Origin of the sequence: Moritella sp. 5, assembly GCF_018219455.1 — a bacterium.
In the GTDB taxonomy this organism is placed as follows: domain Bacteria; phylum Pseudomonadota; class Gammaproteobacteria; order Enterobacterales; family Moritellaceae; genus Moritella.
In genome coordinates this window covers 1,787,818-1,845,488 of sequence record NZ_CP056122.1, presented here as the reverse complement: position 1 = coordinate 1,845,488, position 57,671 = coordinate 1,787,818, and the positions used below count along the sequence as shown (strand labels likewise).

Here is a 57,671-nt window from a genome sequence, read left to right as displayed (position 1 = left end):
GTCAAGCAAACCTCATATTGAGCAAAGAGCAAAAATTATTACTGGTGTTACAAACTTCAGGAACCGCCGCAGCAGTTGTCGATGCCGAAACCTTGGGTCTGCGTGGCGAAATCATGAAGGACAACATTGATTTTGCCGCCTTCGTCAATGACGATAAATCTTTGATTGTCAGTGATAAAACCAATACCTTAAGTTGGTTTAATATCGCTCAGCCAACATCACCGAATGCGACCTTAGTATTGTCCGAAAACGTAACTAAATTAGCTTCAGATCCGACAGGTAAGTTTAGTGCCGCACTCACCAATAAAAAAATATATCTCATTGATAATAAATCACAAACCGTTATTTATTCACAGGATTATTCGCAACGATATGTCTACGGTATGAGCATGTTAAGTAACCGTATCATTATTAGTCGTTCAGGGGCTATTGATTACATCCAATTTGATAATTTGACTGGTTCACCGATTAAAGTGGCAGAGCAGATGTTATCAAAAGACTTGCTAACTCGCTGGTCTGCCATCTCAGGCCGTTCATTAGTCGCAATGACATTAGCTGAATTATTACAAGATAGTGGTGAAGAGGATGCCATAAGTCAGCCATTTAGTGGCATTGATTTGCAATGGCTACCAACAAGCGCAACAACAATTGAAGAGGTAAAAAAAGTCGTGATTAGCGGCGTTTATCGCGATGAGCGTATTAGCTTATCTAAAGTGATATAAGTTCTGAATAAACCTATCGAACCGCCTTGCGCCTTGATAGGTTTATTCAACACTGTAGCTGTATTAGTACTTTGTTTTCATGTTATTCACTAACTGACTTAACATCGCTGATAAACGTTCAATTTTGATATTGGATAACTGTCGGTAATCAAAATAAGGGCAAACAATTAAACGCTTTGCAGTATCAATAGCAAACTCTTCATCTAACCAAATTAAGTTAGCCTCTAATTCACCAGATGCTAGTAGTTGCTTGGCATAAGTACGTCCACATATAATGTGAATTATCTGTTCATTAGCATCAAACAAAGGTGGGCTGAATAGCAATGCTGTTTTACTACCTGCTTGTAACAAATGTTCGTCTCGATACATTTGCCAAGTAGGCGCCCGCTGCGCAAACGAAAAATGATCCGGATTTAATGCATACAACAATTTGGCATAGACGTTAAAAACTTTACGCCAGCCATTGCCACATGCTTGACCTATGGCATTAACTTCTCCAGTCACCAGTGAACTAACGCTATTTATACCTTGGTACTCCAACATATTAGGAGTATTTGCTAGATACACAGCAAAAGTAAATTTAGAACAACCAAGACCTTTGTTTGTCATCACGCACTACGCCTATATTTCTATTATTAAACAGCGCATATTATACATAGCTATAAGCAACTTAAAACACGCTTCAGCTTAACCAAGCACAGAAACACCCGAAGCTTTTATTATTGATAAAACTAAACCAACAGAGAACACCGTATTTACAACCAGAAAAATTAAAGATATCGATATCGCTAATCCATTATCACGATACTTACCGACCAAGTAATTAAACACTTTCCGAATCATTGCCAGAGCAATAAAAAATAAACTCACACCAGACACAATACCGATTACTAATGGTACAACGTCACTGGTTTTATCATATATGACAAATAATAGACCCGTTACGCCTAGCCAGCCTAGCCATAAAAACCACAAGTTAGCATACTTTTTGTCGAGCGATAATTCGCCCAAATCAATCAGTATTTGAAAGAAAATAACGGCGATACTTTTATTTCCCGAATTACTTCCAGTTCTATTTCCAGACCGACTTCCGACTCTATTACTAGACCTACCCATAGCGACTCCATCCCAAATTATAAGTGGTTGTTTATAATAACTTCCTTGTGTCTAATCACTGTTGATACAACACACGTATCATCATTACATTACTTAGTTATAAGCATCAAACTAAAATCTAAATGAAACAAAAATTTAATAAACAATGAGATGGAAGTATGGTTAATGAATTTATAGGTAAGTTCGATCGACTAGACTAGCCAGCTTGAACAAATAGACTGCAATAATCCCTTATAATATTAATCAAGATCAACAAAGCTTTTGTTATCCAAGCCTTTCTGCACACAAGTATTTACAGCCATTAACCTCGATGTAAAAATCACATCACTCTCGATATTAAGGCCTACGTATGCAAACTCCTCTCGACCAAGCGATGTTACAAATTGCACTCGATCTCAATTTAAATTTACCGTCAGGTCATCATTACCAACGTTTGATGCAGTCGTTACAGTCGGTTCTACCTTGTGATGCCAGTGCTTTGTTCATTCTTGACGATGAAGGGTTATTATCGGCAGCTGCCGTCAATGGCTTATCTGATGAAGTATTAGGCCAACGATTCGACCCGCAGCAGCACCCTCGCCTACAAGCTATTCTAGCCAACCGAGAACCTGTGCGCTTTCCCGCAAGCTCAACCTTGCCCGACCCCTTTGACGGGTTATTAAAAGACGATCCGAATCGGTCGATAGACGTGCATGACTGCATGGGTTGTAGCTTATATGTTGAAGATCATTTGGTTGGCCTTATCACCCTTGACGCCATGCAGGTCGGCGCTTTCAAGCGCATTGACAATATAACCGTTGCCACCTTTGCAGCATTAGCCGCTGCAACCATTCGCAATGTAAATCAAGTTGAGGCCCTACGAAAAAGCCACCAGCAACAGCAAAATATGAACCAAGTGCTCATTCAAGAAGCCCGGAATAAAGGCGGTGAATTGGTCGGTATAAGTCCCGAAATGCAAGCTCTGCGTAACAATATTAACATGGTGGCTTATTCCAATTATGCTGTATTAATCAGTGGTGAAACAGGCACAGGGAAAGAGTTAGTCGCCCATGCTATCCACTCCAATTCCTCACGCGCAACACAACCTATGATTTACGTAAACTGCGCGGCATTGCCCGAAAGTCTGGCTGAGAGTGAATTATTTGGTCATGTTAAGGGGGCATTTACAGGTGCTATCAGTAATCGGCCGGGTAAATTTGAGTTGGCCGATGGCGGCACTATATTCTTAGATGAAATTGGTGAATTACCCTTATTAATGCAGGCCAAACTACTGCGAGTTATTCAGCAAGGTGAAGTACAGCGAGTCGGTGCAGATAAGAACTTAATGATAAATGTCCGCATTATCGCTGCAACTAACCGTAATTTAACCGAAGAAGTCGCAGCAGGCCGCTTTCGTAGTGACCTGTTCCACCGTTTAAATGTATTTCCTATTAACGTGCCACCACTGCGAGACCGCTGGGGGGATGTTGCGGTATTATCTGGGCATATTCTTGATCGGGTTCGTTCACAATTTAATGTGGCTAAATTGCAACTGCACCCACAAGCATTAACCGCACTTAATCACTACAGTTGGCCGGGGAACGTACGCGAATTAGAACATACCTTAATGCGTGCAGGGTTACGGGCTATTCAAGCACAACAAAGCCTGATTTTACAGCAGCACTTATCCGATGAAGTAAGCCAGACTGCCTCATTCGAAGCAGAAACAGAAATAAATGACTTGCCTACGACATCGTTTGAACTACGGGGCGCAGTAGAAGTGTATCAAACCAAGCTCATTTCGCATGCGCTGCAGCAATCAAACTTTGTTTGGGCACAAGCCGCAGAATTCTTACAAATGGATCGCGGTAATTTATATAAAATGGGAAAAAAACTCGGAATTAAGCCCAAAGCGTTACGTGCAGTCGCGTTAGTTTAAAACACATCGATAACCATTAATGATGTACTAATCACATCAGCATTGATGTAGTTAGTACATCGAACTCAATATACAAAAAACATAAAAACGATAAATATCAAACAGATAAAACTTGGCACGTTCAGTGCAATATAGATCCCGAGATCATCGTTAATTCGATATCAATAATATAATTATAATTATAATGGAGTCTTAAATGTTCTGTATTCAATGTGAGCAAACTGTTCAAACCCCTGTGTCGAAAGGCTGTTCTTATACTCAAGGTATGTGTGGTAAAACGGCTGATGTTTCAGACCTACAAGACGTACTCGTATTTAATTTACAAGGCGTGTCTTTTTGGGCCGAGCTAGCACGTAAATACAACATCATTGATGCTGAGATCGATGCTTGGGCACCACGTGCATTTTTCTCGACGCTAACCAACGTTAACTTTGTGCCAGAGCGTATTACTGAATACACTGAAATTGCTGAGCGTTACAAAATCCAACTACGCACGCAAGTAATGGCTGCTGCAGCAGCGGCGGGCGAAGCGTTACCTGAATTATCTCCTGCTGCACAATTTGTATTACCAGCAACCGCTGAAGAAGTCATGAATTTTGCACCCGAAGCGGCGGTTAACCGTGGTCATGACGAATTACACGAAGACATTATTGGTTTGCGTTTATTATGTTTATACGGCCTTAAGGGTGCTGCAGCATACATGGAACACGCAAACGTACTTGGCCAAAGTGACGAATCAGTGAGCGGTGAATATCATCAGATCATGGCATTCTTAGGCACTGAACCGACGGATGCAAATACGTTATTAGAAACATCAATGCAAATTGGTTTACTAAACTACCGTATTATGGAAATGCTAGACAAAGGTGAGACAGATACCTTTGGTCATCCACAACCAACTCAAGTAAACGTAAAGCCGGTTGCTGGTAAGTGTATTCTGGTTTCTGGTCATGACTTACATGATTTAGAAAAGATCCTGCAACAAACCGAAGGTAAAGGGATCAATGTTTATACCAACGGTGAAATGTTACCTGCACACGGTTACCCTGAACTTAACAAATACCCACACTTGGTTGGCAACTTCGGTAGTGCTTGGCAAAATCAGCAAAAAGAATTTGCTAACTTCCCCGGTGCTATCGTAATGACATCTAACTGTCTAATCAATCCGAATGTGGGTCAATACGCAGATCGCCTATTCACCCGTAGTATTGTTGGCTGGCCTGGCGTTGTGCATATTGAAGGCGATGATTTCTCACAAGTGATCGAATGTGCCTTAGCTCAATCTGGTATTGCGCACACCGAAATTGAACACAAGATCACAGTCGGCTTTGGCCGCAATGCATTAATGGAAGCGGCACCTACCGTTATCAATGAAGTGAAAGCAGGTAATATCAAACACTTCTTCTTAATCGGCGGCTGTGACGGTGATAAGTCAGAGCGCAGTTACTTCACTGATTTAGCCGTGAATACGCCGAAGGACTCGGTAGTATTAACCTTAGCTTGTGGTAAATACCGTTTCAACAAAAAAGAATTTGGTGATATCAATGGTATCCCACGTTTATTAGATGTTGGTCAATGCAACGATACTTACTCCGCTATCCAACTGGTATTAGCATTAGCAGAAGAGTTTGATTGCGGCGTAAACGAACTGCCATTAAGCATCGTATTGTCTTGGTTTGAACAAAAAGCCATCGTGGTGCTACTGACGTTATTCGCGTTAGGTATCAAAGGTATTTATACCGGTCCGACAGCGCCAGCGTTCTTGACTGACAACTTGATCAAAGCATTACAAGATAACTTTGATATGCGCAGTATTGGTGACGTTGATGCTGACTTAGCGACCATGTTAGCGGGTAAATAATACTAGCTGGTAAATAGTATTCTCTAGCCAATGCGATCATATTCGCATTGGTTAAAGTACATTCGACACGCCATAAACCATCCAAACCTTCAATTATCACTGCGATAGGTGCAATCATGTCTTCTACAAAAACACCATCTTCAACGCTTTCTCCACCTGTACTTAAGTCTCTTAAATTGAATAGCTCAGGATTAGGTCAATCTGCGACAAGCAAAGAACAACCAGCGCCTGTAAGCAGTAAACTACAAGCACCAACACTATCTACATTAAAAATATCAACACCGAAATTTTCATCACCAAAACTAGCAACGCCAAAGCTTAGCTTTTCTCTCGGTGGTGATAATTCAACGATCACAACAAAACCAAGCTCAGCAAAACCATCATCAAAGCTTTCAACACCAAAACTGAATTTCTCACTTGGTGAAACAATCACCAAGCCAAATTTAAAACCAGCAGCATGGTCGCCTTCGGCAACACCATTAGTCTTAGTTAAGCGTGAATCAGAAACCCATGACTCGATGAGCTTTACCTTTGCAGCTGCAGATCAAGCACTATTTGATTTTAAGCCCGGTCAATTTGTTACTTTAGCAGTGAAGATAGAAAATAAAACCCATTATCGCGCCTATTCAATTAGCTCAGCACCACAACAAAAGCAGTTACGTTTGACCATTAAACGCGTACCCGATGGCTTAGTCTCTAACTGGCTTGCAGATAACTTAAGTATCGGGGATAGCTTGTCAGCATTAAACATTGCGGGTCAATTCAATAGCAGTGATTGTAAGCACAAATCTAAACTGCTGCTTATCAGCGCAGGTTGTGGTATCACACCAGTCATGTCGATAGCAAAGACATTATTAGCGCACAATAGCGATGCTGACATTGAATTTTTACATTGTGCCCGAGATAAAGACAACGTTATCTTCCATGATGAAATGCAGACGTTACTTACGCAATATAGTAATTTCAAAGTGCAATTGCTATTAGAAAACAGTGACGGCTTTGCGAGTTTCAGTGCTAATGACAATACGAATGAAAAGACGAATAGCAGAGCCTTGTCGCATCAAACAGGCATGGTCAGTGCCGACGTGATTCGACAGTTGTATCCAGATCTAAATCAACGCACTATTTTCCTATGCGGTCCTGTCGGCTTCATGAAAGCGGTTGAAAATATAGCCCAAGAAAGTGACTTTGATATGGCCAACTTCTTCCAAGAAAGCTTTACACCTGCAGCAGATAACAAACAACAAGATCAGATCTCATCAGGCGCTACAGAAACAAGTGTCATGCTACACGTCCCTGACTTTGCGGTTGAAGCAGAAGTCATTCAAGGTTCATTGTTATTAGATGCATTAGAAAAGCATGGCGTTCCCGTTATTGGTGCATGTCGCGCCGGGGTTTGTGGATCTTGTAAGTGTAAAGTAACCAAAGGTTCAGTAACGTCGACAAGTACCGAGACCCTCACCGAAGAAGATGTTGAGCAAGGGTTTGTATTAGCCTGCTCAAGTACTCTTAGAGATGATGTGACTGTCGCATTAAGCTAATGAATCATCTTGTGACTTAAATCCTGGTTCCCAATTCGATAATACAGCCATAATACACCTCTACTATGGCTGTATTATCGAATTTTTCGACCCAGTGTTATATTACAGTTAATGCATTACGTTACATATCTTACATTTACCCCTAATAGGTTACATTCCGTTACATTTCATTATGTTTAATTACATTTGCATCATGATAGGATTATTGCTTATCAAAACAATAACCAAAGGAAAGAGTTATGATCTATGCAGCACCAGGTACTCAAGATGCACTTGTTAATTTTAAACCGCGTTACCAAAATTTCATTGGCGGCCAATGGGTAGAGCCACAAAACGGCTGTTACTTTGATAACATTAGCCCAATAAATGGCGAAGTCATCTGTCAAATACCACGCTCAAATCACCTTGATATCGAACTTGCACTAGATGCCGCCCATAAAGCCAAAGATGCTTGGGGTACTACATCTGTTACTGCCCGTTCTAATATACTGCTAAAAATAGCCGATCGTTTAGAAGAAAACCTGACTCAACTCGCAATAGCAGAAACCTGGGATAACGGTAAAGCAATCCGAGAAACATTAGCTGCAGACATTCCTTTGGCGGTTGATCACTTCCGTTATTTCGCAGGTTGTTTACGTGCTCAAGAAGGTAGTATCGGTGATATTGACGAAAACACAGTGTCTTATCACTTCCATGAACCTCTTGGAGTCGTAGGTCAGATCATTCCTTGGAACTTCCCTATTCTTATGGCTGCATGGAAACTCGCACCTGCACTGGCTGCTGGTAACTGCGTGATCCTTAAACCTGCAGAGCAAACACCTGCATCTATTTTAGTATTAATGGAATTAATTGAAGATCTATTACCAGCCGGTGTACTGAATATCGTCAACGGCTATGGCGCTGAAGCAGGTCAAGCCCTTGCTAGCAGTACTCGTATTGCTAAAATAGCCTTTACTGGTTCCACTCCTGTTGGTTCACATATCCTGAAATGTGCAGCCGAAAACATTATTCCATCAACGGTCGAGCTGGGCGGAAAATCACCGAACATCTTCTTCCCAGATATCATGGATCATGAAGATGCTTATCTAAGTAAATGTATTGAAGGTGTAGTACTCGCCTATTTCAACCAAGGTGAAGTCTGTACTTGCCCATCTCGATTACTGGTTCACGAAGACATCTACGAGCAATTTGTCGCTAAGATCATCGAACGTACCAAATTAATCAAACGTGGTAACCCGCTAGATACCGAAACTATGGTTGGTGCGCAAGCGTCACAAGAGCAATTTGATAAGATTTTAAAGTATATTGAAATTGGTAAAGCTGAAGGCGCAGAGCTACTCATTGGTGGCGATATTGAAGAAGTACATACCGATTATGAAGACGGATTTTATATCCAACCAACGCTGCTTAAAGGCACGAATGATATGCGCATCTTCCAAGAAGAAATTTTTGGACCAGTGATCGCAGTAACCACCTTTAAAACCGAAGAAGAAGCGCTTGAATTAGCCAATGATTCTGAATTTGGCTTAGGTGCGGGAGTTTGGAGTCGCGACATGAATGTAGCTTACCGCATGGGCCGTAAGATCCAAGCAGGCCGCGTATGGACGAACTGTTACCACATGTACCCTGCCCACGCAGCGTTTGGCGGATATAAAAAATCAGGTGTCGGCCGTGAAACTCATAAGGTTGCTTTAGAGCATTACCAGCAGACCAAAAATTTACTGGTCAGTTATGATGTGAACCCGCTAGGTTTTTTCTAATTAAACCTCCCTCTATTCTGATTTAATAAATTAGCAGCTTAATGGTTAGCCCATTATCGTTAAGTTGCTAAATTAAACCTCTGCCCCTAATCAAAAAAGCCTCCAATTAGGAGGTCAAATTAAATAAACCACTAAAATGGATTTTTATTATGAAGTTAAAAGTTTTACCAATATCTTTACTCACAGCACTATTGTTTAGTACCTCAAATTATGCGGCACTAGGAGAGCATGATGTTAATTTTGACAACGATGCTTTAACTCATAAACATAAAGTTCGTGACTTTAAATTTTATGCATCTCTATATGAGAAAAAATCTAATAAGCTTGATCGTATTTTACAAAGAAATCAAAGCAACCAAAAAAAGATTAAAGCTATTTCTAAATTATTCTTAGATTCGTCCTATGTGAAAAACCGTCTTATTGGCTCTGATATAGAAAAAGAAAGGTTTGTAGCAGATTTCAGAGCATTAGATTGTTTTACCTTTTTAGATTATGTAGAAGCTTTAAGAAAATCATATGATTTCTCATATGATTTTTCAGATAATTTAATCAACACGCGATATAAAAATAGTGAAGTAGATTTTTTATTAAGAAAACATTTCTTTTCAGACTGGACTTATGTAGATGATAATGGGGACAGAAATGCTGAAGATGTGACAGAAGATTTAACAGATAACACGAAAACGATACAAAAAGAATTAAATCAAAAAGAGGATGGTGGAACTTACATCAAGGGATTAGCAATAACCTCAAGAAAAATAACATATATTCCAGGGGAAAGTATAGATGACAGTGTAGTGAATAATCTTAAAAATGGTGACTACATTGGTATATATACAAACATAAAAGGACTAGATGTAACCCATACTGGGATATTTATTAGAGGGAAGAATGGACCAGTATATAGAAATGCATCATCTATCTCTAAAAATATGAAAGTCGTTGATACACCATTTTTAGAATATGTCCAAGATAAACCAGGAATTGTAGTCTACAGAGCACTTTAAAATTTCGACCCTGTCTCGAAATATTGAAGCTGCTATGGTACTAGTCAAGCGGTTATGTTCAATAGCCCCATGTTGATGATTTTTATCTCACTTAATAACACATATTAACCACCCTACACCCGCCAATACAATTTACTACCAAAGGGGTACTGGTCTGTGTATGATATTACCAGCACCTCTTATTGGCTAGGGCTGGTACATTCACCATGTTGCACATTAATCACAGCCTTAATGGTACCCAACTTTTTCTTGGGACACTTAATGTGAAATCGATTTAAGAAGCCATACCTAAAATAATTAAATCATCATTAATAACAAATAGGATAATAATGAAAAAAATATCATTAATAATAGCGTCTTTACTTTGTAGCGCTAATAGCTTTGCTGACTCTATAACTTTATCCACAGATGGCAACATGAGTGATAGAAATATTTTCATACTAAAAGTTTATAATAAAGAAGAAAACCCTAATGAACCACTGGGTATATTGTGCACATATAACAATGACAACAAAGACTTATGTAAGGCTTATAAAGTAGATGAAAAAACACAATTAGATCTTCCTAAAAATTCAATATTTGAATTAAAACAAGCAGGTGCTTGGCAAGATTACTACGTGGGAACCATATCATCGACATCAGCAAATCAAACTGAATGTAATTATACAGTTCATGTATCGTACCCTGATGAATATACAGAAGAAGTCAGTTTAAAAGGAAGTCACGGCTGTGAAATAATCAGGGCTAAATCGGTAAAGTAAAATCAGGGCTAATACAAATAATCCGGGTTATATCTATGCCAACTTAAAGATCAAAAAGACCTCCAATTAGGAGGTCTTATGTCATAAACCACAACAAACTAAAATGTTGATGCGATAGAGCTTACTTTTCAGTTATATTAATTGATGTACTTATTGCTTTATTCAGCTCTGCCCTTGCTTCCAACTCAGTTAAAAGAGTATCTCGTTTTTCCACTTTGGCTAATAAAAAAGAAGTATTATTATTTTTATTATCTTGAACACCTTTGGCAACTACAGCTAAATGAGGATACGTTGATTCAAGAACGCAAGATCCTATCGCAGCGGTTCCTGCTGGATATTTGTTTTGAGATACTTTTTCAGCAGCTGCTGCCGTGCCTTCTGGAACCGAAATTTCCTCTACATTTAATGGGGTTTTCCATTTATAAATTTGCTTTAGTGCCGCAGGATGTGAAGCAATATATTTTATTTCATTCTTTTTCTTAATATCATCTGTATTCATCAATACGCACATTTCAATCGGTATTGAAATTAAAGCTTTAACATCAGTAATTTTATACTCTTGAACTGCTTTAACACTAGCTTGTACAAGATTACCTTCTATCGTGGAGTTGGTAACAGCAGCAAAGGCAAGCTCGTTATTTTCATTAGCTAACTTAAAAACATTTTTAGGTGTGCCTGAAAATATTACGTCAGCCCTTAGTTTTGGTTTCAGTGAAAATAATTGAGTTATTGCTGCATCATTAAAACTTCCTTTGGATGCTTGTACATACACGAGAGAATTTGTACCCGTGCTTGTCCCCATAAAAAATGCCAAACTAATAGCCAAAACAGCCCCAATAGATAGTATATATTTATTAAGTTTCTTCAAAATAACCTTTCCCTGTATTCAAATATGGGTAGTTAATCATAATTTTCATCTTATTGTTATAAATACTTATAACAAAAACAAAACAAGCTTCAAATTAATCAATAACTATCAAACTGTAAGCTTAACCATCAACAGAATACTCAAATAGTCGCTATGTAAAATATAGCGAACTAACCCCCACACATAATAACTTGCATTTTATTGCTAACTAATAGATTATTTGTATAGTCAATTAAGTTTAATTGATTACTCCATTATACTGCTATTAAAGTTAGATGTTATTAAGGTTAGACGCTATGAACAGTTCGCCGCGCTATATTCAAATCCAAGACTTCATTCTTGAAAAAATAAATTCTCACGTTTGGATGCCTGGAAGCAAGATCCCGACAGAACTCGAATTAACCAAACAGTTTAGTGTTAGCCGCATGACGGTAAATAAAGCGATCCGCGATTTAGTCAACAAAGGTCTACTGGAAAGAACGCCACGATTAGGTACGTTTGTCTGCCAGAAAAAGATTGAGTCATCACTGAGTGATATTCGTAATATTGCAGATGAGATCCGTCAACGTGGTAAAAACTACAGCAATAAAGTGTTAACGAAAGTGGCTATACAAGCGGATGATGAGATTGCCATGAGACTAGGTGTGAAGCTTGAAACCCCTATATTCTTCAGTGAAATCATTCACTTTGAAGATGATATTGCACTGCAACTTGAGTTACGCTGGGTTAATCCAGAATTTGCACCAAACTATCTCGAACAAGATTTCAATCTGGCGACACCCAATGAATACCTCACCAAAAACTGCCCATTAAGCTCGATTGAACATACTGTTGAAGCAATAATGCCAAGTGCCTCTATTCAGCAGCACTTGAATTTAACAGCGCAACAACCTTGTTTATTACTCAATCGTCGCACGTGGAGCAAACAAGATTTAATCAGTGTTGCGCTACTGTATCATCCAGCAGATAAATACAAACTCAGCCTAAAAGCCGAAATATAGCACCCGTATTAAAATCATTATGCCAAACAATGTGTCGGTTTTTTTTAAATCGACAACGATCATAAAAACACATTCATTTCATTAACAAAACCAGTACTTAGTCACAACAAGTTAATTTAAAACTTGCCATTTGTATCTAAATTGTCTATTTATTTGTATATACATTAAATGACGTGAGATTCTGATGAGTTTACTGCTAACGAATACAACAATTGTATCCATGGATCAAAGTGATTCAGATTACCAAATACAGCCTCATTGTTTCATTGCAATTGCCCACGGCAAGATAGTCGAAATAGGTCCAATGCAGCAGTGCCCGTCAGCAGACTACTCACACATTATCGATTACCAAAACCGCCTTATTACACCGGGTCTTATCGACAGTCATACCCATCTGGTTTTTGCAGGTAACCGTGCCAAAGAGTTTGAGCAACGCTTAACTGGCGTGCCGTATGAAACAATCGCCAAACAAGGTGGCGGCATCCTATCGACCGTAAACGCGACTCGCGCAGCAAGCGAAAGACAACTTGTTGAACTCGCCCTACAACGTCTATCTGCACTGATCTCAGATGGCGTTACCACGATTGAAATCAAATCGGGTTACGGCTTAACGCTGGAAGACGAATTAAAAATGCTACGCGCAGCTAAACAATTAGAGCTGCATGCCAGTATTAAAGTATCAACAACACTACTGGCCGCACACGCCGTACCACCTGAATATAAAGACAATGCCGATAGCTATATCCGCTATGTGTGTGACGAAATAATACCAGCCGCAGTTGCAGCTAAACTCGTGGACTCTGTGGATGTATTCTGCGAAGGCATTGGTTTTAACTTGGCACAAACGAAAACCGTTTTCGAGGCTGCTTTATCTTATGGATTGGGCATCAAAGGCCACACAGAACAATTAAGTAACCTTGGCGGAAGTGAACTTGCCGCAACAATGGGCGCGACCTCGGTTGATCATATCGAATTCCTTGACGAGCAAGGCGTGAAAGCACTTGCTGAACATGGCACTGTCGCGACCTTGCTTCCCGGCGCATTCTACTTTTTAAGAGAAACCCAACTACCACCCATTGAATTACTGCGTCAACATAACGTGCCAATGGCATTAGCAACCGATTTTAACCCAGGTACCTCACCTATCGCATCGTTAACTATGATGATGAATATGGGCTGTACTTTATTTAGATTAACGCCTGAAGAAGCATTACGTGGCGTAACTTGCCATGCGGCACGCGCGTTAGGGTTACAAGATTCACGCGGCCAAATTAGAGTTGGCTATGATGCTGATTTGGCAATCTGGAATATCGAACACCCTGCACAGCTCGCTTATGAAGTGGGTACACCAAGATTACACTCTCGCATCGTTAACGGAGAGATTTGTCATGACTAAAACAACGGATTCCGCAGGTTCCCAACATACAATAACGAATCATGCCGCAACTAATGCTGATATTTGGCAGGGTCGAATTGACGCCGAAGACGGTGAAGCAGGCATGCGTTTTCATCAAAAAGTCACTTTAATCGGAGAAGACGAGCGATTAACAAATGGCAAGCAACCTACAAACCAAGCTGGAGTTGTCCTACTCGGTTTCGCTTGCGATGAAGGTGTAAAACGTAATAAAGGCCGTGTTGGCGCAGTACAAGCACCGGATCTTATTCGTAAAGCCCTCGCAAATACCGCATGGCATCATGACAATGCTGCTTTTACAGATAGAGATACAGGTACTAGCACGTCAACCTTTGTTGATGCAGGTAATATCTATTGCAACGATACTGATTTAGCCGCCAGCCAAAAAGAACTGGCCAACCATGTCGAGATAGCCCTCAACCAACAAAACAAAGTGATGGTATTAGGGGGTGGACACGAAATCGCTTGGGGAACATTCCAAGGATTAGCTCAGCATTTCCAAACAGCAAAAGTAAACAAACCGAAAATTGGCATTATCAACTTTGATGCCCATTTTGACTTACGCACCTATTCAGCAGACGAACAAGCGTTCCCAACTAGCTCAGGCACGCCATTTAATCAGATCGCGAAACACTGCCAACAACTCGGCTGGGCGTTTAATTATGCGTGCCTTGGTGTCAGTCGCGCCAGTAATACCCAAGCGTTATTCACCCTCGCAGATCAACTTGGAGTACATTATCGCGAAGACCACCAGCTGGCTTCTTATCACCTTGCCGAGCGTATCGAAGAGTTAATCGCATTTATTGATAATGTGGATTACCTCTATCTGACCATAGATATCGATGTATTCTCTGCAAGCACAGCGCCCGGAGTTAGCGCACCAGCAGCACGTGGGGTGAATTATGAAAGTGTCGAAGCATTACTACAACCCATATTTAACGCTAGAAATACCGCAGGCCAAGCAAAATTGCTAGTAGCTGATTTAGCTGAATACAATCCCAATTTTGATATAGACAATCAAACTGCAAGACTTGCAGCACGATTAACGTGGGATATCACCCGCGCCATGTTCAAGTGAAAAGGAAATCCTAATGACAGATAAACGTTTAGATACGTCTCGTACTATCATTGCCCCTCACGGCACCCAACTCAACGCTAAATCATGGCAAACCGAAGCGCCATTACGCATGTTGATGAACAATCTACACCCTGATGTTGCCGAGCATCCACATGCATTGGTTGTTTATGGCGGCATTGGTCGCGCGGCGCGTGATTGGGAATGTTACGACAAAATAGTCGAAGTACTAAAACGTTTAGAGGATGATGAAACACTCCTTGTACAATCAGGTAAACCAGTTGGCGTATTCAAGACCCACAGTAATGCACCGCGTGTACTGATTGCTAACTCAAACCTAGTCCCGCATTGGGCAAACTGGGAACACTTCAACAAGCTCGATAAAGCAGGCTTGATGATGTACGGGCAAATGACCGCAGGTTCTTGGATTTATATTGGTTCACAAGGTATTGTGCAAGGTACGTACGAAACATTTGTAGCCATGGCTAAACAACATTTTAACGGCCAAGCACAAGGTCGCTGGGTATTAACAGGTGGTTTAGGTGGCATGGGTGGCGCACAACCGCTTGCAGCTACGATGGCTGGTTTCTCCATGATTGCCGTTGAATGTGATGAATCACGTATTGATTACCGCTTGCGTACCGGTTATGTCGATAAAAAAGCAACAAGTCTTGATGAAGCATTAGCGCTACTTGATGAAGCAATCAAAAACAAGCAACCAACTTCGATTGGCCTACTTGGTAATGCCGCCGATATTTTCCCTGAATTAGTGAAACGTGGTGTCGTACCAGATTGTACTACCGACCAAACATCAGCCCATGATCCACTTAATGGCTATTTACCTCAAGGTTGGACGATGGCACATGCCGCGTCAATGCGTAAAGAAGATGAAGCGGTTGTCGTTAAAGCCGCGAAACAATCAATGGCGGTACAAGTACAAGCCATGTTAGAACTGCAAAAAGCAGGTTCAGCAACGGTAGATTATGGTAATAACATTCGTCAAATGGCACTGGAAGAAGGCGTTGATAATGCGTTTGATTTCCCCGGGTTTGTGCCCGCCTATATTCGCCCACTTTTCTGTGAAGGCATAGGTCCTTTCCGCTGGGTTGCATTGTCTGGCGATCCAGAAGATATCTACAAAACAGATCAAAAAGTAAAAGAGTTGATCCCAGATAATCCACAGCTACACAACTGGTTAGACATGGCACGCGAACGCATTCAATTCCAAGGCCTGCCAGCACGTATTTGTTGGGTTGGCTTAAAAGACCGTCAACGTCTTGGTTTGGCCTTTAACGAAATGGTTAAAAATGGCGAACTTAAAGCGCCAATTGTAATTGGCCGAGATCACCTTGATTCCGGTTCTGTTGCGAGTCCTAATCGCGAAACCGAAGGCATGATGGATGGTTCTGATGCCGTTTCGGATTGGCCACTATTAAACGCTCTGCTCAATACAGCAAGTGGTGCTACTTGGGTATCACTGCATCATGGCGGCGGCGTTGGCATGGGCTTCTCTCAACATTCAGGCATGGTGATACTTTGTGACGGCACCGATGATGCCCATGAACGTATTAGTCGTGTATTACATAACGATCCAGCCACTGGTGTCATGCGCCATGCCGATGCGGGTTATGATCTTGCCAAAACCTGCGCGAAAGAACAAAACTTAGACCTACCGATGCTTAAATAATTGGTATAAATAATTTTGGAGAAAAACATGTACCAACTAACAATTAAGCCTGGACAACTTACCCTGGCACAACTTCGTCAAATCAGTCGTGCCCCTGTGCAGGTTTCGCTCGACCCTCGCTGTTACGATGATATCCATGCCAGCACAGAAATTGTAAATAACGTCATTGCCGAAAACCGGGTTGCTTACGGTATTAATACCGGATTTGGCCTGCTTGCTAACACCCGTATCGCGCCAGAAGATCTCGAAACATTACAGCGTAGTATCGTGCTATCTCATGCAGCAGGTATCGGAGAGTTCATGAATGATGAAACCGTACGGTTGATGATGGTTCTTAAAATTAACAGTCTCGCGCGTGGTTTTTCTGGCATTCGTTTATCGGTTATTGAAGCGTTAATACAACTAGTTAATGCCGAAGTTTACCCGTGCGTACCGAAAAAAGGTTCAGTGGGGGCATCGGGTGACCTCGCCCCCCTTGCCCACATGAGTACAGTATTACTGGGTGAAGGTGAAGCGCGCCATCAAGGTAACGTCATTTCTGGAGAAGAAGCATTAACGATTGCAGGCATGCAGAAGATCACGTTAGCGCCGAAAGAAGGGTTAGCCTTGTTAAACGGCACGCAAGCATCTACTGCGTTTGGCCTTGAAGGATTATTTGCTGCCGAAGATCTGTTTGCTTCAGCAACCTTATGTGGCGCAATGACAGTGGAAGCTGCGCTTGGTAGCCGTCGCCCGTTTGATCCACGCGTTCACCGAGTCCGTGGTCATCGGTCACAAATGGACTCAGCAACTATGTATCGTCACATACTTGAATTTAGCAGTGAAATTGGTAATTCTCACACGGCATGTGAAAAAGTCCAAGACCCTTACTCACTCCGTTGTCAGCCACAAGTAATGGGCGCATGTTTACAGCAGATCCGTAATTCAGCTGAAATTTTCGAAATCGAAGCCAATTCAGTGTCAGATAATCCGTTAGTGTTTGCCGATGATGGCGACATTATCTCGGCGGGTAACTTCCACGCTGAACCCATTGCGATGGCCAGTGATAATCTTGCGCTTGCGCTTGCTGAGATAGGCAGTTTATCGGAACGTCGCATGGCACTATTAATTGACAGCAGCTTAAGTAAATTACCGCCATTCCTCGTAGATAATGGCGGCGTTAACTCTGGCTTTATGATCGCACAGGTAACTGCAGCGGCGTTAGCCAGTGAGAACAAGTCATTAGCCCATCCAGCATCGGTTGATAGCTTACCAACCTCAGCCAACCAAGAAGATCATGTATCTATGGCGACCTTTGCTGGGCGCCGTTTAAAAGACATGGCTGAAAATACCCGTGGTATCTTAGCGGTTGAGCTGCTGTCTGCGGCACAAGGACTTGATTTCAGAGCGCCGCTAAAATCATCCCCATTAATTGAACAGGCTAAAGCAGAATTACGTGAACGTGTCTATTTCTACGACAAAGACCGCTACTTTGCACCCGATATTGCCAAAGCGAATCAACTGCTCCTAGAAGCGGCCCACAACAAGCTTGTTGCAAGAGACATGCTGCCTAGTTTCTAACAACTTAAATAAGATAAAAGCCTTAAATCCATGATTTTATACAAACATAATCAAATTTAAGGCTTTGCTATATCATTGAGCTGTCGGTCGTGGAACTTAGATAGTAATAAAACTGAGACTATCGCCCCTAATAATGCAAGCCCCATATCAGATTGGGTATCCCAGATATAGCCTTGTGTACCTAAAAATGCTTCAGCATTCTCTCCTGTCATTAACGCCACCCACCATTCGATAAGTTCATAGAAGGCACTAAACGCGAGACTCACCGAGATAATAAACAGTACCCGCCAACGATCACCATTAACCACGTTCTTTCGTATCAATAATTCTCTGGCAATTAATGCAGGTACAAAACCTTGGAAGAAATGCCCAACTTTATCGTAATTATTCCTTTCTGCACCAAATAAACCATCAAAAAAAGGGACTTCGGCATACGTGTAATGACCACCTATCATCAAGACAATACAATGCGCCAAAATGAAACCATACAGTAGTGAAGTCAGTCTAAAACTATTGTAGGTTGACGCTAAAATAACAGCGCCGATTATTGCAGGCACAACTTCAAGGAACCAAGTAAACTGATCTTTTGGATCAATACCAGACCAAATAAGTACGACTGCAAAAGTTAAAACCCAAAAATATTTAATAACGCTACACTCCTAAAATAATATGTATGTCGCTGAGTATATTAATGTAAACACCATGTTACAAGTAGAGTAAGATCAAAAAATAACCACACTCTAAACAACGATTAACACAAAATATTACCAACGAGGTACCAATGGCCCTAAGTCACTGACAGTAATAACTTTAAAATATCGAAAAAACAAACGTATTGGTTAAATATATCGCAAAACATAATCGGCAGGAATGTTGAACTGGAATATTAATAAAATACTGGTAATATACCGCCCCTCACCCCTTAGTGAGAATTTTATGCAAGTAAATGCATGCCAGACTGGCGAAGATGTACCCGTAAAAACGACTACCTCAGAGCGTCGCAAAAGCGACAAATTGGTTCCAGCATTAACGATTGGCTTCATTAGCTTATTCTTATTAGCTGCGATCATCGACCTCCCTCGTTTCACAACCTTAATTCAAGACTTATTTTCAGCTGCTGCTGGACAATTTGGTTACTTTTGGCAATGGCTAATGGTAGCAAACTTTGCAGTTGCATTATGCATCGCAGCAACCCGATACGGTAAAACGCGTATGGGCATGAAAACCAAACCCGAAATAGGCACCTTCCGCTGGTTAGCAATGATCATGTGTACGCTTTTAGCAGGTGGTGGTGTTTTCTGGTCTGCAGCAGAACCGATTTATCATTTCATTACGCCATCAGCAAGTTATCCTGACATTACAGGGTCAACTGTTGAAGCCGTTGTTCCAGCACTAAGCCAAAGCTTCTTGCATTGGGGGTTCCTTGCGTGGTCAGTGCTTGGCACACTCGCAACGATTGTATTGATGTATGCACATCACCATCATGGTATTAAGCTGCGCCCACGTGCGTTACTTTTCCCTATCGTTGGTAATCGTCTAGAAAACCATTGGTTTGGTGCAGTGATTGACGCATGTTCAATTATTGCCGTCGCTGCAGGTACAATTGGTCCAATTGGTTTCTTAGCATCGCAAATGGGTTATAGCCTTGAAGTGCTAACAGGCCTTAAAAATGACATGAACTCTCAGCTGATGATATTAGCAGTGGTTGTGTTGATTTGTGCACTATCAGCCGCATCTGGCATGGACAAAGGTTTACAGTGGCTTAGTCGCTTAAACGTCATTGGCGCATTTGCATTACTGCTCGCGATTCTGATTTTAGGCCCAACACAATTCATCTTTGAACAGTTTGGCCGTGCATTCGCAACTTACTTGCAAGACATGCCAACCATGAGCCTGACTAACGACAATCCAGGTTGGAATGTTTGGTGGACTTGGTTTTTCTGGGGCTGGTTCATTGGTTTTGCACCTATGATGGCGATTTTTATTGCGCGTATTTCAGAAGGTCGTAGTATTCGTGAGTTAGTATTGGCTGTTGCCGTTGGCGCTCCGATTGCAACAAACTTCTGGTTCTCGGTATTGGGTGGTACAGGTATCTTCCTCGAGTTACAAACGCCAGGTATTATTTCAGGCCCATTAAATGAAGCAGGCTTGCCCGCGGTATTGTTAGCATCATTACAGCAATTACCATTAAGCGAAATCTTGCTACCTGCATTCTTGGTACTAACAACAACGTTTGTGGTTACCACAGGTGATTCAATGGCTTATTCTATTGCGATGGTTGTATCAGGCGACAATGAACCCGACCGTAAGCAGCGCATATTCTGGGCTGTTATCATGGGTTGTGTTGCTGCAGCGTTATTACTCGCGGGTGACGGTGGTTTAAATGCACTACAATCATTCATTGTGATTACTGCTGTACCAGTATCATTGCTTATTGCCGCAACCTTGTTAACAGGGCCAATGGCTGCAATTAAGATGACTAAAGCACAAGATGCGCTACTTGCAGAAAAAGCACTAGCAAAAGCATAATAAACAAAACAGCCTGACATTAATAAGCAATATTAGCTTAATATTATCAGGCTGTTTTATTCCTCATCTCGAATAACATTTCTTATCAACTCCACCGTCAGTCCAGCATTTTTATAATCAATCGGTATTTCCACGCAACGTCCTTCTTTGTCAATAAACAGAGACGGAAAACTCGTCCCCCCTATAGAACGAGCAAAGGCAATTTCAGTTAATAAATCTTGATGAAGTTGCTGAGATACAAACACAGTTTCAAATTTATCCGAGTCTAGACCAAGCTGCTTCGCTAATTCAACCAAAACTGTATTATCACTGGGATTTTTGGCATTAAGATAATAAGCAACTTGTATCGCATCAAGCATCGCCTGCTCTGCACCTTGAGAACGTGCAGCAAGAATTGCTCTACATGCCGGATAAGTGGAACGTCGAGGTGTATTTTCAGTCCAAAATTCATAATTAAATGCAGTGCCAAGATAATTTTCAATCTTCTTCCAGTAAGATGCAATTTGCGCCTGCATCATTTCAGGCATTGGCTCATTACTATCAGGTGCCAATCCACCCAATAGATAGATAATGTCTACATCATCAGCAACAACCTGCTTAATTTCATTCCATATCGGTTTATACCCCCAGCACCACGAGCACATTGGATCATAAACATAATAAAGCTTTGGTTTTACTGATGGCATTTGACAGTTTCCTTAATCATTACGCTCAGAACGATTTTCAGCAACAATATCAGAGTCTTTCTGCGCGTAAAAATCGACTCTGAATTCTGTATCATCCGTCATAAACTCAACCTTATGCCAATACTCAGGCGGTGAGATAGCCGATTCATCTTGTTCAATCACAATCTCTTGCTCTATCGCACCTCGTCTTTCGGTAAAACCATAAAATTTCAACGAGCCACTAATAACCTTAATTTTTCCGTAAACACCTGCGCGGGTATTGTGTAAGTGTAGGAACATTTTAGGGATATTATTCGGCGTAAAGACAGGCGTTGACTTGTAGTTCACAAAATCAGTGGGGATTGTCGGCATAAGCACACTCACTTGTAGTAAAGATAATGATTAATAGGTATAAAATATACGCCCATTATCCATGAGCGCAAGTAAGATCTCCCAGCGGTTAGATCTTAAACGTTAAGTGAGGCTCCGCGCGTTTGGATCACATCCCTATACCAGAAAAAACTTTCTTTACGGGTTCGCTCTAAAGTACCACGGCCATCGTCACGACGGTCAACATAAATAAAGCCATAGCGTTTATCCATTTCAGCGGTTGAGTTGGCCACTAAATCAATCGGCCCCCAACTGGTGAACCCCAGAAGTTCAACACCATCTAAGATCGCCTCCCTTGCCTGTACTAAGTGATCGTTCAAATATTGAATACGATAATCATCAATGATCTCGCCATCCGCAGTAACTTCATCACGGGCCCCTAAGCCATTTTCAACGATAAACAAAGGCTTTTGGTATCTGTCATACAAGAAATTCAATAATACCCGTAAACCTTTCGGGTCGATTAACCAACCCCACTGACTTTTCTCTAAATAAGGATTCGGTACACTATCAATAATGTTACCGACTTCTTTTTGCTTGGGGTCAGCACTGGCACAGCCACTGGCATAATAACTAAACGAGATAAAATCGACACTCGCTTCAGCCAGCGTTTCTAAATCCCCCTCCTCCATTCTGACTTCAATATTATGGTCTCTGAAATAACGCAATATATAACCAGGGTATCTACCACGGGTCTGCACATCACCAAAGAATAACCATTTGTTATTCTCGTGTACCGCAGCCATAACATCATCGGGATTACAGGTATAAGGATAATTAAGCGCACCCAACAACATATTACCAATTTGGGCATCTGGGATTATTTGTTTACACAAGGTCACCGCTTTGGCACTGGCAAGGAGTTGATGATGAATTGCTTGATAAATGGCTTGCTCATCAGCGGCTTCGGGTAAACCGACACCGGTATACGGTGCATGTAACGACATGTTAATTTCATTAAAAGTCAGCCACAATTTCACTTTATTTTGGTAACGCTCAAACACGGTTATTGCATAACGTTCAAAAAAACCAATCAGTTTTCGATCTGCCCAACCACCATAATGCTCAACTAATCCCACAGGCATTTCATAATGCGATAACGTCACAAAAGGTTTAATATCATGCTTGGCTAATTCATCAAAAATACAGTCATAATAAGCAAGACCCGCTTCATTAGGCTGACTTTCATCGCCATGAGGAAAAATACGCGTCCATGCAATTGATAACCTTAAACAGGTAAACCCCATCTCTTTGAATAGCTGAATATCTTCCGGATAACGGTTATAAAAATCGATAGCAAGATCTTTAATACCCGCGGTTTTATCTGCACGTTCTTGGTGTTGACTTAAAATCCCTTTAGGCAATAAGTCCGCAGTCGATAAACCTTTACCGTCTTGATTAAACGCACCTTCGGTCTGATTTGCCGCAATCGCGCCGCCCCATAAGAAATCTTGTGGAAATAAATTCATTTGTCCCTCAACTCATAAAACGATCCATGTTGAATGCGATGATAAACTATAATAAATAATGACTAGTTGAACACGTTCACACTTTTAAAATTGAATTTAGCTCAATAATCGATACTTTAAATATCGTAATCGCATTCAGCATATGTGAGACGGCAATTCTAGGCACTTTATCCATAGTCCAAGGTGTCGTTTGATTTTGTTCAAAATAAGCACTTGTTAATACCATTTGCTGGTACTTATCTGTTCTATCAACGATTTCAACAGCCACACCTACTACATGAGTATTAGAGTATTTCCATGTGGGAACCGTTTGAGGTTTTCGAGCACATGGTCCTACATCATTCGGAGACATGTAATAACTCTTACCATGAAACACTAGAGTAAGCTCGACTCCTTCCCTATCGCAGGTTTGCGTTTTCAACTTTTTAGCTAATGCGTGTCGATTACTAACATGCCCAATTAAATAACGCTCATCAACACTTAAATGAAAAGGGATATGGCTAATATGCGGTGTATTGGTAGCGTCGGTAAATACCATCGTCGCCAATGGCTGGTTCTTAATGACCGCAAACGACTGAGTCATACCTTTTGCGACATCCTTATCATGCTTAGTTTGAGACATAAGAAAACACCTCTTTACACTGACCTGTTTTTAATAAGTTCGCTTTTACTTGCGGCCACTCGTTGTTAATAATGCTAAACAAGGCAGTGTTTCTGTAACTACCATCTTCTGCACAACGATTCTTTCTTAAAATACCTTCAAACTGACCACCGATACGTGCAATCGCACGACGTGATTGTAAGTTGTTCTCATGAGTACAAATTTCAACACGAGTAAAATCTAATGTTTCAAAAACATATTCAAGCAACAGATATTTAGCATGGGAGTTAACATGGCTGCGTTGAAACTCAGGAGAGATAAAGGTATGTCCTATTTCCAAAGCGCGATCGACTTCATTTACGCGAAACAAACGCGTTGAACCCACTATTTTATTGCTCTGCTTGTTAATGATGACAAACGCAATTTGTGATCCGGTGTCCATTTCGTCAATCATGTAACTAATCCAAGTTCGTGTAATTTCGATATGTTCACAAGGGTTTGACTGCATATACCGCCAAACTTCAGCAAAGTTTCCCGCTTTACAAAAATCAGATAGATGAGCCATTGTTATCGGCTCTAATTTGATCAATTCACTTTCAAGGGTAATTCGTTTTAGCATAAGTTAGATTTCCTTATTCTTATTTTGAATACAGAATGTTGAATATTTTCTAATTATGCGTTTATTTGGTATAACTACTACAACCAGAATTAATAAAAATGGTAGACCAGTTTGAAATTACTTACCCTAACACTTGCCATCAATGCACACATAACAGCACAAACCAATGTCGAAACTGAACAAAAGATAACAGAACAAAAAAGAAAGCGCCGCGCAAAATATTTACTCATCGCCGATGCGTTAAAACAAGCAATTAAGCAGGGACAGGTCGTTCCAAATGAGGCACTTCCCTCAGCTCGTACATTAGCCACGCAGTTAAACGTTAACCGCCATACCATAATGGCCGCAGTTGCAGAATTAGTTGCCCAAGGTTGGATTGAAGCCAAAGAGCGTTCGGGATATCGGGTCGTAAATAAATTACCCATTCAAACAAGTAAGGTGATAGCGAACACCACAGTCAAGCATCAAACTTTTGAGTGGCAGTTTCGACATAAAAAGACCACAGCCATTGCCCCGACTAAGGGGGCCACTGCATATAAATACAACTTTTCAGGAGGCCAACCTGATAACCGCTTATTCCCATTTAATGAATTCAAACACTATTTTTCACAGCTTTGCCAGCACCCGAAATTTACCCGTTTAGGTTATGATAATAATGTCGGTGAAACGGATTTAGTCACCCAAATTTCAACCTATTTACGTCGTGCCAGGTCGATAATCGATAAAGAAATCATGATTTGTAATGGCTCTCAAGAAGGCCTGTACATGGTATCTAAACTGCTATTACAAGCAGGTGATAAAGTGGCAGTGGAACAGTTCGGTTATCCACCAGCATGGGCTGCCTTTAAAAGTTCTGGCGCTGAACTGATTGTCATAGAGCAAGACCATAAAGGCATCATCCCTGCACATTTAGCCACACAGCTTGAAAAAGGGCATATTAAACTCATTTATCTGACCCCATTACATCAATACCCTACTACGGTCACATTGGAGGCCAGTAGAAGAATGCAGATATATCAACTAGCCGCACAATACGGCGTCGCAATTGTTGAAGATGATTACGACCATGAGTTCCATTACGACTCTCAACCGATTGCCCCGATGGCAGCAGATGATCCTCTCGGCTTAGTTATCTACATTTCAACCTTCTCCAAATTAATGTTCGGTGGTGCCCGTATTGGCTACGTGGTAGCAAATAATGCATTAATCACGGAGTTAACGGCATACAAAACGTTAATGAACCATAAGAGTAATGTGTTAATGCAACAAGCGGTCGCGAAGTGGATGCAGCAAGGTGGTTTTGAAAGTCATTTAAGACGTATGACCCGCTGCTACCATAAACGCCGTGACTTTTTAGTTAACCTATTACGGGATTATCAACACCAAGGTCTGCCAATCACTTTTGATTGCCCTCCTGGCGGCATGGCACTGTGGGTGGATATGGGCGTATCAATTGCTGGTCTAAAGCAAACATTACTGACCAAGGATGTGTATTTACAGACCGAGGTTGACTTTAATTTGGTAACAGAGCATTTGATAACCAAACAAGACAAGGCCCAATATCGGTTTATTAGAGTGGGTTTTGCGTCTATGAATGAAGTCGAAATAACGCAGGGAATGAAAATTATCGTTCAAGAATTGTATGGTTAATTTACTCAATAATAGGTCGATTTAATACTTAACTCCTTTCGGTTTACTCTATGGGAGGCTAGCTGGAACTAACTTTCAAAAATAACCAGCAGCCGACAAAAGATGATCGAAGTCAATAATTTATGATAAAAAAACCAAAAGCCATGCCTCCAATTTTATTAGATTTCATCTACCAAAAGAATTATTCACTACTTCACGAATCCCACAAGCTATAATACCTATTCTAAATACCTTTTAGCCCAATATAATAATTTCACTAGTTAAAAAACCTAATTTATAAATCGAAACTATGCGGTTACACTATTGCTCAATAAACAACCACCCTGATAAACACCTAATTGAGTGTAGAGCAATATAGGTATACTCATTTCACGACAATCAGTTATAAAACACAGCTCGGGATGAGTAAGGGATCACATGTTTAAAAGTATACGGACGCGTATTGCCATTTGCGCAGGGTTAACAATGGTCTTTACCTTATTAATAGCGATGGGGATGACAACCAACGCTTTTACTAAAGTAAACCAAGAAATAACAGAAAAAGTAAAAGTACAACTAACCAATGCGACCACTTTGAACTTACGTTCGACCGCAGCTAATCAAGCTAAAACTATCGAGAATCAACTGTCCCCAGTTTTAGCAAACCTTACTCAAATACGCTCCATCATTGAGCTAAGCGCACAGACCCGAGCAGATGCTGAGACAATTGTTAAGCAGTTCACAGCCTCACTTGAAGTACAAGACAAAGCTGTTTTTGCTGGATATATGGTATGGGAAGAAAAAACGTGGCCACAAGAGTCAGAATCGAACGCGGCAAAAGCATTCAATACTAAAGGCTATTTAGCACCATTTTTTTCACCTAATTCAAATAACAGCTTTGATATTGTCGCAATGGATAGCTTTAACAATACAACTCTGAACGCAAATGGCGAACGAACCGATGATTGGCACTTAATCCCTTATGAAACTGGACAAACTTTCGTAATGGAACCCTATATGTATCCAGTTCGAGGCCAAAAGGAACTGATAACTACAATTAGCCAGCCATTAAAACTAAACGGTAAAATCATAGGTTCACTTGGCTTCGACCTCTCTTTGACAGAACTACAAGGCCAAAGTGAAAATCTCGCCAAAAAACTCTTTGATGGGAAAGGTAATATCATTATTTCTTCATGGAAAGGGGCTTTACTGGCTAATAGTAAAGATAACAGCCATGTAGGTAAAAAAGTACCTTCAGCATTGTCGTCGCAGTGGAAAAAGATTCAAGACTTAGCGACTCTGGATGATATTGGTATGATCACTATTGGTAATGATGAGTACGCGATCACCTCTATCGATACTAGTGGTGCGCCTTGGATTGTGATGGTATCGGTTCCAACCAACGAACTGACTCAAAGTGTGGCAACATTTGAGAACTGGAGTCATGAACAAAATTCAGAAGCACTCAATCAAGGTATTTTTGCAGGCGTAATCGCTGTTATTATTGGTATTGCTGCAATGAGCTTTATTGCAAACTCACTTGGTAAAGTACTGATTAATTTAGTCGAACGCTTTAAAGATGCAGCCCAAGGCGATGGCGACTTAACCTACCGTATAGAAGTAAAAGGTAAAGATGAAAGTGCACAACTGGCATACTGGTTTAATATCTTTTTAGAGCGTATGCAAGACATGTTACGTGCTGTAATGACAAGCGCAAACCAAGTTGAACAAGGGGCTGGCGCAGGCTTAAAAGGTGCAGCCAGTTCCAAAGAGCAACTCGATATTCAAGTCAATGAAGTTAATTCGTTAGCAACAGCAATTAATGAAATGAGTGTCACAGCTCAAGAAGTCGCTAACTCAGCTATGCAAGCAGCCACAGCAGCAAACCAAGTTCAAACAAATAGTATAAGCGGCATTGGTCGAATGGATACAGCTGTATCCTCTGTTGACAATTTAGCGGTTCAAATTAACAACGCTCAAAATCAAACTCAAAACTTGGTTGAATCGAGCACCTCAATCCAAGGGATACTCGGAGAAATTAGTAGTATTGCAGAACAAACGAATCTACTTGCTTTAAATGCAGCAATTGAAGCAGCACGCGCTGGTGAAGCTGGACGTGGGTTTGCGGTAGTTGCTGATGAAGTGCGTAACCTTGCAACCCGCACGCAAACTTCAACTAAAGAGATTGGTGCTATGCTGGCAAGGCTAGAACAAGAAACACAATCCATTGTGATATCAATGCAGCAGGGACAGCAGCAAGCTGTTGAGACTAAAAAAGAAACGCAATCTGCACAACAAGCGTTTGAGGAAATAAACCAAGCAATTGAAGTGATCAACGATATGAATAATCAGATCGCATCAGCGGCAGAAGAGCAAAGCTGCGTATCTGAAGAAATTAACCGCAATGTTGTACGTATTAACGATACCACAATGGAAGTAATGGAAGGTATGAGTGCTTCAGTCATAATTAGTAACGAGTTAACTGACAGTGCGACGAATTTACGTGGAGAATTAAGCCATTTCAAAATCTAGGGCTTAACTTAATCTAATTCACATCACAATTAGTCCTACATTGTGATGTGAACTTGGACTTTAAAGCTTTAGGGCTAGTAGCGAATTACGCAATTCGACATACCAATAATTCATTTAAATGTGTTTGCTCTTCATTGGTGATTTGTTCCCCGCTATTCTTGGAGATTAAAAAAACGTTCTCTGTCGATTCACCAAGAGAACTAATCTTAGCTGAATGAATCGTTAAATCACTTTGTGAAAATACAGAGCAGATTTCCTCCATATAACAAGGATCATCCAATGTGTTGATTTTTAGGAGTGATTTATTTTTTTTACTTGATTTTAAAAATTCTACAACGGTTATGTTTTCAAAGTTTTTCACAAACCTCGGTGTAGACAAATTGTTGTACGATATTTCATTGTTAATTGATTTTTTAACTCGAGAGACTATTTTATCAAGTCGAATTTTTTCAGTTATCGGCTCATTTTTGCTATCAAGTAACTTGATTATTTCTAATACCATCCCGTCTTTTGTTTGCATAATTTGCGCATCTTTGATCTTTAACTTAGCTGTAGCTAATGTGTTGAATATATCAACAAAAAGCTTAGGTCTGTCTTTTGTATAAACGATTAAGCAGGTTGAACTAGGCGACAAACTATCGGAAATGAAAATCATATCTTGTTTCACCGAGCCCTTTAAAATTTGCTCTGTAATACAACTAATCTCATCAACACTGTTACTGCTAAAAAAATGATTGGGTAAAGTTGACCATAACGACGCGATGTCTTGTTCGCTCCAGTCCATGCTGGTTAGTTTACTTGTTGCGTCATTTCTATTTTCTCTGATAAGGGTACGAACTTCGAATATATTCTCTATACCTTGCCTTAGCGCATCTCGGGTTGATAAATACAGCTGTTTTAATTGACATTCGTGCCACTCATTCCAATATTGTTCGTTTGTGGCGATCATATCTGCCACGGTCAACACGTAGAGCGCATTAAGCTTATCAAAAGAGCCAACACGTTTAGCAAATTGCTTGATAACATTAGGATCGTTAATATCTTGAGTTTGAATCGTCCCGATAAGGAGGTCTTGGTTTGCTACTAACCAATAAATAAGTTTAATACTTGAATTTTTTAGTTGATGAACTTCTGCAAACTCTTTAGCAATAATGGCACTAAGTTGACTATTCTCAACAGCTTGCTTACCTGAGATATGATGGCAAAGCGTCGCCAAGATTAGCGGGATTCTATCTTTAATATGCTGATTTACATTATAAATAAAACTTTTCTTATTAAAGTCACAACTGAAACTGTCGATTGCTTGCATCGCTTTACAGGTATGCTCATCGATGGTGTAAGCGTTATGCATATCGTATTGCATTTGACCTTCGATTTGCTTCCAATGTGCAAAGTAGGACGCTAAGATTCCATATCGGTGCATTAAACTGAGTGAGGTTTTTAACCCGTTAGGCTGTTGTAAAAGAGTAATAAACTCTTCCCGGCATCCTTGATAACAGCTCAGTTCACCCAGTAATATTCGTCTGGTCTGTCTTAATAATCTGAGTGTTTCAGGGGCAATACCGTTAATATCTTTATGTTTAGCAATCAATACAAACACCCTTAATACTTGGCGTTTGTCGATAAAAACCTCTTTATATCTTGCTTCAATTAAGTTATTTCGAACCATAAAGTATTCATCAATAATGCGCTCAGGCTTCTTGGGTTGGTACTTTAAAATATCAAATTGAAAAGAATCACTGAGCATTTGATTCAATTCGCGTATACGCGTCATCGCAGTAAACAAGTAACCCATCATGCTTTCAATCGCATGTTGGGTATTATCATCGCCACCGAAACGCATAAATTCAGCGACAGCCGATTGATAATCAAACAGTAGTATTTCTTGTGGTCTGCTAACAACTGAATGTAACGCCCAGCGTATTCGGCAGACAAAATCATAGGACTCGAGTAGTTCAGAGGTTTCATCTGAGGTTAAAAAACCTGTCGACTCTATTGTTTTCGGGTTATCAATTAAAAAATGCTTTTGGGCTATCCAATGTATGGTTTGTACATCTCTCATACCACCCGGATTATTTTTTAAATTAGGTTCTAAGTACAACGCGGTATTTTTTGCATGTTTATGGCGGCTCTCCTGCTCTGTTAGCTTCGCATGGAAAAACGCTTTACTTGTCCAAACCTTGTTTTGGAAAAGCGCATCCTTGATCATTGATGCGTGAGACGATGGCCCTAACAATGGACGAATATCGAGCAAATTTGTCGCTATGGTAATATCTTCTGTTGCCAATTGAATTGATTCTTTGAACGTTCTGACAGAGTGCCCAATGTCTGTCCCTAAATCCCAAAGCTTAGTGACAAAACAAGACAGTTTTTCTTCAACATCTGTGGACACCTGACCATCACTAATAATGGCCAGATCTATATCTGATTGAGGATGAAGCCTTTTTCTTCCGTAGCCACCAACTGCATTGATGGATAAAACTGACTTATTTAATTCAAATGAACACCAAAGTGCAATAAGCATTTGATCAAAATACTCGGATCTTTTTTCCATTAATGATTGAATTGAATCAGTATGAAATTTTTGGTTTAACTCACGATCAAACTCTGCAATGCGTCGACGTAATTCTGCACCAGAAGTTTCCATTGAAACGAAAGACATGTTAATCATCCTTTATAATAGCTTGAATCAGTATTTAAACTGTCAAGCTCTCCCTTAAAAGCTCACCAACAATAGTTATAGTTAAAATAATAACAGCTCTAACTAAATCATTCAATTACACTGTGGTTATTGCTCTTCTACATATATCCGGTGGGTTTCGTGCTCATATAAATGTTAGAACACTAATCAAATAGCTTAGAGTACGTGTATAAAATCAGCCGTGTATAGATCATGTTTATCACTATTTATGTCCAGAATCTTGTTAAAATTAACAACATGTATAATGTAGATAAAGCGTATAATATAAGTTCACTAAAAAAAATACGTTACAGGTTGGCTAAAGACATGCTGCAAAAAGAACTACGACAAGCTAAATCGATAGATAATGTCTACAACTCGGCATATTGGCATTTGGCTCAAAAGGACTACACTCTTGCAGAAATACGCACCAAGCTTGAACGTAAGACAGACAATCAAGAGTGGATAGAAACCGTATTAGACGATCTAGTTAGTAAGAACTACATCAAAAGCGATTTTGACTTTGCTGTTATTTTTGCTGAATCCGCCTTTCATAATGAACAAGGTAAATCGGCCATCTCACGTAAATTACGTGCCAGAGGCGTAGATGAAAAAGATGCAGCAGCAGCGATTGAACAAGTGATGGATGATGAGGAGATTGACCAATTTGAGTTAGCCGCATCACGATTAATAAGTACATTTCAAACATTTCACTCAACCACCAAAGAAAAACTCTATTCGCAATTCACCACCAAAGGGTTTTCACGTGCCGAGATTGATCACGCATTGGCCATGCACCCAGAAAAAGACACGTTAAGGTCCAAACTCGAAGTCAAAGCTGAAAAAGCAGACTTGAGCCAAGAAACCATGAAGCTATACCGTAAAGGTAAAGGTAAACGCGTTATACGTAGTGAATTGCGCAGCAAGTTAATTGACGTTGAAGATTTTGATAACGTGATAGACCAACTTGAACAGGCTGGTGATATAGACTTTTATCAAAGCTGTTTAGATGTATTAAATAAGAAACGTTACGACATAAGCAACAGCGCGGGTAAATCTAAAGCTTACGCCTATCTATCGCGTAAAGGTTTCGACTCAGATGAAATCAAAGAAGCGCTCAATCCATCAGATTAATTGCGGACTGAATTGATAAGTTGAATTCAATTGGTTAACAAGAATGCTGCTTATTTAGCTAATTTGGTTCTCAAGGCAATTTATTTACAATAACTTTGGCAAAAATCGAGAAACTTTGTTATATAGTTTCATTAAAGATAACAAAGTACCAATATCGAATAAAGGAATCACAATGACAAACCAACACGCACACGGCGAAGAAGGTCACGTACACGGTCCAGGCTGTAGTCACCACCACGAACCACAAGCTCCGATCGTAAGAGAAGGCGCTAAAGTTGGCCGTAACGATCCTTGCACGTGTAACAGCGGTAAGAAATTTAAGAAGTGTTGTGGTAAATAATCACGCGCTTTATTAAATAGTACTTTTGACTAAATTAGTAGACGTACTAAATTAACCATAAGTACTAAAAAGCCTCCACTGCTATTATTCAATATAGCTTTGGAGGCTTTTTGCTAACCGTCTGCTGTAATTGTTGTAATCAATTCTTGCAGAGTCGCTTCCGCTTTATCAGTTTCAATCTGGCAAGTACCCGCAGCTATATGGCCACCACCACCGTATTGAAGCATTAGCTCACCCACGTTAGTTTTCGAGTTACGATCAAAAATAGATTTACCTGTCGCAAACACAATATTTTGCTTTTGAAAACCCCACATTTTATGGATAGAGATATTACATTGTGGAAACAGTGCGTAAATCATAAATCGATTACCAGCGAAAATAGTCTCTTCGTCAGTTAAATCAAGTAACACTAAGTTGCCATGAACAGTTGCACAACGCTGAACCTGTGCTTTAAACATAGTTTCGTGTTCACGGTACAAATCAATACGTTCCTTCACATCTGCTAATGCCAAAATGTCATCAATGCTGTGATCTTTACAATAATCAATCAAGTCCATCATCAAAGCATAGTTCGAGATTCTAAACTCGCGGAAACGGCCTAACCCTGTTCGTGCATCCATTAAGAAATTGAGCAAATTCCAGCCCTGAGAGTCTAATACTTCATCACTATTGAACTGTGCAGAGTCACCTTTATCAACCGCGTCCATCATTTCAACCCATGCAGCAGGGTATGTATCGAGACCGCCATAATAATCCCACACCACACGTGCAGCAGAAGGCGCATCTGGATCAATAATGTGATTAGCGCGTTCGCCAGTATTACGAATAGTTTCAGAAAGGTGATGATCAAACGTCAGGTGGGCATTTTTAACATAAGGTAAATTTGTCACGATATCATACGGAGTAATATCAATTTTACCGTCTTGCATATCCTTAGGATGAACAAATTTAATGTCACTAATGAGATCTTGTTGTTTCAACAGCACTGCACATACTAGACCATCAAAATCACTGCGCGTTACTAATCGATATTTTTGTTCTGACATATTCATTCCTTTGTCACATAAGTTTAAACCTAAGATAACTAAAGATAACCGTATAGAAGAGTGAGAATCAAGCGGAGATTGTACGAGAGAGGCTTTGTAACTGCCCAAGCTTGAACTTGCGCGCAAAACAAACCTAAGATGGATGAATAATAATCACAATTTATGACCAAAATTAAGGTACTACGAACTCCGCATTGTAGCAATATTGAGTCCATAGTGAACTGATATTAAAACACATAAACTACTTCATTTTAATTTGACTACATCACCAGACACTGTCGTTTGATACCCGTTAAGTATCCACGCCCAAAACCAATCTTCTTGTACTTCAACATTAATCATTGCATCACCACCTTGCGATGCAATGGCAGCTTTTTGTGCACGAACAAAACGATCATTTTGTTGAATAGGAATAAAGGTAAATAACATGATCCCCGTCACTGTGGCTTTTCCTGGACCAATGACCGTATATTCACTTTCGCTTAAGTTTTGCGTTTTCATCGAAACACCAGTACAACCAGCTAGCATCGCAGAAGCGAATAGAACAGAACTCAACGCTTTGATCATTTTCATTTAGAAACCCTCAAATAGAAGTTATAACGTAAAAATAATGTCAATAGTACTAAGTCTAGTGATAGCTAAATTTAATGCCCACATGTTGCAGCGAATAACGGCTAAAAATCTTATGTTTAATAATCACATGTGATTTATTCGTATTTTTATAAAACAGAATAACCGTGAAGTCACCCTTCAATAATTCGTTTCAACTCAGTTATTGCCGCTGAAGTAGGTGGCACTTTCGCATTACTCCATACTACAACTTCCACTTGTTACAATTTTAATTTACTTGCAACACTTTATTAATATCCCGTAACTTGGTATAAACATAGTTAATATACTTAGTTAGGCATTAATTTGAAATATAAACCTAACTGATGTAACTATATTGGGGTATTAAAGGGAATTAACATGGGTTCGTTATCAGTTCAGTGGAAGATTACTTTGCTTTCAGGGTGTTGCATTTTACTTGTCGCAATATCATTAATCAGCTTTACGCTGTTGTCATCTACGTCCAACCAAAAAATAATTCAAGTCCAGAGCAGCGAGTCTGTCGGTGAAAAATCCGAACAATTACTGATGAGTGAAGCAAATACACAAGCATCAATCGTACAAAAATATTTAGACGAAGCAACATACCGTGCAGAAATGTTAGCCGAGAGTATTGCATTTCTGCAGTTTAACGCTGAAGAAAATTTTACCAGCAGTGATGAACTACGAAACTCCGTCTCTGAATTATTAAAGCGCTCGGTGCAAAATTTCGATAATATGCACGCCGCATTTACCACCTTCCTCCCCAACATGTTAGATGGTGAAGATGCTAATTATGCCAATGCAGACTATGTCAGCTCTAACGATCAAGGCCGCTTTTCTGCTTACTGGTATAAGAACAATCAAAATAAACCTACCTTAACAATTAAAAGTGAACAGCAGATCAATAACACAACGCAGGCTATTAGTGGGCAGGCAAACAATTTTTGGTATAGCTGCAGTATCACCAATAAACGTATGTGTGTGATTGAACCGTATTTATACAATGAGAATGGTGCTACTCACTTAATCAGTCCCATTACCGTTCCATTACGCAAACAAGGTAAAATAATAGGCGTAACAGGCATTGACCTCAAAATAGACGTTTTACAACAATATGCACAACGCGCAGACCAGGCTTTATTTGCTGGCGCTGGTAAAGTTCGTATTGTGAGTAACAATGGACAACTGGTTGCTTCTGATGATGACAATGCTGCTATTGGTAAACAAATCGCAGACCCACAATTGAAGCAATGGCTAGCCGATGGTGTAACACAGTCACAATGGAGTGCAAATCAGCAATCTTTAACCGTCTTCATGCCGATTAAACTCAGCGCGGTCAACTGGGGTATTATCATCACCATGCCAAGAAAAACCGTGATGGCAGATGCGTTAGCGCTTAATCAACTCATTGAAGATCAAGCAAACGAAACCCTTAAAATTCAAATTATCACAGGGATTATCGTAACCCTACTTGGTTTGCTTATTATTTGGTTTGCAGCCGTTAAGTTAGTCGCACCGATTAAAGATGTTGCAACTCGTCTACAAGATATTGCGAGCGGTGAAGGCGACTTAACCCAACGACTGGATGTTAAATCTACCGATGAAGTGGGCGAACTCGCTATTTGGTTTAATCGCTTTTTAGATAAAATCCAAGGTACGATCAAAGATGTGATTGAAACCTCTGATGCCATCAGTAAAACGTCTAAAGAAGCCGGTGAAATAGCCGAGCTGTCACGCCAAGGCAGTGAGTCACAATTTAGAGAAGTGGATATGGTCGCAACCGCCTCTGAAGAAATGACACAAACGTCAGCCTTAGTTCTAGAAAATGCAGATAAAGCTGCAGAAATGGCATGCCAAGCTGAACAATCAGCAAAAGGTGGCCAAGCTGTCGTGCAACAATCAGCAGATACAATGCAGGAATTAGTAGAAAGAATGGCGATGGCCGTACCGATTGCTGATGAACTAGAAAAGAACAGTGGTAACATTAGCGCCATACTATCTGTTATTGAAGGTATATCAGAACAAACCAACCTACTCGCTCTTAATGCTGCGATTGAAGCTGCAAGAGCTGGTGAGCAAGGCAGAGGCTTTGCAGTGGTGGCCGATGAAGTGAGACAACTTGCAAGCAGAACGCACGATTCTGTGGATCAAATTAGAGTGGTTATCGAAGATTTACAGTCCGGAACACGTAGTGTAACTACAGCAATAGCAGAAGGTAATCACCTTGCCCTTGAAACCGCAACGCAAGTTAAGCAAGCCGTAAATAGCTTAGCGGATATCTCATCATTTGTTGCTGATATCCAAAGCATGAACAGTGAGATTGTCAATGCGGCCAGCGAGCAAAAAACAGTCTCGACAGAAGTGAATGGCAATGTTGCTAATATTCGTGATTTAAGCCAATCAATTTTAGATCAATCGACCACGGCAGAAAAAATAGGTCATGATATTGCGAAACTGTCATCACAGCAGCAAGTATTGGTTGGGCAGTTTAAAGTCGAGTAGTCGTAAATTTAACGAATAGAAACAGAAATAATAATGACCATCACAAGCACCATTGTTCGGCTTGTGCTGGTCATCTGCATATAACACCACGTTTCATGATACGCGTTAAGGTTTTAGCATTAAAGCCTCAGTGATATCAGCAGCACTATGGCGTTCACTTATCGCTTCCCATGCTTCGCCTGATGTACGATTCACGATTCGACCACGCTGCACAGCAGGACGGTCTGCGATATCTTGAGCCCAACGTAGCAGGTGCTTATAACTTCCAACATCTAAAAATTCAGCAGCATCATATGCCTTACCAAGCACCACGTTGCCATACCAAGACCAAATCGCAATATCGGCAATACTATATTCATCACCTGCTATAAACTTATTCGCAGTAAGTTGCTTGTCTAACAAGTCGAGTTGACGCTTAATTTCCATCGTGAAGCGGTTAATTGGATATTCAAATTTTTCTGGTGCGTAAGCATAGAAGTGACCGAACCCACCACCTAAATACGGAGCTGCTCCTTGTAACCAAAATAGCCAATTCAATACTGTCGTGCGCTTCACGATATCTTTCGGTAATAAATGGCCGAACTTATCGGCAAGATAAAGTAAGATAGCACCCGATTCAAACACTTCAATCGACGGTTCACCAGATTGATCCACTAATGCAGGGATTTTGGAATTTGGATTAATACCAACAAACCCGGATGAAAACTGATCACCCTCACCAATGTTAATAATGTGAGCATCATATTCAGCCTCAATCACGCCCAAGGCTAACAACTCTTCCAACATGATCGTGACCTTTTGACCATTTGGCGTTCCCAACGAATAAAGCTGTAAAGGATGAATGCCGACGGGTAGTACTTTGTCGTGGGTAGCACCAGAAACAGGGCGATTTATTGATGCCCAAGTACCGCCATTATCATTATCGTTTGTCCAAACTGCCGGTGGTATGTATTCGCTTTCCATAATCTTTCCTTAGTGTTATCTATTGGTTCAGTGAACCGAACAAGCCCACTCGTTTAACTAATACCTTGCCAGTCAATTGCCAGCACTGCCATCATTACTTTATCGACAAATTTACCATTGCGGTAACCCGATTGCTTTTTAACGCCTTCATGAACATAACCGGCTTTTTCATATGCGCGGATCGCTGATGGGTTATTGGCATAGGCCGTTAATTCAATTCGGTGTAAACCCAGCGTGTTAAAGCCATAGTCGGAGATCACTTTGGTAACCTCTGTACCAATACCTTTACCCCAATAACTTTTATCACCAATAAGAATAAAATATTCACCCGAACGATTGAGTGTACTGATTGACGCAATACCTGCATAACCAATCAATTTACCGGATTCAGCACAGCAAATACCCAATGACACGCATTTTGAATTGTCATTAATACTTGATAACCAGGTTGAAATATCCGTTTGGGATTGCGGGTAGGCATAAGAAGATAAGCTAAATTGAGTCACGTCTCGGTCGCATGACCATGCGTAGAATTCGGCGGCATCACTCATATCGAGCGATCGTAATTGCACTCTATTTGTAACTAAAAACATCCTTTTATACCTTTAATATTTAACGCTAATTTTAATATATACAACATAAACTAACATAATTAGCGAAAATATAAAGTACAAGTCCCCTGCTCTCACAAGGGACTAGTTTAACTTAAAGACCACCCTGAGTCAGTTTCAGCGGATTGAGTAATTCACTCAATTTTTCACGTGATAACTCAGTGTGCTCTAGCGCTACATCAATGATCGCGCGTTTCTCTTTGTAGGCTATCTTAGCTATTTTAGCCGCTAGTTGATAACCGATAATAGGATTAAGTGCCGTTACTAAAATTGGGTTTTTATCCAAGGCTTGCTCTATATTCTGTTGCTGTACTTCAAAAGTCGCAATAGCTTTATCAGCTAATAGCACCACGTTATTACTCAATAAATTCAGGCTACTAAGTAGATTATTCGCAATCATAGGCAGCATAACATTAAGTTCGAAGTTTCCTGATTGTCCACCAATCGTGATCGCAGTGTCATTACCCATAACCTGCGCACAAACCATCGCCATTGCTTCTGGGATCACAGGATTCACTTTACCCGGCATTATTGAAGACCCTGGTTGCAGTGCTTCAAGGGCTATCTCACCAAGACCAGACAGTGGGCCAGAGTTCATCCAGCGCAAGTCGTTCGCTATTTTCATCAATGATACTGCGGTTGTTTTTAGCGCACCAGACAATGCAACAGCGGTATCTTGCGAGCCAATTAATGCAAATAGATTATCTGCAGGCGTAAATTCTAGATCCGTTGCAATACTTAATTGTTGATTGAATACACGACTAAAGTCGGCGTGCGCATTAATTCCCGTCCCCACCGCTGTTCCACCTTGTGCCAAGCGCTGAACCACAGGTTGTAGCGCCGTTAAGTTATTAATATTTTGCTTAACCTGCGCGCTCCAGCTATGCAAACTTTGGCTCATTTTAACGGGCATCGCGTCCATTAAATGAGTGCGCCCTGTTTTCACAAAATGATCAACGCTTTGCGCTTTTGTCTCAATAACTTGAACTAAATGATTTAATGCCGGTAATAACTGATTAGCAAGCGCGAGTGCGGCACTTACATGGATTGTACTTGGGATAACATCATTACTACTTTGACCATAGTTAACATGATCGTTAGCACTGACTGGCTCGCCGGCTATTTCGCTAGCAAGATGTGCAATAACTTCATTCGCGTTCATGTTCGAACTAGTACCGGAACCAGTTTGGTAAACATCGACCGGAAAATGCTGCATTACATCGCCCATTTCAGACAAATTTTTACAAGCCAAAATAATCGCATCTGCAATCGTTGGGGACACTAATTCAAGTTGTTTATTCGCTGCCGCAGCGCTGGATTTAATTTGGATCAAGGCGCGAATAAAGCCGACGGGTAATTGCTGGCCACTAATTGGAAAGTTGTTAACTGCGCGTTGTGTTTGTGCGCCATAGAGTGCCGAAGATGGCACTTCAAGTTCGCCCATACTGTCTGTTTCTATTCTAAAATTTGTCATTGTTCTTTCCGTAATTATCAGATGAATGGCACTAACTCAGTACCGTCGAATTAGCCTGCGATTAACGTAATTTAAAAAGGGTGTAGGTTGAATACCTTTGTTACTTGTTTGTTTATTTGAATATAGTAACTATTTAGCTGATGTTTTTTTTCAGTTGTCGTTGCTATACGTTGCAGTGAAAGTAGCGGCTTGTTTAGCACTTCGTAACAAGCTCGACGCCAATGATTAGGTAACAGTTCATTCTTTATTGAACGTAAAAGGAGCGTAAGCTGTGCTAAATATAGTGACCAGCACTGCTCTACATCAAGCGGAGCTGCGATCTGATCACTTAATTGAAAGTAGGACAAGAATATGTCGTGACGTTGCGGTGAATCAGCATGCTCAATAGCATTGCCAAGTTGTTCATAATATTCAAGAGCGCAGCCGTCACCTAAGGTGTTTTTAACATTTAATGTCGACAAGTTCATCGCATTCCCTAAAAACCGTTTATGATAATGATTCTTATTATCATAAACGGTTTGATTGGATATTCAAGGAAATTTTAAATTGGTCATGAATATTTTACGTCAAAAGTCCGTTGGATTAGTCCGTTCAAGCAGTTACAAGCTGTCGGCTCAATTCAACTTCCGGCAATGGACGAGAAAACAGATAGCCCTGAGCTAATCGACAACCACCTACCTCTAACAATTTCCGTTGTGCCTCAGTTTCCACACCTTCTGCGACGACTTGTAAATTGAGTAAACGCGCCATCGTAACTATTACCTCGATCATAACCTGCTTACTGGAGTCTTCTTCTAAACCATCAACAAACGATCGATCAATTTTAATACCATCAATCGGAAACTGAACCAAACGTTTTAATGAGCTATACCCTGTACCAAAATCATCAATATATATTTTAAAGCCCATCGCTCTTAGTGCCGACAAACGCTCTGTCACCACTTGCTCATTCATATCCAAAGCACTTTCTGTTAGTTCAAAACGGATACTCTCTGGTGCGACTTTTGCTTCGGTTAACAATCTAGGTAAGACTTTCACTAATTGATCATCCTGTAATTGACGCGGCGACAAATTAATATTCAGATAAAGCCCTGCATTAGGCTTTAGCAAGGTTAACCGACGAAAACTGGCTAATGCCTGGGTAATAACCCATAAACCTAAGGGTTGAATCAGCAAAGATTTCTCTGCTAGAGGAATAAAACGCTCAGGGGAAACCTGACCCAATTTAGGATTATGCCAGCGCAACAAGACCTCGAAACCTCGGGTTCGGGCATCTTTCAAACAGACGACAGGCTGAAAACATAAACTAAACTCCTCTTTTTCCAATGCGCTATGTAGAAGAACATCAAATTCAGCCTGGCGCTGAACCTGCTCATGCAAGGCTAAACTAAATACCTGATAGTTCGCCTTACCGTTCTTTTTCACTTCGTACATGGCCAGATCTGCGTCTCGTAAAATATCCCTAGCATGCTGATAATGAGGGCCTAAGAAGGTGAATCCAATGCTGGCAGAAACCTGTAGAGCGATAGACGACCCATCGAATAGAACAGGCTGAGTGACTTCACGCTGTAAACGTTCAGCCAAATTCTTAATGGTTTGTTGAGACATTTCCCCCTCAAAATAAATGACAAACTCATCACCGCCGATACGTGCAATTCTATCTTTTTTACGTAAAATCTGCGTTAATCTGTCCGCTATTTTTTGCAGATAAAAGTCGCCAACGCCATGCCCATAGGTATCATTAATCTTTTTAAAACCATCAAGATCAATAAATAGCACCACGCCCCACTGTTTATTCTGTAAATAATGTTCCAAAAAATTCTGGCAGGCAGTTCGATTTAACAAGCCCGTTAAGGCATCGTGATTAGCTTGATAACTCAGCTGCTGCTCATTACATTTACGTTCGGTAATCACATCCAAAGTACCTTGATACACGACACAATCATCCTCAGTTGTATTTAAATATGCATTTTCTGACAGCCAGATAGTATTCCCATGACGATCCTCCCCTTCCCATTCATAGTTAAATACTTCTTTTTTCTCTTTTAACGTCTCTAAAAAGGCCTGATATGATTGATCTTCTCGATGTAGTTGCCGACCAATATGCTCAACCGCTTGCAGCATCTGTCTTGGATCTTCATAACCAAAAGCCCGAGCTAACGCCGGATTAACCTTTAAAAACTGTCCTTCAAGCGTTGCGCTATAAACACCTTCAACCACTTTTTCAAACAAGTTATGATATTCATTTTGTGCTAACTCTAGCGAATGTGTCTTCTCTCTGGCGAGTTCTTCAGCGCGTATGCGACGATATAGCGAATGACGTAACAACAAGAGAAACAATGAAATGATTAAACCAATACCGATGACAATTAGCATGGGGCGAGATAGATACCACCAAGGCATAGGTGGACTTAAATCAACAAACTGATATCGCAACTGCCAATTTGCATAATTTTGTGTAAAGTCAATTCGATACTCAGGCGTAGAGCTTTGTTGATGTAACGAAGTAAATAACAGCTCAGTATTTTGCAAACATTCACGGTAGATCTCTAAACCAAGATTCTGCCTCTGGCTTAGTACTGGCCCTAAAAGAATTTCCATCGCTGCATCAAAGTGGGTCATCGCACTTACATAGCCCCTCAATTCAGAACCAACCTCACCTTGATCATTCAAAGCAAAAACAGGTAACAACAACCTAACTTCAGGTGTTGTCGCTTCATCAAGTGACATATTCTCACTGATCACTAACTGCAGACTGTTATCTATGGCCGCTAATGTCATCCCCTCGCGAATACTATCGATATCCGCCAGATTAATCCCCAAGGATAAACCATTCATCTGAGCCGAGGCCGAATAATAAATAGGGTAAAATACTTCACTTGTTCCAACTCGGCTAAAACGAAAATCAAAAATGCCGGTATTAACAGCTTCCTTAATTAAATCCGGGGTTTGCTGCTGACTGGTTTTAGGGATCCACTCATACACAACAATACCGTAATCACTTAGTGATGACTGAGCATTAAACTGATCAAACTGCTGGCGAGAAAGTTCAGGCTGGTAGGACATCATACTGCGTAATGACACGAGGTGTTCCTGCAAAGCGTCAAGATTACGCTGAGCAGTGTCGAACGCTAGGCTAGCATGTTGATTCAGTTCCTCATAATCCCGTTCTTGCTCATTCTGCTGTAATTCCACATACAGAAAATATAAAGGAAACAACAACAAACTCATTGTTATAGACAACCATAAACGGATATTTTGTGCCAACACTACAGATTACCTACTGGTTTAATACTCAAATCAGATATGGATTATATTGATAATGAGAACCATTATCAATTGCATTTACACATTTTAAACGAACTGACCAGCTTTGTTGTCCAACAAAATATTTCCTACTGATATGGTTAGGCGATTCATTATATTAAAAACGTGCATTTATCTCTTTAGGCGTAAGAAACTCAAGCGGTTTATCTAAGATATGCTGATAAATGACATTATAGGCTAAAACATTTTTGACATAACGTCGGGTCTCTTTATAGGGAATGGCTTCGATCCAGCTATCCATCGTTAAGCCTTGCTCTGCCCTGCCGTCTTTGCTGGCTTGCCAGCGGTCTACTCGATTCGGGCCCGCATTATATGCCGCAGTTGCCAGCACCCGGTTCCCTTTATAGCGCTTAAGTAAACTATCAAAATAGGCTGTACCTAACTGTACATTGATATCGCCATCGGTTAACTGTACTTTCTTTTTATAATTTTCCAACCCAATTTTACGTGCGGTCTCTTTTGCCGTTTTCGGCATCAGTTGCATATAACCACGAGCCCCGACCGGAGAATTAGCAGACTCGTCAAAAGAACTTTCCTGGCGAGTAATGGCGTAAATATAGCTTAAGTCGAGTTGGTATCGGTCGGCATTAGCATAAAAAAGCTGTGGTTTAGCGGCAGGGAAACGAATATTCAAGGCATCCCAACTTCTAGAAAGAATACTGGCAACGACCGACAAATGAGCCCAACCTTTTTGGAAGGCAAATAAACCTAACTGCCTTTGCAAATTGTTACTTTGAGCGCTAATTAAGGTCCGCCACTCACGTTTAAGTAAATACCTATGTTGATGGAAATACAGTTCATTAATATGTGCTAACTGTGTTTTCAGATGATCTAAGTCTTGCTGCTGCCAGCTAACTATATTGGCATTAAACTGGTAATCTACACCTAATTTCTGCGCGGCTAAAAAGCCGTAGTAGTTACGCTCAGTCGCGATTTTTTGATAAAGTTTATCGGCCTGATTTTGCTGCTGTTTCTTTTCCAATACTCGTGCTTGCCAATACAGCCATTGACTATCGAGCTGCTTACTATCTACTTGCTTAATCTCGCTCAGCTTCGCCAGCCAATATTCTATATCGGCCCAATGATTAAATTTAATCGCATAACGGATCCTATGCTCCGTTAATGGTACATCCCCTAAAGCCGAAAGCGCTTTATCTAGCCAAGGTAACAACTTAGTTTCATTACGGATCATAATGCGCGATATAAGGTATTTTTTTAATTTGACTTGCTCTGCCGATGTAAAATATTTTTTACGCTCATAAGTGAGGTATGCATTTAATCCTAATTCAATATCTTTTTTAGCAAGACGTTTAATACTCGCAACTAAAAAATAGTGGCTAGCATGCGCCTTGTTGTTAAATGAAGGGCTCTTAAATAAGGGGCTGTTTAATAACTTTGTTGGTGTTTTATGTAAGTCATATAACGGCTTAGCTAACAGTTCATTTTCCTTGTCCATTAAGGTGATTAAATAAGACATAAGTGATGTTTTATTATTTACATAAGCTAAGTGAAAACGCTGAAAAATTAATGCCTGAGATATTTTCTTACTATTAAGATAATACTCCAAGACGCTATCACAGGCATTCGGCAAGGAAAATCCCGTTAACCAGGTTTTTTGCACATCAGCCCAAATTTCATCTGCTTGGTTGTCCGCTAATCGCGCCTGAAAATGAAAGCATTTCAAGTCGAGTGAATTGGGAAGTTGCGGATAAAAAGACAGGTACTCACTCCAATATTGGTTTTTTGCTAAGTAATATAAATAGCTTCGCTGCAGATCATAACTCACGCGACGATCAGGGTTATCCTTTATAAAAGATTGCACTGCAACCAAACTGTTGCGGCTAAAGTGTGCTTTAAGCTGTTGGTATTCAAGTAGGTAGGTTAATGGGTATGCAGGAATAAGCTCTGTTTTTTGTAACGCTTCGGACCACATTTGTTGTGCTTGTAAGTCTACAGCTTCCGTATACAGGCCTCTTTGCTGGCTCCACGTAAGCGAACTAGATAAACTTGAAAATGATAATAAAAACAAAGATATAAAAAATATTTTCATCGATTCATCCGTGAGATACTCTGCTTTAGCGCAGCTAGCTAAATACCAATACTGTTTGTAATCGGCCCTGTTTCTTTTTAGTGTAGGAGTTATTCAAGAAGTTCATTAATCTACGAAAATATAATGGCCTGATTCGAATGGCGCAAAGGGGAAAGAGCCTTGGTAATTATAAAAACGACAGAGTCGCTTGGTAGTTATGGTACGACAGAGTCCCTTGGTGTTCACAATGAGTTAGCTAGCCTAGCTAACTAGTTCTTGGACAAAAGTGGCTTAGAGCTGGAGCTTTAAAGGGTGGAATTCGCGTTACAGAAAGTATTGGTAAATGAGATTCACGCCGCCATTTACGGACTTACTACCCTACGGAATTCATAATCGTTCGCACCTGACTAGTGTGAGATTCTTCTGATAGATCGCCAGCAGATAACGCTTCTGCTGATTCCACCAAGTCTCTCAAAGCCATCAACCCACCAACACGGCGTTCTAAGGATGTCCTTAGTTTTTGGTCATGCCCTGGTCGGAAATTACCTGATACCGTTTCTTCTTCGCAACCACATTCACATTGCGCCATTATTTGTTTCCTCGTAGTGCATTAACGCCCATTTAAGGGACTGATAATAGTTTGCTTAAATTGCGTAGCGAAGCGAAACCAAGCAAACTGTTAGCAGTCCCACTTTAAACTCTTGTTATGTAACGACTTGCACCGACAGACCAGTTTCAATAGATATTCTATGGGCAATACCGTCGAAATCCGTAACTAATACGTTGTCGCCAGCAAACTCAAAACCCTCTGTGAAAATTTCTGGACCAGATACCGTCCAGATTTTGTCCCCATTGGATTTTAATCGGCGTATATCTAATTCACCCCAAGAAATTAAACAATCGTACTCATTTACCCAAAAAACACCAAAGCAAGTAGCAAAATCAACTTTTTTAACCCAAATAAGTTCTAGTGTGGGAAGCTTAAGAGAATAGATAGAGTCACCTGAAGCAACATAACAAATATCGTCGTTAATGGTAAAAGAGTATTCGTGCACTCCTGTCGCACCGCCAACGCCTAAAAATATAACTGATGATTCAGGGCTATCGATATCGCCAACGAATAAACCATGTGCTGAAGAATGTTGGTATTTTTGATTTCTGCAGAGTTCAACTTCATATGAACGAGTGTTATCTGTCGCATTGACCGAATAATAAGGCTCGTTTATCAAAGTTACATCAATTCCGTTGAATATTTTCTTCATACTTTCCTAGGTACCAACGCCGCCCTAAGCGGTTAATGACAGTTGGCTAAAATGTGAAGCGAAGCGGAATCGAGCCAACTGTTACGAATCCATTTTTAAAGCCTTGTTAGCCGTATATTTACAACTTATATCGTTCTTGTATTCTTTGGGCGGCCTCAGCAACAGTATCTAAACCAATCTCTTTTCGTAACTCATCTACAACACTAGTACTCTCAATTGGAAATGGTACAACTTTGCCATTTTTCATATCAAACTGTGTACCGTATATTTGAGGCTTCCCCTTCATAGTTAATGTTCTATCTTTTAAATAAGCAAAACACCAACTTTCAGCATCATCATTCTTTATCGCCTCCTGCAATAACTCTAAGCATGCAGCCATAAACTTTTCATCTAGGATTGCATGTTGAACGATAAGCCATGCTGCCTTTGAAGCGTCTTTACCAACCAAACTGATCGTAGGCCAACCAATATTTTGAATTATATCTTTAATACGAGAATTATTTCTCTCGTGAAGAGCTTTCATTTCAGGATGATATTCATCTTCTTTCAAGTCACCATTATCGATCAATTTTTTTAGTAAACTCTGATCTTCGGCTTGCATTTTCAGCAACTCAGCTTGTAATTCTAATCGCATGGTACACTCTCAAAAGACGGCTAACAACGCCGCCATAACACGTGCTGACGGCCAACTTTCAAAATCAATTATAACTTTAAACCAAAAACGCCGAATGTTATAAGCATCGTGTTGATGGCTTTGTTATCCTAATACTCAAAGTGACATTAAATCTAGTTTTGTTTGATTATCTAATTTTTCTATTGCATAGCGAAATGCAACTCGAGGCATGATCGTATACTTAGATTTCATATAATTAATGACTAATTGAGGTTCTTTTTGGCTAAGCACTTTAAGCATCCAGCCATACCCTTTTTGTACAAGATCATGCTCATCTTTAATCAATAAATCCGCAATTTTCAATGGATTTAAACCTAAGTGTTTATCCTTATTAATTGGGTAAATTAGTATGACAGCAGCAGCTCGTCGAACGGCAAAGTTAGGATGGCTAATCCATTTTAGTGTCATATCAAATAACTCATTATATTGAGATATTAACTCCCCAAAAGCATGAGTACAGAAATCATCGCAATCATTCCAATCAGTAACACAGTTTGTTAACCAATCTTCAAATATGTAGAACGTTTCCTTTGAGTATTGCTTTTTAACTCTAAAAGCCCAATCGTAAGCAATAACACCCAACGCCCAATCTTTGGATTCCAATAATTGCGTACATAATACCAATACGTTAGATATATCTTTATTTTCAATAGTTTTGAAAGTTTGAGCTGATATAGCCCTAGCTTGGCCTGTTTTAATATTACTTTTAGGATACCCAATTTCAGAAAGATGAAATCTTACCGTTTCAACGATACTCATTAATTATGCAACCTCCATAAGAATAAAATCAACTTTGGCATAACAGTTTACTATACAGTATTCTGTATAAAGCGAATTTAACTTCAACTTAATAACTATCGACAATAGCAAATTCACGTTAAATTACAAATAGATATTGATGAATAGCAATCCGAAATCAAATAAAACACGGATAAAAACAAGAACGGTATTTATAGAGACCCATGTAAATTTTATCAAAGTACAACTCACATCTAAAAATCAACATATTAGTAGTCGTTATCAGTTGATAAACTAGATATTTTGGCATGTTAAAGTAATATATTTTAGCCATCTTTGTAAATCCAAATTATGCCTAAATATAATCACAGTAGTTGTGATTAATCAGCAGAATTATCCATAACAAAATATATGGCAAATTAATGTGAGAATATTGAGTATGAGCAACCGCTCTAACGCACTTTGGGGCAAATTTGGCTTAACGCAATTGCACTAAGCCAAAGCTGGGCAGAAATGGCTTAGAGTTGAAACTTTAAATGGTATAGATCGCATTACATAAAGTTATTGGTAAACGAGATTAACGCCTCATTAAAAGGCAAAAAATAGTTGGTTTAAATAAGCAACTAAGGAGCAAAAACAAACTGTTTTTGTCCTTGTTTATTTTCTTGTTAGTTGATTTTTTAATTAGTTATGTACAAACTCACCAATGACTTCAACTAACTCAGGTTTTATAGGTAATTCCGGTTGATTGTATGTTTGAAAGTTGGATTGCCTATCAAGAGTAGCCTCTTTGAAAATGTGATTCATTTTTTGAATTACAACTTTATCTGCCTTTATATTTGCTGCTTCAAGTTTATCAGCATCCATTAAGCTAACTTGGATATCTGTAGAGCCTTGAACAATTAATACAGGCTTATTAAGTTTAGCAATTTCTTTTTGTGGATTGTATTTAAACCAAGATATCAAATAAGGTTGCACACTCGGACGAAACAAAGAGTTTAAAAATGCAGGAATATTTTGAACTCTTTCACCTTGCAATAATTTATCTAAGATAGGTGTTGATTGCTCTATAACAATAGGCGGTTGAGATTTTAACTGTTCTCGTATTGTTTGATCTATAGGTTGTCCTGCACCTGCTATAGATATAAATTTATCTACATTCTTTTGCTGCGAAGCAACCATACCGATTAAAGATCCCTCGCTATGACCAATAACAACTATTTTGTTAAAGTTACTTAAATTATTCAGGTATTCAATCCAGCTAATAGCATCATTAATATAGTTTTCAAAACGCAGTTCACTTTCCTTTAACTCTGAGCTTTTACTTTTACCAATACCTCTTTTATCATACCTTAACGATGAAATTCCTAGTTTTGAAAGTTCATCAGCCAACATTTTTAAAGAGTTGTTTGTCATTGTGGGGTTATTGCCATCTCTATTGGATGGACCTGAGCCTGCAATAATTAGTGCAACTGTTTTCGAAACCTTTGAATCATCTGTCAGTAGAGTCCCCTCTAATTTACCTGTACCAGTTTCAATGTTCACAATTTTTTCTATTGGTGTTGCGAATGAATTGAAAGTGGTGAACACCAAAAGTGTTACGATAAAAAATGATTTCATAATGTTCTTTGTATTCCATAAGTCCATAGTCTATTGATGAACAGAGCTGCTGAATGCACTAATCACCTAACTGTTTATTATACGGAATTCCGTATAACGTGAATCCTGTTTTAATTTAATTTCCATTAACAATATAAAACTTACCTATATTACAAGTGCATATATAAAAATCTGTAATATATCAAATAAAAGCGTAAACAAGAAATCTATTTACTTGGGTCCATACAAATGGATTTATGAAATTAATTTGTTATATTTCACTGGCATACCTTCTAATTAAATTTAAAACAAAGACTGTTTGGCAGTATAAATAATCAATATTTCGTGCAACAAGATAAAGCCCATTATAGCTGCATATGAAACTAGGTTTACGATTGAACAACAAAATCTATCTATAACAAAATATATAGCAAATTAATGTAATGATATCGAGTATGAGTAAATGTTCTAAGCCACTTTGGGGCAGAACCTTGTTAGGCGATTTGCTCTCTTAGCAATAAAGTTGGTCGTAACAAGATTATGCAGCGTTGCTAGATACACAGCTACAGAGACAGAAAACACTGTATTAGCGCTATTAATTTCTAGCTAGCCAGACAAGCAAGGTAACGTACTTTTTAGCAATCAATGACCTAAATGCTGCTGCATAATGTCTCTCAATCGTTTTAACCCTTTCCCTTTATTCACGGTTTTCCAAGCAAGGTAAATGCCTGAGACTGGCTCCCTTTCGCCTAGGTCAATTTCGACTAAATCACCCGAGTCTAAGTGTGATTGAATGCGTGCTTGCGGCAGATAGCCTACGCCAATGCCAGCAATAATGGCTTGGATCTTGTGTTCAACTGAATTGACGTAAAAATGTCGACTCTGTTCAATAATGTTATTTGACCAAGGTATGGCAGTTCTTGCCGAGTCGTGCACAACGACGGTCCGGTAGTTATCAATTTCAGATTTGCTGACTGGGGCTGTAAAATTAACAAGCTCATGGTCTTTAGGTACAACGAATATTTTCTGCAGATTGCCTAAGGCGGTCACACTAATGCCTTGTTGATTAGGTATAGGCTCGGGTGCAGCAATAACCAAATCGGTGCGATCTTCAATCAATGCTTCCCACGAACCACTCATTACTTCTTCATTCATGTCTACTTCGATATTCGGATGCTCATTTAAAAACAGCGCTAATGGTTTAAGTAATAGCTGCATGTCAAAAAGAGAATCGAATGTGATATTTATTTTAGGTTCCCAGCCATGGGAGATGGTTTGTGTTTGCTCGGTCAGTTTACTCACAGCACCAAGTACCTTACGGCCTTCATCGAGTAAGTGGCGACCCGCAGGCGTTAATACCGACCGCCTACCCTGACGCACAAACAAAGTCACCGCTAGTTGTTCTTCTAATTTCTGAACTATATAAGAGAGCGCCGAGGGTACTTTGTTTAACTGCTCAGCGGCCGCGGCAAAACTACCACGACGATCAATCGTATCAAGCACCTGTAATGCTTCTATCGTTATCGGAGATTTATACATTCATCGCCTCTCTCTTCTTAGTATTTTATTGTCACGCTTATACACGCCATCAATTGTTCAAATATTTTGAACATACTAAACAAATTTCAGCGGTTATTCCAATCCATTTAAGCGAATACAATGGCTACACACTTATAAGACATACTTATAAGACATACTTAGAAACACATTAACGAATCAAAGAGAGCACAACATGAATACTTCAACAATTAAGAAAATATTAACATCAGATAACACTTTTTCGGCATTACCACTGCGTTTAGTGGCAGGCATTATTTTTACCGCTCACGGCGCGCAAAAACTGTTTGCTTGGTTCGGTGGTTATGGGCTCGAAGGCACAGGTCAATGGATGGAATCTATCGGCCTAGCACCGGGCTACTTAATGGCGATGATGGCAGGCAGTGCAGAATTTTTTGGCGGCCTACTGCTTATCCTTGGTCTACTAACCAGACCAACAGCGCTGGTATTGTCACTAACGATGATCGTCGCGATTTTTAGTACGCATATCGATAACGGGCTGTTCGTGAGCAACAGCGGTTATGAATTTGCCTTAGCACTGTTTGCAATCAGTCTGTCGATAATGCTGCAAGGTGGCGGTAAATTATCAATCGATCGCCTTATCGTGAGCAAACTTAGTTAATAAACCCGATTCGGAAACACAAGTATTAAACTTAACGAAGATGGGCGCTAACACAACATAAATTAGGAGTATTATCATGGGATTAATCGTTAACGGTAAATGGCATGACCAATGGTACGAAACCAAAGATAATAAAGGCCAATTTGAACGTCAGGCAAGCCGCTTCAGAGATACTATTTCAAATGAGGAAGGTAGCCGGTATCCGGCAGAAGCAGGCCGCTATCATTTGTATGTTTCGTTAGCGTGTCCTTGGGCGCATCGCACTTTGATTTTTAGACAATTGAAGCAACTCGAAGACATTATCTCTGTCAGCGTCGTTAAACCTGAAATGCTGAACAATGGCTGGGAATTCGGTGCTAATAGTGACGACTACAGCGACACACTCTATCAAAGTGACTATGTGTACCAACTTTACCTTAAAGCAGCACCTGATTATGAAGGTCGAGTTACCGTACCAGTATTGTGGGATAAGAAAACACAAAGCATAGTGAACAATGAATCGAGCGAAATAATTCGCATTTTTAACACTGCGTTTAATGAGCTAACGGGCAACCACGATGACTATTACCCAACTGATTTACAACCAGAAATCGACACCATTAACGAACGTATTTATGACACGATAAACAATGGTGTCTATCGTGCAGGCTTTGCCACGACTCAAGCAGCATATGACCAAGCCTTTGACGCACTTTTTACCAGTTTAGATTGGCTTGAAGCGCGACTTAGCAACCACCGTTATTTACTGGGTGAATACCTAACAGAAGCTGATTGGCGATTATTTACGACATTGCTGCGTTTCGATGCCGTTTATCATGGTCACTTTAAGTGTAATCGCAATAAGTTAAGTGAATTCCATCATATCAGTCACTATGTACGTGAGTTATTTCAGTTTGAAGGGATCAAAAGCACAGTCGATTTGGAATATACCAAGATCCATTATTACGCGAGTCATGACACCATTAACCCGACTTTGATTGTCCCGCGTGGCCCACAGCAAGATTTCACTGCACCACATGATAGAAATCGATTAACAGGTAGAGTCTAGTGGGAGGAAAATACAATGATAAAACACTATCCTTTTCAGCAGATTGGCAAAGCAAACCACGGCTGGTTAAAAGCCAATCATCACTTTAGCTTTGCTAATTATTACAATCCCAAAAGAATGGGCTTTGGTGTGCTAAGAGTGGTTAATGACGACTGGGTTGCGGCAGGAACAGGGTTCCCAGCTCACCCACACCGAAATATGGAGATCATTACTTTTGTACGCTCCGGAGCGGTCACTCATCAAGACAATGCAGGTAATAAAGGCGTGACCCTCGCAGGCGAAGTACAAGTGATGAGTGCAGGATCTGGTATTACTCATTCGGAATACAATTTAACAAAAGAACCATTAACGTTATTTCAAATTTGGATTGAACCGAATAAGCAAAACGTAAAGCCGAGATGGGGCAGCAAACTGTTTTCTGAAAATACTGATACGATTAATAATATCGGTACGTTTCATCATACAGACAATACTAAGCTCCCCCTACTCGTTTCTGGATACCCAGGCGAGCAAGATAACGCACTCTTTATCAATCAAGTTGCACGTATCTATGGTGGCAAGATTAAAAAAGGCACGCAATTTACTCACTCAATAGAACACCAAGCATATATTTTGACATCCAGTGGAGAGTTTGAACTTATTGATAATCAAAGGGCAATATTGATGAACAAAGGCGATGGTGCAGAAGTAACGAGACAAAAGGAAATCACGATCAAAGCGCTATCCGATGCGGAGATCATCATTATTGATGCACCTGCCCAATGATATTTTGCTTATGTTGCAGCAATGGCAATAGCGATCAGACGATCGCTACTTTTTAAGATAGTTGGTTTATTTATGTAAATGCTCCCGGCATATAAGATCAATGTCATTTATTGAGAGTGGTTCCTGTGTCAACTCACAAAAATAACCCTCATCACGTTTAGAATTATGCATACAAGTATGACATTGACCAAAAGATTTAAACTGATTCGCTGACTGCACTGCAAATAGCAAATCATGGAGCGCTGTGTCAATCGTATTAAATTTCTTATTACTAAATTGTTCACTCGCTTGTTGCAGTAGTGGTGAGATCTGCAACCCATTAATCAACGCTAGGCCAGATTCTGTCACTTTAAGGTGTGCAACACGTTTATCTTTACTATCCGCTACTTTCTCAACAAGTCCTTTTCTTTCAAGTATTTTTAGTGTTTGAGAGACTGAACCCTTGGTCTGATTTAAATAATCAGTCACGCCCATTGGTGTATCTGAATAACGGTTACATATCGACAGATAATGTAACGCTTCAAATTGGATGGGCTGTAAACCATATTCAAGCAAGCGATTACGTTTTTCACTGCGTAGCAAGCTAGAAAGCCGCTCTAATGTTTGTTGGATCATTGATATACTCATTCATATATAGTATCGAATAAACACCATATTTACAAGCTAGAACCCAAAGCATAGTATCGAGTCGATACCATTTGACAACGCGAGATGCCCGTGTACACTTAGTGTTGACTCAATACTAATTTTGGAGAAAGTTATGAAACACCATTCTTTATTTATTACAGCCTCTTTGGCACTGTTGTCCTCCTCTTATGCATTTTCTGGCGGCTCACATGATGGGGGCATCCACGCGAAAGTCGACCCTACGGGTAACACACCAGCCACCTTTGATATCGTTCATGCCAAGATAACGACCGACAAAAATATTGCGACCTTCCACATGGCAGTGTCTGAAAAAGCAGGGACAAGTAAACCACTTGCGTCGGGTAAATTAGCGGGGAGTAATGTGTTTTCATATGTATGGCCGACTTCGCTTAATAGTGCAACGGTTGGCTTTGAAAAAGACGCCGGAATATTAGCCTTAGCAGTAACAGCACATGCCGATTTTGATGACACGCCTTTATACGATGAGAACTCAGATAATAATCCAGCCAATGATGGTGATGTTTGGCACAGCCATTGGGTCGTCTTACAAGGTAATGAACAGTGCGGTAAAGGTATGCTGGCAGTAGTTGATATTCCGGAGGGTACATCGCCAAGACTGCCTAAGACATGGCCGGGACTTCCCATTCTACTAGATAGTCCAGGTTGGGATCCTATTTTCAATAACGAAACCGTTGAAGTAAAAGTAGCCTTTGATTCTAACGTTGATATTTCCAATACCAAGTATGATGGCGTTACCGCTGGCCTACGCGTTAATCAAAGTGTTCATGCACCATTACTATGTGTAGTCAATGTGATGGACGTTGCCTCTGGAGATCTAAGTTTACCCGGTAAAGTAAATCAATAAAGAAATAGGCAGGTGTTAGCGCGCTTGCCTATCAATTAATCCCATAATCAATGAGGTAATTAGAATGTCTATATTCACCGAATACCCAATAGCACCCGAAATTGAAGCGAGTACTTGGCTAAATACGACAGCACCGTTACCCCTATCGAAAATGAAAGGATCTGTCGTTGTTATTCATGCATTTCAAATGTTATGTCCGGGCTGTGTGTCACACGGGATACCACAAACCAAAATGATCGCTGAAACATTTGCAGATAAAGACGTTAAGGTTATTGGTCTTCACACTGTATTTGAACATCACGCAGTAATGACAGCTGACGCACTAAAAGCATTTATCCATGAATATCGCATTACTTTTCCAGTTGCCATCGATATGCCAGCTTCAACGGGTTATATACCAAAGACAATGCAACGCTATGAAATGAGAGGAACGCCTACACTCATCTTGATCGATAAGAATGGCAGAGTAAGGCTAAATCACTTTGGCCGAATGGATGATATGCAAGTTGGTAAACTGATTAGTGAACTCGTCTCAGAAGCAGCTGCACTTACCAGTACTACTGAAAAGGAAGAGTCGACTTTAGATTCATCTGAAAATAAATGTGATGATAACGGCTGCTATATTTAATGCCTATGCGCCTAAGAACTGAGTCTTAAGCGCTTTATGATGACCCACTCCAGCCTACCTTTTAGTATCTTATATAGCGCTAATAACCGTTAATTATGTTCGCTATTTAAATGGCATATTCCATGTTCATTATCCTACTTACATAACATTTCATTTTCTTTACATAGGTTGAATTGTCCTTGTAGCTCTGTATCGGTATATTGCTGCCAGAAATCAACCTAACTGGAACTAATTATGAAATTTAAGCGAGCCATTTTCCCTGTAAGTATCCTTTCAACGGTCACTCTTATGGGTTGTAATTTAGATACCAATGAGAGCTATTCACAAACAGAAATCACAGCGATGAGTGGGTATTTAGGAAGTGCTCTAATATGCAGCGCTGAAAAAACAGAATCTTGTAATGAAGACCGAAGTAATCTGCTCGGTACAACTAACAGTAACGGTAAATTAAATACGAATGAAACATCTCTCCAATACCCCTTAATTGCAAGGATCGATGAGGGAATTTCATTTGATAGTGATAAAATCGGAGTAGCCAGAAAAAGTTATACTTTATTTGCTCCTGCTGGCAGCACCATTATAACGCCATTTACAACGATAATGTACACGAATAGCATTAAAGTTCAAATGTTAGCTGACTGGCTAAAAATTGAAGAAAAATTTATCTCTGGTGATTACATTGCATTGAAATCAAATGAGGAGGATAACTACAAAGCCCAAAAAGCACACCTTTTAGCAAGAACAATCACCGATTTAGCTTTAATCGATGAAACGGATTTCAATAAATTAAAAGATGATCTCCAAGCGTTAGGATATTTCGTAGATGGATTAGCTAACTATGGCGATAAACTAGATGAGGTGAAAATAACTCGAGATATTGAAAACAACTTCATCAAAGAAAAGGCTAACCACAATTCACTGGCTGCCTATGTTGACGGTAATAAATTTATTAATCGTAGCTTAAATGAAAGCCATCTCACTGATGAAGGGGATTATAAAAATGGTGAATTAACAATAGAATACATTGATAATGAATTAAATGTTAACGGCTCTCGTAATCTTTATTCCTATACAGCATCAGGTAGTGTCATTAAAGCGCCAGGTGTTGGTTACATAGATACATATTATTATGCGAGTGATAATGTTGCATTAGTTTCAACATCTCGTATGGGTCTAGATTTAGTTACACAAGAATCCCTTAGTTCTGCTGGTAGCGTTGATAATCTAGATAGTAAATTACAAGATAATTCTTGGTATTATTTATCACCAACAGAGTCTTTGGCATTAGCAGATATTACCAAATTTAGTTTTAAGAATAACAAGACGCTAACCATTAAAATTAACGATGATAGTGAATTTGAAGGTTTATGGGAAGCCAAGGGAAACCAACTGGAAATCACGAGTAACAGTTCCGCAGTGAATTATAAATTAGAATTAGAATTCAAAATCGATGATGATAACGTTTTACCTGTAATCAACACTGTAGATGGAGAAAATCAGTACGGGTTATTTATTGGAACGTTAGAATTTGCGGAACAGATAAAGAAATTATGGAATAAGGGCAAGCATTAAATAGTCCAGTCATAAAATAGTCTCCTAACGGTAAGCAAGGAAGCGAACCGTACTCACCTCGAAATGATATTTGATTAAGTTATAAGCGCGAACTACCTTTATAGTACGCTTAAATTAAATATACCCAAACTACTTCAAAATACGATATCAGAGACCCTATAGCATGGAAAACTTATATGTAATCCTGCCTATGCTACTCAAGATTGCCGTCGTTGTGGCAGTGCTTCTTCTGCTGCCTTTGCCGCTCACTTGGTTAGAACGAAAAATTGCGG

Annotated in this window: 50 protein-coding genes (2 of these 50 only partly in view); 25 read left to right on the top strand and 25 right to left on the bottom strand. The window is 40.0% G+C overall.

Annotated features, from left to right (window positions below):
- A protein-coding gene (locus HWV01_RS08270; protein ID WP_211674923.1) for a hypothetical protein crosses the window boundary here: on the top strand, window positions 1–722 show its final stretch. It extends 1,312 nt beyond the left edge of the window; only the last 722 of its 2,034 coding nucleotides appear in the window; its start codon lies off the left edge, out of view; its stop codon occupies window positions 720–722.
- Between the two features lie 63 nt (window positions 723–785).
- Here the strand turns inward: HWV01_RS08270 and HWV01_RS08265 are convergent, their stop codons facing one another.
- Both HWV01_RS08265 and HWV01_RS08260 read right to left on the bottom strand, forming a co-directional pair.
- On the bottom strand, window positions 786–1,331 hold the full coding sequence (locus tag HWV01_RS08265) for a hypothetical protein (RefSeq protein WP_211675744.1): 546 nt from the start codon (window positions 1,329–1,331) through the stop codon (window positions 786–788).
- A 78-nt stretch (window positions 1,332–1,409) separates the two neighbouring features.
- A complete protein-coding gene (locus tag HWV01_RS08260) occupies window positions 1,410–1,838 on the bottom strand; it encodes a hypothetical protein (RefSeq protein WP_211674922.1) in 429 nt (142 codons plus the stop codon).
- Window positions 1,839–2,187: 349 nt separating this feature from the next.
- Here HWV01_RS08260 and norR point away from each other — a divergent pair, with 349 nt between their 5' ends.
- The 6 genes from norR (at window position 2,188) to HWV01_RS08230 (ending at window position 10,686) form a co-directional block, all read left to right on the top strand.
- Entirely contained in the window at window positions 2,188–3,756 is a 1,569-nt protein-coding gene (gene norR / locus HWV01_RS08255; RefSeq protein WP_211674921.1) for a nitric oxide reductase transcriptional regulator NorR, read from the top strand.
- Window positions 3,757–3,952: 196 nt separating this feature from the next.
- Window positions 3,953–5,617 (top strand): hydroxylamine reductase, encoded by a 1,665-nt coding sequence (gene hcp, locus HWV01_RS08250; protein ID WP_211674920.1) that lies wholly within the window; start codon window positions 3,953–3,955, stop codon window positions 5,615–5,617.
- Between the two features lie 116 nt (window positions 5,618–5,733).
- Entirely contained in the window at window positions 5,734–7,158 is a 1,425-nt protein-coding gene (locus HWV01_RS08245) for a hybrid-cluster NAD(P)-dependent oxidoreductase (RefSeq protein ID WP_211674919.1), read from the top strand.
- A gap of 239 nt (window positions 7,159–7,397) precedes the next feature.
- The gene (locus HWV01_RS08240) at window positions 7,398–8,918 is read left to right on the top strand and encodes an aldehyde dehydrogenase family protein (RefSeq protein WP_211674918.1); all 1,521 of its coding nucleotides are present in this window, start codon (window positions 7,398–7,400) and stop codon (window positions 8,916–8,918) included.
- A gap of 149 nt (window positions 8,919–9,067) precedes the next feature.
- Window positions 9,068–9,925, top strand: a complete 858-nt coding sequence (locus tag HWV01_RS08235; protein WP_211674917.1) for an N-acetylmuramoyl-L-alanine amidase-like domain-containing protein — start codon at window positions 9,068–9,070, stop codon at window positions 9,923–9,925.
- 329 nt (window positions 9,926–10,254) lie between these two features.
- On the top strand, window positions 10,255–10,686 hold the full coding sequence (locus HWV01_RS08230; RefSeq protein ID WP_211674916.1) for a hypothetical protein: 432 nt from the start codon (window positions 10,255–10,257) through the stop codon (window positions 10,684–10,686).
- Between the two features lie 121 nt (window positions 10,687–10,807).
- On the opposite strand, the gene HWV01_RS08225 is transcribed toward HWV01_RS08230, so the two are convergent.
- Window positions 10,808–11,554, bottom strand: coding sequence for a prephenate dehydratase domain-containing protein (locus HWV01_RS08225; protein ID WP_211674915.1), 747 nt, complete (start codon window positions 11,552–11,554; stop codon window positions 10,808–10,810).
- Between the two features lie 296 nt (window positions 11,555–11,850).
- On the opposite strand from HWV01_RS08225, the gene hutC reads away from it, so the two are divergent.
- The 5 genes from hutC (at window position 11,851) to hutH (ending at window position 18,291) form a co-directional block, all read left to right on the top strand.
- Window positions 11,851–12,555 carry a histidine utilization repressor gene (gene hutC / locus HWV01_RS08220; RefSeq protein WP_075473456.1) on the top strand — a complete coding sequence of 235 codons (705 nt, stop codon included), beginning with the start codon at window positions 11,851–11,853 and terminating at the stop codon, window positions 12,553–12,555.
- A gap of 184 nt (window positions 12,556–12,739) precedes the next feature.
- Window positions 12,740–13,951, top strand: a complete 1,212-nt coding sequence (hutI, locus tag HWV01_RS08215; RefSeq protein ID WP_211674914.1) for an imidazolonepropionase — start codon at window positions 12,740–12,742, stop codon at window positions 13,949–13,951.
- The gene (gene hutG, locus HWV01_RS08210) at window positions 13,944–15,047 is read left to right on the top strand and encodes a formimidoylglutamase (RefSeq protein WP_211674913.1); all 1,104 of its coding nucleotides are present in this window, start codon (window positions 13,944–13,946) and stop codon (window positions 15,045–15,047) included. The genes hutI and hutG overlap by 8 nt, the downstream gene beginning before the upstream one ends.
- 13 nt (window positions 15,048–15,060) lie before the next feature.
- Window positions 15,061–16,731 (top strand): urocanate hydratase, encoded by a 1,671-nt coding sequence (hutU, locus tag HWV01_RS08205; RefSeq protein WP_211674912.1) that lies wholly within the window; start codon window positions 15,061–15,063, stop codon window positions 16,729–16,731.
- 27 nt (window positions 16,732–16,758) lie between these two features.
- Window positions 16,759–18,291 (top strand): histidine ammonia-lyase, encoded by a 1,533-nt coding sequence (gene hutH, locus HWV01_RS08200; protein ID WP_211674911.1) that lies wholly within the window; start codon window positions 16,759–16,761, stop codon window positions 18,289–18,291.
- 56 nt (window positions 18,292–18,347) lie between these two features.
- Here hutH and HWV01_RS08195 read toward each other — a convergent pair whose 3' ends face one another.
- On the bottom strand, window positions 18,348–18,938 hold the full coding sequence (locus HWV01_RS08195) for a DUF2238 domain-containing protein (protein WP_211675743.1): 591 nt from the start codon (window positions 18,936–18,938) through the stop codon (window positions 18,348–18,350).
- A gap of 289 nt (window positions 18,939–19,227) precedes the next feature.
- On the opposite strand from HWV01_RS08195, the gene HWV01_RS08190 reads away from it, so the two are divergent.
- Window positions 19,228–20,820, top strand: coding sequence for a BCCT family transporter (locus tag HWV01_RS08190; protein ID WP_211674910.1), 1,593 nt, complete (start codon window positions 19,228–19,230; stop codon window positions 20,818–20,820).
- Between the two features lie 56 nt (window positions 20,821–20,876).
- On the opposite strand, the gene HWV01_RS08185 is transcribed toward HWV01_RS08190, so the two are convergent.
- The 5 genes from HWV01_RS08185 to HWV01_RS08165 form a co-directional block, all read right to left on the bottom strand.
- Window positions 20,877–21,506 (bottom strand): DsbA family protein, encoded by a 630-nt coding sequence (locus HWV01_RS08185; RefSeq protein WP_211674909.1) that lies wholly within the window; start codon window positions 21,504–21,506, stop codon window positions 20,877–20,879.
- 12 nt (window positions 21,507–21,518) lie between these two features.
- The gene (locus HWV01_RS08180; RefSeq protein WP_067042658.1) at window positions 21,519–21,857 is read right to left on the bottom strand and encodes a DUF1971 domain-containing protein; all 339 of its coding nucleotides are present in this window, start codon (window positions 21,855–21,857) and stop codon (window positions 21,519–21,521) included.
- A 95-nt stretch (window positions 21,858–21,952) separates the two neighbouring features.
- The gene (locus HWV01_RS08175) at window positions 21,953–23,344 is read right to left on the bottom strand and encodes a glycoside hydrolase family 1 protein (RefSeq protein WP_211674908.1); all 1,392 of its coding nucleotides are present in this window, start codon (window positions 23,342–23,344) and stop codon (window positions 21,953–21,955) included.
- Between the two features lie 76 nt (window positions 23,345–23,420).
- Complete coding sequence (locus tag HWV01_RS08170) at window positions 23,421–23,966, bottom strand: FMN-binding negative transcriptional regulator (RefSeq protein WP_211674907.1); 546 nt, start codon at window positions 23,964–23,966, stop codon at window positions 23,421–23,423.
- On the bottom strand, window positions 23,953–24,564 hold the full coding sequence (locus tag HWV01_RS08165) for a GNAT family N-acetyltransferase (protein ID WP_211674906.1): 612 nt from the start codon (window positions 24,562–24,564) through the stop codon (window positions 23,953–23,955). The genes HWV01_RS08170 and HWV01_RS08165 overlap by 14 nt, the downstream gene beginning before the upstream one ends.
- A gap of 111 nt (window positions 24,565–24,675) precedes the next feature.
- On the opposite strand from HWV01_RS08165, the gene HWV01_RS08160 reads away from it, so the two are divergent.
- A complete protein-coding gene (locus HWV01_RS08160) occupies window positions 24,676–26,214 on the top strand; it encodes a PLP-dependent aminotransferase family protein (RefSeq protein ID WP_371816350.1) in 1,539 nt (512 codons plus the stop codon).
- A 417-nt stretch (window positions 26,215–26,631) separates the two neighbouring features.
- A complete protein-coding gene (locus HWV01_RS08155; RefSeq protein WP_211674905.1) occupies window positions 26,632–28,725 on the top strand; it encodes a methyl-accepting chemotaxis protein in 2,094 nt (697 codons plus the stop codon).
- Between the two features lie 85 nt (window positions 28,726–28,810).
- Here HWV01_RS08155 and glnD read toward each other — a convergent pair whose 3' ends face one another.
- Complete coding sequence (gene glnD / locus HWV01_RS08150) at window positions 28,811–31,387, bottom strand: [protein-PII] uridylyltransferase (RefSeq protein WP_249185480.1); 2,577 nt, start codon at window positions 31,385–31,387, stop codon at window positions 28,811–28,813.
- 345 nt (window positions 31,388–31,732) lie between these two features.
- On the opposite strand from glnD, the gene HWV01_RS08145 reads away from it, so the two are divergent.
- Both HWV01_RS08145 and HWV01_RS08140 read left to right on the top strand, forming a co-directional pair.
- A complete protein-coding gene (locus HWV01_RS08145; protein WP_211674904.1) occupies window positions 31,733–32,539 on the top strand; it encodes a RecX family transcriptional regulator in 807 nt (268 codons plus the stop codon).
- 172 nt (window positions 32,540–32,711) lie between these two features.
- Window positions 32,712–32,879: an SEC-C metal-binding domain-containing protein gene (locus tag HWV01_RS08140; protein ID WP_211674903.1), complete on the top strand. Its 168-nt coding sequence runs from the start codon at window positions 32,712–32,714 to the stop codon at window positions 32,877–32,879.
- Window positions 32,880–32,992: 113 nt separating this feature from the next.
- Here HWV01_RS08140 and HWV01_RS08135 read toward each other — a convergent pair whose 3' ends face one another.
- Window positions 32,993–33,925: an exopolyphosphatase gene (locus HWV01_RS08135; protein ID WP_211674902.1), complete on the bottom strand. Its 933-nt coding sequence runs from the start codon at window positions 33,923–33,925 to the stop codon at window positions 32,993–32,995.
- A gap of 246 nt (window positions 33,926–34,171) precedes the next feature.
- On the bottom strand, window positions 34,172–34,498 hold the full coding sequence (locus HWV01_RS08130) for a hypothetical protein (protein WP_211674901.1): 327 nt from the start codon (window positions 34,496–34,498) through the stop codon (window positions 34,172–34,174).
- A 396-nt stretch (window positions 34,499–34,894) separates the two neighbouring features.
- Here HWV01_RS08130 and HWV01_RS08125 point away from each other — a divergent pair, with 396 nt between their 5' ends.
- The gene (locus HWV01_RS08125) at window positions 34,895–37,018 is read left to right on the top strand and encodes a methyl-accepting chemotaxis protein (protein ID WP_211674900.1); all 2,124 of its coding nucleotides are present in this window, start codon (window positions 34,895–34,897) and stop codon (window positions 37,016–37,018) included.
- Between the two features lie 105 nt (window positions 37,019–37,123).
- Here the strand turns inward: HWV01_RS08125 and yghU are convergent, their stop codons facing one another.
- From yghU to HWV01_RS08065, 12 genes are all read right to left on the bottom strand, one after another.
- Window positions 37,124–37,981, bottom strand: coding sequence for a glutathione-dependent disulfide-bond oxidoreductase (yghU, locus tag HWV01_RS08120; RefSeq protein ID WP_211674899.1), 858 nt, complete (start codon window positions 37,979–37,981; stop codon window positions 37,124–37,126).
- A gap of 53 nt (window positions 37,982–38,034) precedes the next feature.
- Window positions 38,035–38,574 carry a GNAT family N-acetyltransferase gene (locus HWV01_RS08115; protein ID WP_211674898.1) on the bottom strand — a complete coding sequence of 180 codons (540 nt, stop codon included), beginning with the start codon at window positions 38,572–38,574 and terminating at the stop codon, window positions 38,035–38,037.
- Between the two features lie 112 nt (window positions 38,575–38,686).
- The gene (locus HWV01_RS08110; protein WP_211674897.1) at window positions 38,687–40,066 is read right to left on the bottom strand and encodes a lyase family protein; all 1,380 of its coding nucleotides are present in this window, start codon (window positions 40,064–40,066) and stop codon (window positions 38,687–38,689) included.
- A gap of 71 nt (window positions 40,067–40,137) precedes the next feature.
- Window positions 40,138–40,533 (bottom strand): hypothetical protein, encoded by a 396-nt coding sequence (locus HWV01_RS08105; protein WP_211674896.1) that lies wholly within the window; start codon window positions 40,531–40,533, stop codon window positions 40,138–40,140.
- Between the two features lie 124 nt (window positions 40,534–40,657).
- Window positions 40,658–43,336 carry an EAL domain-containing protein gene (locus HWV01_RS08100; RefSeq protein ID WP_211674895.1) on the bottom strand — a complete coding sequence of 893 codons (2,679 nt, stop codon included), beginning with the start codon at window positions 43,334–43,336 and terminating at the stop codon, window positions 40,658–40,660.
- Between the two features lie 154 nt (window positions 43,337–43,490).
- The gene (locus tag HWV01_RS08095; RefSeq protein ID WP_211674894.1) at window positions 43,491–45,443 is read right to left on the bottom strand and encodes a transglycosylase SLT domain-containing protein; all 1,953 of its coding nucleotides are present in this window, start codon (window positions 45,441–45,443) and stop codon (window positions 43,491–43,493) included.
- Window positions 45,444–45,795: 352 nt separating this feature from the next.
- A complete protein-coding gene (locus tag HWV01_RS08090; protein ID WP_211674893.1) occupies window positions 45,796–46,011 on the bottom strand; it encodes a hypothetical protein in 216 nt (71 codons plus the stop codon).
- 115 nt (window positions 46,012–46,126) lie between these two features.
- Window positions 46,127–46,684, bottom strand: a complete 558-nt coding sequence (locus HWV01_RS08085; protein WP_211674892.1) for a hypothetical protein — start codon at window positions 46,682–46,684, stop codon at window positions 46,127–46,129.
- Between the two features lie 118 nt (window positions 46,685–46,802).
- The gene (locus HWV01_RS08080) at window positions 46,803–47,318 is read right to left on the bottom strand and encodes a DUF6624 domain-containing protein (RefSeq protein WP_211674891.1); all 516 of its coding nucleotides are present in this window, start codon (window positions 47,316–47,318) and stop codon (window positions 46,803–46,805) included.
- Window positions 47,319–47,453: 135 nt separating this feature from the next.
- On the bottom strand, window positions 47,454–48,116 hold the full coding sequence (locus tag HWV01_RS08075; protein WP_211674890.1) for a DNA alkylation repair protein: 663 nt from the start codon (window positions 48,114–48,116) through the stop codon (window positions 47,454–47,456).
- A gap of 663 nt (window positions 48,117–48,779) precedes the next feature.
- Window positions 48,780–49,715 carry an alpha/beta hydrolase gene (locus HWV01_RS08070; protein ID WP_211674889.1) on the bottom strand — a complete coding sequence of 312 codons (936 nt, stop codon included), beginning with the start codon at window positions 49,713–49,715 and terminating at the stop codon, window positions 48,780–48,782.
- Between the two features lie 621 nt (window positions 49,716–50,336).
- Window positions 50,337–51,233 carry a LysR substrate-binding domain-containing protein gene (locus tag HWV01_RS08065; RefSeq protein WP_211674888.1) on the bottom strand — a complete coding sequence of 299 codons (897 nt, stop codon included), beginning with the start codon at window positions 51,231–51,233 and terminating at the stop codon, window positions 50,337–50,339.
- A 193-nt stretch (window positions 51,234–51,426) separates the two neighbouring features.
- Between HWV01_RS08065 and HWV01_RS08060 the strand changes: the two genes are divergently transcribed.
- The 3 genes from HWV01_RS08060 (at window position 51,427) to HWV01_RS08050 (ending at window position 53,686) form a co-directional block, all read left to right on the top strand.
- Window positions 51,427–51,873: a DoxX family protein gene (locus HWV01_RS08060; RefSeq protein ID WP_211674887.1), complete on the top strand. Its 447-nt coding sequence runs from the start codon at window positions 51,427–51,429 to the stop codon at window positions 51,871–51,873.
- Window positions 51,874–51,949: 76 nt separating this feature from the next.
- Window positions 51,950–52,921, top strand: coding sequence for a glutathione S-transferase family protein (locus HWV01_RS08055; protein WP_211674886.1), 972 nt, complete (start codon window positions 51,950–51,952; stop codon window positions 52,919–52,921).
- Window positions 52,922–52,936: 15 nt separating this feature from the next.
- The gene (locus HWV01_RS08050) at window positions 52,937–53,686 is read left to right on the top strand and encodes a pirin family protein (RefSeq protein ID WP_211674885.1); all 750 of its coding nucleotides are present in this window, start codon (window positions 52,937–52,939) and stop codon (window positions 53,684–53,686) included.
- Window positions 53,687–53,752: 66 nt separating this feature from the next.
- On the opposite strand, the gene HWV01_RS08045 is transcribed toward HWV01_RS08050, so the two are convergent.
- Window positions 53,753–54,301, bottom strand: a complete 549-nt coding sequence (locus tag HWV01_RS08045; protein WP_249185479.1) for a MarR family winged helix-turn-helix transcriptional regulator — start codon at window positions 54,299–54,301, stop codon at window positions 53,753–53,755.
- A 145-nt stretch (window positions 54,302–54,446) separates the two neighbouring features.
- On the opposite strand from HWV01_RS08045, the gene HWV01_RS08040 reads away from it, so the two are divergent.
- From HWV01_RS08040 to nuoH, 4 genes are all read left to right on the top strand, one after another.
- Window positions 54,447–55,199 carry a hypothetical protein gene (locus HWV01_RS08040; RefSeq protein WP_211674883.1) on the top strand — a complete coding sequence of 251 codons (753 nt, stop codon included), beginning with the start codon at window positions 54,447–54,449 and terminating at the stop codon, window positions 55,197–55,199.
- Between the two features lie 64 nt (window positions 55,200–55,263).
- Window positions 55,264–55,827 (top strand): redoxin family protein, encoded by a 564-nt coding sequence (locus HWV01_RS08035; protein WP_211674882.1) that lies wholly within the window; start codon window positions 55,264–55,266, stop codon window positions 55,825–55,827.
- Window positions 55,828–56,061: 234 nt separating this feature from the next.
- On the top strand, window positions 56,062–57,399 hold the full coding sequence (locus HWV01_RS08030) for a hypothetical protein (RefSeq protein ID WP_211674881.1): 1,338 nt from the start codon (window positions 56,062–56,064) through the stop codon (window positions 57,397–57,399).
- 163 nt (window positions 57,400–57,562) lie between these two features.
- Window positions 57,563–57,671, top strand: partial view of an NADH-quinone oxidoreductase subunit NuoH gene (nuoH, locus tag HWV01_RS08025; protein WP_211674880.1) — the 5' end (the start) only. The gene runs 878 nt beyond the window's last position; the window shows 109 of its 987 coding nt (coding positions 1–109); the start codon lies at window positions 57,563–57,565; its stop codon lies off the right edge, out of view.

Coding starts and splice junctions, on each gene's coding strand:
- HWV01_RS08265 (WP_211675744.1), bottom strand. CDS start 1,331: ATGACAAACAAAGGTCTTGGTTGTTCTAAATTTACTTTTGCTGTGTAT.
- HWV01_RS08260 (WP_211674922.1), bottom strand. CDS start 1,838: ATGGGTAGGTCTAGTAATAGAGTCGGAAGTCGGTCTGGAAATAGAACT.
- norR (WP_211674921.1), top strand. CDS start 2,188: ATGCAAACTCCTCTCGACCAAGCGATGTTACAAATTGCACTCGATCTC.
- hcp (WP_211674920.1), top strand. CDS start 3,953: ATGTTCTGTATTCAATGTGAGCAAACTGTTCAAACCCCTGTGTCGAAA.
- HWV01_RS08245 (WP_211674919.1), top strand. CDS start 5,734: ATGTCTTCTACAAAAACACCATCTTCAACGCTTTCTCCACCTGTACTT.
- HWV01_RS08240 (WP_211674918.1), top strand. CDS start 7,398: ATGATCTATGCAGCACCAGGTACTCAAGATGCACTTGTTAATTTTAAA.
- HWV01_RS08235 (WP_211674917.1), top strand. CDS start 9,068: ATGAAGTTAAAAGTTTTACCAATATCTTTACTCACAGCACTATTGTTT.
- HWV01_RS08230 (WP_211674916.1), top strand. CDS start 10,255: ATGAAAAAAATATCATTAATAATAGCGTCTTTACTTTGTAGCGCTAAT.
- hutC (WP_075473456.1), top strand. CDS start 11,851: ATGAACAGTTCGCCGCGCTATATTCAAATCCAAGACTTCATTCTTGAA.
- hutI (WP_211674914.1), top strand. CDS start 12,740: ATGAGTTTACTGCTAACGAATACAACAATTGTATCCATGGATCAAAGT.
- hutG (WP_211674913.1), top strand. CDS start 13,944: ATGACTAAAACAACGGATTCCGCAGGTTCCCAACATACAATAACGAAT.
- hutU (WP_211674912.1), top strand. CDS start 15,061: ATGACAGATAAACGTTTAGATACGTCTCGTACTATCATTGCCCCTCAC.
- hutH (WP_211674911.1), top strand. CDS start 16,759: ATGTACCAACTAACAATTAAGCCTGGACAACTTACCCTGGCACAACTT.
- HWV01_RS08190 (WP_211674910.1), top strand. CDS start 19,228: ATGCAAGTAAATGCATGCCAGACTGGCGAAGATGTACCCGTAAAAACG.
- HWV01_RS08185 (WP_211674909.1), bottom strand. CDS start 21,506: ATGCCATCAGTAAAACCAAAGCTTTATTATGTTTATGATCCAATGTGC.
- HWV01_RS08180 (WP_067042658.1), bottom strand. CDS start 21,857: ATGCCGACAATCCCCACTGATTTTGTGAACTACAAGTCAACGCCTGTC.
- HWV01_RS08175 (WP_211674908.1), bottom strand. CDS start 23,344: ATGAATTTATTTCCACAAGATTTCTTATGGGGCGGCGCGATTGCGGCA.
- HWV01_RS08170 (WP_211674907.1), bottom strand. CDS start 23,966: ATGTCTCAAACTAAGCATGATAAGGATGTCGCAAAAGGTATGACTCAG.
- HWV01_RS08165 (WP_211674906.1), bottom strand. CDS start 24,564: ATGCTAAAACGAATTACCCTTGAAAGTGAATTGATCAAATTAGAGCCG.
- HWV01_RS08155 (WP_211674905.1), top strand. CDS start 26,632: ATGTTTAAAAGTATACGGACGCGTATTGCCATTTGCGCAGGGTTAACA.
- glnD (WP_249185480.1), bottom strand. CDS start 31,387: ATGTCTTTCGTTTCAATGGAAACTTCTGGTGCAGAATTACGTCGACGC.
- HWV01_RS08145 (WP_211674904.1), top strand. CDS start 31,733: ATGCTGCAAAAAGAACTACGACAAGCTAAATCGATAGATAATGTCTAC.
- HWV01_RS08140 (WP_211674903.1), top strand. CDS start 32,712: ATGACAAACCAACACGCACACGGCGAAGAAGGTCACGTACACGGTCCA.
- HWV01_RS08135 (WP_211674902.1), bottom strand. CDS start 33,925: ATGTCAGAACAAAAATATCGATTAGTAACGCGCAGTGATTTTGATGGT.
- HWV01_RS08130 (WP_211674901.1), bottom strand. CDS start 34,498: ATGAAAATGATCAAAGCGTTGAGTTCTGTTCTATTCGCTTCTGCGATG.
- HWV01_RS08125 (WP_211674900.1), top strand. CDS start 34,895: ATGGGTTCGTTATCAGTTCAGTGGAAGATTACTTTGCTTTCAGGGTGT.
- yghU (WP_211674899.1), bottom strand. CDS start 37,981: ATGGAAAGCGAATACATACCACCGGCAGTTTGGACAAACGATAATGAT.
- HWV01_RS08115 (WP_211674898.1), bottom strand. CDS start 38,574: ATGTTTTTAGTTACAAATAGAGTGCAATTACGATCGCTCGATATGAGT.
- HWV01_RS08110 (WP_211674897.1), bottom strand. CDS start 40,066: ATGACAAATTTTAGAATAGAAACAGACAGTATGGGCGAACTTGAAGTG.
- HWV01_RS08105 (WP_211674896.1), bottom strand. CDS start 40,533: ATGAACTTGTCGACATTAAATGTTAAAAACACCTTAGGTGACGGCTGC.
- HWV01_RS08095 (WP_211674894.1), bottom strand. CDS start 45,443: ATGAAAATATTTTTTATATCTTTGTTTTTATTATCATTTTCAAGTTTA.
- HWV01_RS08090 (WP_211674893.1), bottom strand. CDS start 46,011: ATGGCGCAATGTGAATGTGGTTGCGAAGAAGAAACGGTATCAGGTAAT.
- HWV01_RS08085 (WP_211674892.1), bottom strand. CDS start 46,684: ATGAAGAAAATATTCAACGGAATTGATGTAACTTTGATAAACGAGCCT.
- HWV01_RS08080 (WP_211674891.1), bottom strand. CDS start 47,318: ATGCGATTAGAATTACAAGCTGAGTTGCTGAAAATGCAAGCCGAAGAT.
- HWV01_RS08075 (WP_211674890.1), bottom strand. CDS start 48,116: ATGAGTATCGTTGAAACGGTAAGATTTCATCTTTCTGAAATTGGGTAT.
- HWV01_RS08070 (WP_211674889.1), bottom strand. CDS start 49,715: ATGAAATCATTTTTTATCGTAACACTTTTGGTGTTCACCACTTTCAAT.
- HWV01_RS08065 (WP_211674888.1), bottom strand. CDS start 51,233: ATGTATAAATCTCCGATAACGATAGAAGCATTACAGGTGCTTGATACG.
- HWV01_RS08060 (WP_211674887.1), top strand. CDS start 51,427: ATGAATACTTCAACAATTAAGAAAATATTAACATCAGATAACACTTTT.
- HWV01_RS08055 (WP_211674886.1), top strand. CDS start 51,950: ATGGGATTAATCGTTAACGGTAAATGGCATGACCAATGGTACGAAACC.
- HWV01_RS08050 (WP_211674885.1), top strand. CDS start 52,937: ATGATAAAACACTATCCTTTTCAGCAGATTGGCAAAGCAAACCACGGC.
- HWV01_RS08045 (WP_249185479.1), bottom strand. CDS start 54,301: ATGATCCAACAAACATTAGAGCGGCTTTCTAGCTTGCTACGCAGTGAA.
- HWV01_RS08040 (WP_211674883.1), top strand. CDS start 54,447: ATGAAACACCATTCTTTATTTATTACAGCCTCTTTGGCACTGTTGTCC.
- HWV01_RS08035 (WP_211674882.1), top strand. CDS start 55,264: ATGTCTATATTCACCGAATACCCAATAGCACCCGAAATTGAAGCGAGT.
- HWV01_RS08030 (WP_211674881.1), top strand. CDS start 56,062: ATGAAATTTAAGCGAGCCATTTTCCCTGTAAGTATCCTTTCAACGGTC.